Source organism: Algibacter aquimarinus (genome assembly GCF_039543265.1).
GTDB lineage: Bacteria > Bacteroidota > Bacteroidia > Flavobacteriales > Flavobacteriaceae > Algibacter_B > Algibacter_B aquimarinus.
In genome coordinates this window covers 115344-173014 of sequence record NZ_BAABJK010000011.1, presented here as the reverse complement: position 1 = coordinate 173014, position 57671 = coordinate 115344, and the positions used below count along the sequence as shown (strand labels likewise).

Genomic DNA, 57671 nt, shown 5'->3' with positions numbered 1-57671 from the left:
GATTTTTTACTAATAAATCCTTAACACTCTGAGTTTTTTGCGATAACGATTGTAATTTAAGTCTATCTAGTTCTTGTTTAGCCTTAGGTAATTCTCTCAAGTTTCGTTCTCTATAAAACTCCTTTAAATCATCAATTACAACATTATAGCTAATGTTCAGATTATCCAAAAGTTGAATTTCTTGATAGCTTAACTCTAATTCAAGATTATTGTTTACAAACTTACCACCACAAGTGAAATCAATTCCTGACTCCTTAATCTTTAGTAGTTGACTTTGATTTGGATTGGTTATAGAAACCCTTTTTGGTGCAAAAGTTTGCGAAAAACTAAATTGCACAGTAAATAATAGTATTACACTTAAGAGAGTAATTTTTTTCATCAGATTTGGGGATTAAATGAATTTTTACGGGGCTAATATATAATAATAATTGTCTAAAATCCATGAAACGCAAAAAAAACCGATGAAATGCATAAATATTTAGCAGTAAGATATTTAATGTACTGATTATGAAATATTTATAATTTGTAAGAAAAATAACTAAATATTAGGTTATTAATCTGTCATTTTCTTTTAAATAATACTAAAATGGAAGTTTTTTAGCGGCTAAGTATTTAACAACAAACGGTTTAGTAAAAACTAAACCGTTTGTTGTATAATATTTAAATAAGTAGCGAGAGGGGGGCACGATCCCCCGACCTCCGGGTTATGAATCCGACGCTCTAACCAACTGAGCTACCTCGCCATAATGAGGCTGCAAATATAAAAACAATATTATTGTAAGCAAACAGAAGTTGAGTAAAATATTATGAAAAATAGTTGCCATACTTATCAATTAATGTATATATTGGACAAAATAAAATTTAAAAGTATTTATGGACGATAAAATTAAATTTGATATTGAATTTCCAATACATGCATCTCCGCAATTACTCTATCAATATATCTCAACACCGTCTGGTTTGTCTGAGTGGTTTTCAGATAATGTGAATTCTAGAGGTGAACTATTTACTTTTATTTGGGATGATAGTGAAGAACAAGCAAAACTTCTAAACAAAAAAAGTGGCGAACGCGTTAAATTTAGATGGATGGAAGATGAAGAAGATGGTCTGTCATGCTATTTTGAGATTAGAATTCAAGTAGATGAAATTACAAAAGATGTATCGTTAATGGTTTCAGATTTTGCTGAAGAAGATGAAATTGATGAAGCTAAAATGCTTTGGGAAAATCAAATATCAAGTTTAAAGCAAGTATTAGGTTCAGCATAAACACAAAAGCATATTTTAATTTATATTTGCCATTCTCAATAACGAGAATGGTTTTTTTATGATAAATTTTAACGAAAATATTTTAGAGGACAACGCTTTATTGTCAGTTCAAAATAGAGGTTTTGCATATGGTGATGCACTTTTTGAGACTATAAAAATATCTTACGGAAAATTACTTTTTTGGGAAGATCATTATTTTAGGTTAATGGCTTCAATGCGAATTATGCGAATGGAAATACCCATGAATTTCACCATGGAGTATTTAGAAAAACAGATACAAAATACAATAAACGCTAGTCAATTATCAAATGCATCTTCAAGAGTAAAATTAACCGTTTTTAGAAATGAAGGCGGGTTGTACTTACCAGAAACAAATAACGTTGGTTTTGTTATTAGTGTAAAACTAATTGAAAATGATTTTTATATAACTAAGGAAGGTGCTTACAAAGTAGATTTGTTTAAGGATTATTACTTATCACCAAGTTTACTTTCTACCTTAAAAACTAACAATAAATCGCTTAATGTTATTGGTAGTATTTATGCAAAAGAGAATAATTTAAATAACTGCTTGGTTTTAAATACCAATAAGCAAGTTATTGAAGCTTTAAACGGAAATATATTTTTAGTAAAAGGTAAAACCATAAAAACACCACCAATTAGCTCTGGTTGTTTAAAGGGAGTTATGCGTAAACAACTTATAGATATTATTAAGACTATGGCAGAGTATGAGCTTGAAGAGGAACCAATTTCTCCTTTTGAACTTCAAAAAGCAGATGAACTATTTATAACTAATGTTATTGTTGGAATACAACCTATAAGTAATTATAGAAAAAAGCAGTTTGTAAATGAAGTTTCTAAAACATTACTTCAAAAACTAAATGTAAAAATTAGGTTGTCTTAATTAAAACTTGGATTTTCGGGTGCGTTAGACCAAATACTATATTCACCACCAAATTCTAACATTTTTTCTTTCCAGAAATATTCGTAATCTTTCTCGATAATATTCTTTTCATAGCTATTTTCGGTAACGACCCACGAGTTTGCTTTAAGTTCTTCTTCTAATTGATTAGTATCCCAACCAGAATAACCAAGAAAAAATCGAATATCGTTCTCTTTTATGGTGTTATCTGAAATTTGCTCTGCTACTTTGCTAAAATCGCCACCCCAGAAAATACCAAGTGATATTTCAATACTGTTTGGTATTAAGTGAGGTATTTTATGAATAAAATAAAGGTTGTCCTGCTCTACAGGACCTCCATTATAAACTTTAAAAGTAGCTTCTACTTCAGGCACTAAATCTTTTATAGTATATTCCAGCGGTTTGTTAAGTATAAAACCAATAGAACCTTCATCGGTGTGGTCGGCTAATAAAACAATAGATCGGTTAAACGAAACATCGCCAATTATAGCTGGCTCTGCTATTAATAAATTACCTTTTTTTGGTTTTGATGTTACCATACTAGAAATAAATTGATAAATAAATCTAATGTTAATTTATTAAAAAAGCAACTCTTAAGGGTTTTAAAACAAAAAAGCCTTCAAATATTTGAAGGCTTTTTAAATTATTAGGGAAGTAAAACTTAGTTTACTGCACTTGATAAATCTGATCCAGCTTTAAACTTAACAACGTTTTTAGCTTTGATTTTGATAGTTGCTCCAGTTTGAGGATTTCTTCCTTCTCTTGCAGCTCTTTTAGAAACTGACCAAGAACCAAATCCTACTAAAGAAACTCTGTTACCTTTTTGTAAAGCACCTTCAATTTCAATGATAGCACATTCTAAAGCTTTTTTTGCAGCAGCTTTTGTAATTCCTGCGTGTTCTGCCATTGCATCAATTAAATCTGTTTTGTTCATAATGTAATATTTAATTATTAATAAATTGGTTAAACTTTTTTGTTAAATCCTCTACAAATTTATACGGATTATGCAACCATGCAAGTAATAGCAAGGGAAATACAGATGATTGTTGATAACTTAATGCTTTTGTTAATAAAGGAAGTGTATTTCATCGATTTTTTAATAGAATCAGTGATAATAAGGGTTTAGAGCATTTTAGCATCAGTTTCAAAATGATAACCATTTAGAAGCGATTTTGTATCCATTAATTTTTTACCAGGAAGCTTAATTTTCTCTATAATTATATATCCATTTTCAACAGCTACTTTCAATTCCTTTTTAGTTGAGAGTATTAAACCGACTTCAAAATTATGTTTAGAAAATTCTTTTTTTGCTTCATAAATTTTAATATCCAATTCATCAGTACCATTAATTAATTTACACCAAGCAGCAGGGTATGGACTTAAGCCTCGAATTTTATTAATTATATTTTTTATGGAATCTGTCCATTCTATTTTACAATTATCTTTATTTAATTTGTAGGCTGTTTTTATATCTTCAGATTCTATTTGCGGCTTAGTTGTAACATCTCCCTTTTCTATAAGCTTAACTGTTTGTAAAACAAGTTTACTTCCAAGCTCCATTAATTTATCATGCAGACTTCCTGCGTTTTCTGTATCATCAATTTCTATTTCTTTTTGAAGAATCATTTCTCCAGTATCAATTTTTTCATCGATAAAAAAAGTAGAGACACCTGTTTTGATTTCGCCATTAATTACAGCCCAATTTATTGGAGCGGCTCCTCGATAATTGGGTAACAACGATGCATGAAGATTAAATGTGCCATATTCTGGCATTTGCCAAACCACTTTTGGAAGCATCCTAAAGGCAACAACAATTTGAAGATTTGCGTTTAACGCTTTTAATTCGTGTATGAAATCTTCTTTTTTTAAATTGGTAGGTTGCAAAATATTTAGGTTAACAGATTTTGCATATTGTTTAACTGCACTTTCATTTAGTTTTCTTCCACGACCAGCAGGCTTATCTGGAGCAGTTATTACACCAACTATATTATAGTTGTTTTCCACTAACGTTTTTAGTGTATTAACTGCGAAATCTGGAGTGCCCATAAATATGATTCTTAAATCCCTCATAAATGACTTAATTTGTAAGTGTTTGTTTGTGTAATGGTTATAATTTTATGTTCTAACAACAGTTTTAGTACCGTTTTTACTTGGTCTTCAGGAGCGTTTAAAGTAGCAATAATATTTCTTGATGATTTATCACCACTTTCTAATAGTTTTATGACACGTTTTTTTAAAGTATTTATATCTTCTTTGTTGTTCTTTTTGTTATTGTTGCAAACAGAACAAATGCCACAAGGTTCTATATTTTTTTCACCAAAATAGGAGAGTAGTTGTATGCTTTTACAAACCGTATCGTTTTCAATATAATCCAGCATAGCTTTAATTTGATTATGTTTAAGTTTGTTTTGTTGCTCAATATTTTTTGCTATTCTATTTATGGTTTTATCATCTTCTCTTGGCTCAATAAAAGTAACTTGGGCATCTGTTTTAGCTAAATTTAATGTAATAATTTCGTCACGCTCTAATTCTTGTAGAGTATTAATTAATTTACTTTCAGACACTGATGCTTTTTCCGAAACTTTACTCAAATCAATTTTTGATACATGATCAAAAATACCACCATACATTCTTAAAATAGATTTTACAATTATGCTATAATCTTGATGTGTTTCTAAATAATTAAACAATGCTGCATTAGTGATTATAAATTGAGCAGTTACTTTATTTTTAAATTGTTTTGATAGTGTAATTACACTATTTCTGTCTAATAATAGTAATGTATTATAACATAATAGAGCCCCAAATTCGTAAGTTTTACAAAAGGAATTAAAATCAAAATCGAAAGTTTGGTATTCACCTTCACCGTATGATATTTGAAAATAATTACAGAGCTTTCTATAAACTTGCTTCACAAATTTTACTGTAGGTAAAACACTTAAAAACTGATTTTTAACCAGAACGGTATCACTATTATTTTTTAAAATTACAGCATATGCTTTCTCTCCATTTCTTCCAACTCTACCTGCCTCCTGAAAATAACTTTCTATACTTTCAGGTAAATTTAAGTGAATTACTGTTTTTACATCAGGCTTATCTATACCCATTCCAAAGGCATTAGTAGCAACCATGACTTGTTTTTGGTTGTTAAGCCATTCAGTCATGTTTGAGTCTTTTTTAGCATTTTCTAGCCCACCATGATAGTAAGTCGCAGATATGTTTTTAGATTCTAAAAAAGCACTAACATCCAATGTTAGTTTTCTATTTCTAACATATATTATTGACGATTGATTAAATTTCTTTAGAATAGTTTCCAGTTTATAATACTTATCATGTTCATGTAAGACCATATAAGCCAAATTAGGTCTATAAAACGAATGTTTAAATATTTTTGGCTGAATAAAATCGAGTTCTTTAATAATATCATCTACTATTTCTGGCTTAGCAGATGCTGTTAAAGCGATAACATTAACAGATGGTTGTATTTGTCTTAAAACGGCTATGTTTTTGTAAGCAGGCCTAAAATCGCTTCCCCATTGCGAGATACAATGTGCTTCATCAACAGCAATTAAATTAACATGCATTTGTTTAATGCGGTCTTTAACTAACTCTTGCTGTAAGCGTTCTGGTGACAGGTATAAAAATTTGTAATTTCCATAAATACAATTGTCTAAAAGCTTATCTAGTTCGCTGTATGTAATACCACTTGTTAACGCCATTGCTTTGATGCCTTTGTTATTGAGTGACTTTACCTGGTCTTTCATTAACGCAATAAGTGGCGAAACAACTATACAAATCCCTTTTTTAGCTAATGCAGGTATTTGAAAGCACAACGATTTTCCTCCACCTGTTGGTAATAATGCAAAAGTGTCTTCACCTTCTAAAACAGCATTTATTATAGATTCTTGGTTAGGCTTAAACGATGTGAATGTCCAATAGCGCTCTAATATGTTAATGGGATGCTCCAAAAGTTTTAAATACTATTTATTATATAATTAGTACGTTCTTCAACGCTTCCAAAAGGAACCTCAATAATATTGTAGCCAAAATATTTATAAGTCTCTACTAGGTGTTTATGGATGTTTTCAACTTCCTCAAAAGTTTCAAATCGTTCATTATCAGTTTTATAAATGGCTTTCCATGGCGGAAGTAAAAAAAGGGTAGAATAGTTGTGTGTTTTACAAGCATTTGTATATAAATCATCATATACTTGGTTAAAATAATCCATATAAGCTAAAACGTCTGGTATTCCACGATCAAAGAAAATTATTTCATTGCTCAAAGAATTTGACTCTTTAAACTGGTCAATACGACCGTTTAATAAACGCTTGTTAAAATCCATAGGGTCTTTGGCAAACGCAATAGGGTTTGAAACATGCGAAGACTCATTAACCTCTTTTTTTGCTTCAAGTGTTAAGGATCTAATAATTTCATCAAAACAATAGAAGCCTTTTTTTTTCAAAGCATTAATAATTGAGGTTTTGCCTGTGCCTGGGCCTCCAGAAATTACAATTTTTTTAGTATTCAAATGGGATGATTTTGACTGTAAAAATCGTAATTTAACTGCTATAAAAAAAATGGAAACTAAACTGTATATTTGCAGCCAATAAAAAAGCTATGAGTACACCTCCAAATTCAGAAGAATTTTATAAAAAATTAAAAAGTCAGTTATACGATACGGCGCTTTGGCCATCAGAGTATTTGTATAAATTTATAGTGGTTACAGATAAATCTAAAATAATAGAAATAGAGAATCTTTTTAATAATATGGGCGCAGTTATTAAAACAAAAGAGTCTAAAAACGGTAAGTATACAAGTGTTTCTATTAATGTGTCTATGAAAAACCCTGACGCTGTAATAAGCAAATACAAAGAAGTTGCAGAAAATATAGAAGGCGTCATTAGTCTTTAGTTTTTTTTTGTATTTTGCGAGAGCACAATAACTACATGCAACAAAACATTTAACTCTACACATTTATTTTGATAGATAACTTAGAATATAACACAGAGCGTGAGCATCTAATTATTCCTGAATATGGACGCCATATGCAGAAAATGATTAATTACGCAAAAAGCAGAGAGACTAAAGAAGAACGAGAAAAGTTAGCTAAGGCTATTATTTCTGTAATGGGTAATTTACAACCACATTTAAGAGATGTTCCAGATTTTCAACACAAGCTCTGGGATCAACTTTTTATTATGTCTAATTTTGAATTAGATGTAGATTCACCTTACGAAAAGCCAACAAAAGAGATTTATGAAGAGCGTCCAGAGCCTTTAAAGTATCCTCAAAATTTCCCAAAATATCGTTTTTATGGCAACAATATAAAAACAATGATAGATGTTGCAAACACTTGGGAAGAAGGAGAATTAAAAGAAGCTTTAACTTACACTATAGCCAATCATATGAAAAAGTGTTTCTTAAATTGGAATAAGGACACTGTTGAGGATGCTGTTATTTTCGATCATTTATTTGAGCTATCGGGAGGTAAAATTAATTTGAAAGATTCAAAGGAAGATTTATCAGATTCTTCGAGCTTGATGCGAACAAAGTCTAAATACTCAAATAACAACAAAAAAGGCGGTCACCACAAAAAGAATTCTAACCGACAAAGAAAACGCTATTAAATTACATACATGGGAACATTTAAAATTGAAGGTGGGCACCAATTAAAAGGAAAAATACAACCTCAAGGAGCCAAAAACGAAGCTTTACAAATTTTATGTGCAGTTCTACTCACTCCAGAATTAGTTACAATTAATAATATTCCAGATATTGTTGATGTAAATAAACTGATTAATTTATTAAAAAAATTAGGAGTAAAAGTAGAAAAACTATCCCGAACATCATACACATTTCAATCAGACGAATTAGATTTAGAGTACCTAGAATCAGATCAATTTAAAATAGATGGTCGTGGTTTACGAGGGTCAATAATGATAGTTGGTCCACTTTTAGCACGCTTTGGAAAAGGATATATACCAAAACCAGGAGGCGATAAAATAGGACGCAGACGATTAGATACTCATTTTGAAGGTCTTATAAAACTTGGTGCAAAATTTAGATACAGTAAGGAAGATCAATTTTATGGAGTAGAAGCAGATTTTTTAACAGGAACTTATATGCTCCTTGAAGAAGCTTCTGTTACAGGAACAGCAAATATTGTAATGGCTGCTGTTTTAGCAAAAGGACAAACTACAATTTACAATGCAGCATGCGAACCTTATTTGCAGCAGTTATGTAAAATGTTAAATAGAATGGGCGCTAAAATTAGTGGTGTTGGTTCTAACATGTTAATTATTGATGGTGTTGAATACCTTGGAGGAACAGATCACACAATGTTGCCAGATATGATTGAAATTGGTAGTTGGATTGGTTTAGCAGCTATGACTAAAAGCGAGTTAACCATTACTAATGTATCTTGGAACGATTTAGGTATTATACCAAATATTTTCAGAAAACTTGGAATTACTGTTGAAAAACAAGGTGATGATATTCATATACCAGCGCACACAAATGGTTATGAAATACAAAATTTTATTGATGGATCAATTCTAACAATTTCTGATGCACCTTGGCCTGGATTTACACCAGATTTATTAAGTATCATTTTAGTTGTTGCAACGCAAGCAAGAGGTAGTGTTTTAATACACCAAAAGATGTTTGAAAGTCGATTGTTTTTTGTTGACAAGCTAATAGATATGGGTGCTAAAATTATTTTATGCGATCCTCATAGAGCAACAGTTATAGGTCATGATTTTAAATCGACGCTAAAAGCAACAACTATGACCTCGCCAGATATTCGTGCAGGTGTATCGTTACTTATTGCAGCGCTTTCTGCTAAAGGAACTTCAACTATAATGAATATTGAACAAATAGATCGTGGATACGAAAATATTGATGAACGATTAAGAGCTATTGGAGCTAAGATAACACGGTTAGAATAGTCACTTAAATTATTACTATTTAATTTTTATCATTTCTAATACCATATCGTCAATAGCATCATTTTTTGATATACAAATGTAACTATCAGCAAGTGTTTTAATAATTTCAACATGAAAAATTGAGCCAACTATATTTTTAGCATCAGAATTTAAAACTTTATAGCTGGTTAAAATGTATTCACAATCAGACTTCCAATCTACAGAACTAAAAATTTTAATACCTGTTTTTGTACTAGTTTCTATTTGCGTAGAGTCCGTTCTGTTTATTATCCACTCAGAATATTCTGGATTTGAATATTTAAAATCTCCAACTTTAAAATCAGAACATTTTTTCTCTTGTCCATAAATCCCTATGGTTAAACCGAATAGCATAATAAAAATTAGCTTCCTCATTATTTTATTAATTAGAGATTAATCTTAACTAAAAGTAAGAATTTTTACTCTAATTAGCAATACGTAGTTCTGCTTATATTTTGTTTTACTGGTATATAAAAGTATATTCTTAATTATTAAGAGCTTCTTTGTATACTTTTAAGCAACGTTCTCGTGCAAATTTATGATCAACAATTGGGCTAGGGTAGGTGAGTTCTTGAAAATCTGGAGCCCAAGTTTTAATATATTCTAAATCTTTGTCAAACTTTTTTATTTGTGTAGTTGGGTTAAAAATTCTGAAATAAGGAGCAGCATCTACACCAGATCCGGCAACCCATTGCCAATTACCTACGTTACTTGCCATTTCGTAATCATGCAATTTCTCAGCAAAATAAGCTTCTCCCCAACTCCAATCAATAAGTAAATGTTTGCACAAAAAGCTTCCAACTAACATGCGAATACGATTATGCATAAAACCTGTTTCATTTAATTGTCTCATACCAGCATCGACTAATGGGTAACCTGTTTTGCCATCGCACCAATTTTTAAAATCAGTTTCATTATTGTTCCATTCTATACGATCGTATTTAGACTTAAAACTTTTCTTGGAAGTATGAGGAAAGTGCCATAAGATTTGCATAAAAAATTCGCGCCATATTAATTCTTGCCAAAATATCTCGTTTTTTTCAGCTATAGCTTTTTTAATTATTTTACGAATGCTAACTGTACCAAAACGTAGATGGGGTCCTAATTTAGACGTGGCATCTTGAGCAGGAAAATTTCTTGTGTCTTCATAATTTTGAATAAGAGAAGGCGAAACTTTATAGTCTACTATTTTTTGATTTGATTTTTTAAAACCAATGTCTGATAAGCTTAGATTAGGTAAGTTTTTATATTTCAACAAATTATTTAAATAAGGTTTTGTTTCAAAAATTTCAAGATTATAAGACTTGAATTTTTCTTTCCAAAGCTTCATGTAAGGTGTGTAAACAACATATGGGGTGCCATCTTTTTTTACAACATCATCTTTTTCAAAAATAACTTGATCCTTAAAGGTTTTAAATTCAATATTTTTATTGGATAAAAATTCTGTTATTTCATCATCTCGTTCTTTTGCATAAGGCTCGTAATCATGATTTGTGTAAACAGTATTAATTGTGAAATTTTCAACTAGTTTTTTGTAAACTTCAAGTGGTTTACCATAAAACATCGCAATACTACTACCGCAATCTTTTTGTAATAAAGAAGACATGTTTTGAAGTGATTGATGAATGAAAGTAACACGCGCATCATCTTCTGGAAGTTTATCCAGAATATCTGAATCGAAAATAAAAATAGGTAATACCGGAATCTTATCTCTTAATGCATTATAAAACCCAGCGTTATCCTCTAATCTTAAATCGCGGCGAAACCAAAAAACATTAACAGTTCTACTCATTTTATTTTGAATACTTTCCAAATAATTCTTCAAGCTTTGTTGTACGGTAATTAAAAATCTCCTCTAGTTTTGGTTTTACTAAAATAGGGTGGACTAATTGACCAATAATTCCAAATGGAACTTTATAATCAATAATATCTTCCATTTCAACGCCTCCATCAATTTCTTTTATAAAGTGTTTGTGGTGCCATAATGAGTAAGGACCAAACCTTTGTTCGTCAACAAAATAGTGTTTATCTATGCTATGAGTAATTTCAGTCACCCATTTTGTTTTTATTCCTAAAACAGGAGTTACAATATACTGAATAATTTGACCTGCAAACATAGGACGATCGGCACCAGATAAAATATTAAAGCCCATGTAATCTGGGGTAATAGTTTTTAAATTTTTAGGGTCAGATAAAAAATCCCAAGCTTGTTGTAAAGTTATAGGTAAATTTTGTTTTTTATGTAAGCGGTAAATCTTCATGTTAGTAGAGTTAATATTTTATAGTGAGTATAAAACTATTCTAGTTGTAAATTAATATGTATGCATTTAGAGATGTAGCTATACATAACCAAACAAAATAAGGTAATATTAAAATGCTTTTTGCCTCTAAATCGTTGTAATAGTTGAAAAGGAAAATGGCTATTATTATAGTAAGCATAATAATAGAAATTAACCCAACTGTGATTAAATGCTGATTGAAAAATATATAATTCCAAATAACATTTAGCACAAATTGGATTGTAAACAAAATGCTTAGTTTTTTTCGTGGTACTAGGTTATATAAATAAGCCATATATATAGAAAAACAAACCATTATGGTAGACCAAGCTACACCAAAAACCCAACCTGGTGGCGTCCAAGGTGCTTGATTTAAATTTTGATACCATTCAGATTGAGGACCGTTATTCATAAGCCAACTACCAATTGCTAGGGCCCCAAAATTGATTATTAAAAAAACAAATATGTACTTAAGTAATTTCAAGCCTTTCCTGTTTTTATAAAGTCAATTTGCTTTGCTATTTCTTCAGCTTCAGCATACTTTTTGTCACTTTCAGATCTATTAACAGTTGAAAGCGAGTGCCATTCTTTCATAAGTTTTTCATACTTAATTTGAAGCTTATCAACTTCAGTCTTTTTTTTAAATATTCCGAACATAACTTTATTTTAAATGTTTTGTAATTTTAGAACTTAAAGGGCTTGTTGTAGATAGATAATAATCAATCAAATTACCATTAGTATCAACTAAATATTTTTGAAAATTCCATTTAACTGATGAATCTATTTTGCCATTGTTTATTTTCTGCGTCAACCATTTATAAAGCGAATGTTGTGTTTGTCCTTTAACATCAATTTTCTCAGTCATTAAAAACGTAACACCATAATTGACCTCACAGAAGGATTCGATAGTATCAGAGCTTCCAGGTTCTTGACCGCCAAATTGATTGCAAGGCACCCCAATAACTTGAAGTTTATCTTTGAATTGCTCGTGTAACTCTTGCAAATCTTTGTACTGTGGTGTGAAACCACATTTTGATGCTACATTTACAAATAGAATGTTCTTCCCGGTGAATGATGATAAGTCAATATTTACCCCTTGTAATGAATTTATTTTTATATCGTAAATAGAATCAATATTCATTTTTTGAGGTTTTTCTTTCGCAAACAATGTTGCTGTAAATGCTTTTACTGGATTCATATTTTAAAACTTACAATGCCACAATCCATTTCAAAAATTTGTCCAGATAAAGAAGCCGCTTTGTCTGAAATTAAAAATTCAGCCATACCTGCAACTTCTTCCGGATTTAAGAACTTTTTGAGAGGGTGACGTTCTTTTATATTTTCAATCATCTTATCGTTACGAAGAAGCTTAGATGCTAGTTCAGTATCTGTAACTGTAGGTGCGATGGCATTTATTCTAATGGTTGGTGCTAACTCTGCACCCAAAGACTTTACTAAACCTTCAACACCAGATTTTGCCGTAGCTATGCTTGCATGAAAAGGCATGCCTAATTTAGCTGCAACCGTACTAAAAAGTAATATAGATGGTTTTTCACCGTTTTTTAAAATTGGTAAATATTTGTGTACTGCTTTTACCGCACCGAGTACATTAATTTCAAAATCATTTTTAAAATCATCTATACTTAACCTAGAAATAGGTTTTAGGTTGATACTACCAGGGCAATAGATGAGTGCATCTATTTTATCCAAATCTGGTAAATTATCTTTGGTAATGTCACAAGAAAAGTGGTTTAAATTAGCATGTTCCATTTGAGGAGCAGTTCTGCTAATGTTTACAACTTTTGAGTGATTGAGAAGTTTATTTAATATGGCTTTTCCAATGCCCTTACTTCCACCTATTACAACTATTGTTTTCATATGGTTTCAGGGCATTTTTTCTTTTATGGCCTGCCCTTTAGCCTTTTTTCTATTTTTTGCTTAATTACAGTTAAGCGTTTCATTAAATCCATTATTTCAGGATCTTTATCTTTTTTATAAACTGTATTTAAACTCAATATTAAATCTTTAACCTCTCTAGACGATTCTATACGCTCACTTGTAGTTTTAAAGGTGTGTCTGCGTTGTTCGAATTCTAGAGCCCTATCAATAATCTCCATAATTTTTTAATCTTTAATCTAATTTTTTATTATAAATGTGAAACATTGTTTTTTCACAATTTCACAATATAATAAAATCTACGACATTAACGATTTTTATGGTGATTTATTAAGTAAAAATTAATATTTAAGGCCTAAATGACTTAAACTTTGAGTTTTTAAAAACTGTGTGCGGTTAATGGTGCTCCTTTTAAACGTTTTTCAACTTTACGTTTTATAACGGTTAGGCGTTTCATAATATCCATTATTTTATCATCTTTTTTTGCTTTATAGATTTGATTTAAATCTAGAATTAAAGCTTTTGCTTCACGTGATATTTTTACACGATCGCTAGTTGATAAAGATCTCATTTTTGTTTTTTCAAATTCTAATGCTCTGTCTATTAAATCCATAACTTCTTATTTTAAATAGTTTTGTAATTCACTTATTTTTTCTGGAGTGTTAAATGCTCCTCCGTAATATGTTGTTACTGTTGCAGATGTGTCATCCTTAATTCCTCTTGACGATACACATAGGTGTTTAGCGTCAATAATAACAGCTACATTTTCTGTTTGTAAAATGGTTTTTAACTCATTTGCGATTTGGTTTGTTAAACGCTCTTGAACTTGAGGGCGCTTAGCAAAATACTGAACAATCCTGTTTAATTTAGAGAGTCCAATAACTTTACCAGAAGATATGTATGCAACATGAGCTTTCCCAATTATAGGAACAAAATGATGTTCGCAGTTTGAATAAAACGTAATGTTTTTTTCAACTAGCATTTGGTTGTATTTGTATTTGTTGTCAAATAGAGCAACTTTTGGTTTGTTTTTTGGATTTAAACCAGAGAAAATCTCATCGATGTACATTTTAGCAACACGGTTAGGTGTTCCTTTCAGTGAATCATCGGTTAGGTCTAATCCCATAACATCCATTATTTCCTCAAAAAGAATAGCGATACGATCTTTCTTTTCAGTATCAGTAAGTTTGAAAGCGTCAGATTTCATGGGTGTTTCCAAACCTGTATATAAATGGTCGTCACCTATATCTTCTGCTGAAAAACCGTTTAGTTTATGTCCGTTCTTTTTAATCTTTAAAGTTTCTATATTCATTTTTTTCTTTTTTATGTGCTGTCTTAAAAACTATTTAATCAAAGCACTGTTATCGTTTTGATATTGAATTATGTGTAATTTGTTTTTGTCTAGAGCATTTGAAACGCCCTTTTTCAAAACCTCTTAATTTTTCATGTTTAGTATTTCTTCCTTGAACGCGCTTTCGCCACATTTTAAAACTACTAGGTTTCATTTCTCTTCGCATGAGTTCTATAACTTCTTGCTCCTTTAGTCCAAATTGGAAATTTATAGCTTCAAAGGTTGTTCTGTCTTCCCATGCCATTTCTATAATCCTATCTATGTCTACTATGCTCAAACTCATACGCCTTGAAAGTTATATTGCATATCGTATTTTATTTTTTCGTCAAGCAACTTTGCAAAAAATGATTTATTCTCTTTAAAAGTTTTGTTGTTTTTGAAATGGATAAATTTTCCTTGAGCATGAATACTGGCTCCGTTGGTCTTGTATAAAACCAATTGATAATATGGTATGGCCCATGTAAAATTTTTTAGTCCTTTATTTATAAGTATTAATATACCTCCTGTTCTTAATTCTATATTGGCATAATTAATATCTGAAACAATATTTAGATATTGCTTAAGGTTAGGACTAACATCATCAACAATCATTCTTTTAGAACCAATACCTTTCATTTTAAACGATTCGAAAAGCGTAAATGATCTACCAACCAAATCTTCTAAAATTTGCTTTTCGTCTTTGTTTTTGTATGTCGAGTCTAGTATCAATTTGTATTTATTTAAACCAAATATACAAAATGTTTAACTTTTTTAATAAAAAATTAAACAAAATAAATATGGATAATACTTATTCAGCTATAGATTACTATATTTACTGGGGTTAACACTTGTTTTAAGCTTTGGGTTTTGAGGTAGTATGCTTCTTTAAAATGCGTAAGCGCTCAGATTTTACTAAACTATTGTTACGCATATTCCATAAAGTATCAGATGCTTTTTTTCTTGTTTCATCAATATTTACAATTGGAAATGGGTAATCCTGCCCTAATTTAAAATTGTATAGTTGTTGTTCCATTTCAGTCATTAAATAAGGTTGATGCGCAAACGGTATTTTTAAATTTTTAAGTTCAGGAACCCATTTTTTTATAAATACGGCATCTTTATCGTGCTCCAAGCTATTTTTTATTGGGTTGTATATGCGTAACATATTTATTCCCGTTTCTCCAGCTTGCATTTGAAGTTGTGGAAAATGAATACCAGGTTCGAAATCTAAAAACATTTGAGATAGATGCGTGGTGGCCTCTTGCCATGGTTGCCACAAATTATGAGTAAAGAAAGAAACTACTAAAGCACGCATTCTAAAATTTAAATAACCAGTTTCATTTAAACATCTCATGCATGCATCCACAATAGGGTATCCTGTTTGTCCGTTTTTCCAAGCTATTTGATATTTTTTAGATACACTCTTTTTAAGTTTATGAAACCCTTTATTAATGCTCGCTTCTTCCATTGTATGTTCCATTTCAAATTTTTGAATGAAATGTCCTTGCCAGCGTAAACGAGACATAAAGGCTTCTAAGGCTTTTTTGTGTTTTGATGTTTTCTTTAAATGATAAGCCTTGTGATATACTTCTCTAATTGATAAATTTCCCCAGGCTATGTAAGGAGAAATTCTACTACACCCCTTTCTTGATAATTCGGGTTTAGATATATGAAACATGTAATTTTCATAACGCTTTTCAAAAAAGGAGTTGAGATATTTTAAACCTGTAGTTCGGCCACCTTTCTGAAAAGGGGAATCCAAATCAGTTTCTAATGTGGGTTTATTAAATTTTTCTTCTAGTTCTTCAATTTCGTTTGTAGTTAGGAGTTGGTTTTCATTTGGTTTAAAGTCTAAGGGCTCCATTTTATAAAATAAGTTACATAATTCCATCCATTTATCCCTGTCTTTTAATCCTCTTTGAACACCATTATTAATATTTTCATGCCAATTAATGAGGTTGTTTTTACAAAATCGCTTAAAAGATTTATCTCTGTTAAATGTTACCAAAAGTCCAGTTTCTTGGTGAGAAAAAATATTGGTGATATTGTAGACGGTTAAAAGCTGATTTAGTGCAGCAATTATATCAGATTTTACTACTAGTATTTTTGAGTTATAATTTTGTAATTCGTTATTTAAATCCACTAGAGATTGTTTAATAAAATCCCAATGGCGTTTACTGTAATGACTGTCATTTAAAAGAAGAGGTTCGAAAGTGTAGAGTAATACCAACCTTTCACCACAGGCTAGTGCATTAAAAATAGCTTCGTTGTCCTGCAATCGTAAATCGCGTTTTAACCAAACTAAATGTATTTTGGGTTTAGTATTCATCCTGATGCTTTATAATATGTTTTGCCTTTTCTTTTATATTTTGAAGGTCTTGTTTATCCATTTTATCAAGTAAACTATACATCATACCCATTCTGAAGTTGTTGCCTAAATGATCTCTTTTTTCATCTAAAAAATTCCAATACAAGCTATTGAAAGGACATGCATCGTCTTCAGTTTTCTTTTTATGGTTGTAATGGCAACAGCTACAATAATTACTCATTTTATTAATGTATGAGCCTGATGATACATAAGGTTTTGTAGCAATTTTTCCGCCATCAGCAAATTGGCTCATGCCTCTTGTATTTGTTAATTGTACCCATTGAATAGCATCTACATAAATTCCTAAATACCAATCGTCAACTTCATCTGGATTTGTTTGAGTTAACAAAGTATAATTTCCAGTAATCATTAAACGTTGAATATGATGTGCATAACCGTTATCTAGAGAGTTGTTTATGGCATGTTTTAAACAATTCATTTTAGTGTTTCCGGTCCAGAAAAAACCGGGAAGTTTATTATGATTATCTAATTCGTTTTTACTCTTATATTCTGGCATAAATGCCCAATACATACCCCGCATATATTCTCGCCATCCAATTATCTGTCTAACAAAACCTTCAACTTGAGAAATGTCAATATCGTCGCCATGTTTTCTGTAATAATTCATAACTGTTTTTACGATATCTTTCGGAGAAATAAGTTTTAAGTTCATCGCAAATGATAATCTTGAATGAAAAAGATATTCCTCATTAGTATGCATAGCATCCTGATAAGTCCCAAAGTGAATTAATAATTCTTTACAGAAATACTTAAGTTGCTCTATGGCTTGTTTTCTGGTTATTGGATAAGAAAAGGTTTTAGTTTCAAATTCCCCAATAGTTTTAATATTGGCTTTTTCAATATCTTTAATTACACTCGAAACATCATTTTTAAATAACTTGTAGTTTGGTATTTCGACTTCACCTTTCCACTTGTTTCTATTGCTTTTATCGAAGTTCCATTTACCGCCTTCAGGTTGCCCTGATACCATTAAAATATCATGTTTTTTACGCATATCTCTGTAGAAATTTTCCATGAGATATTGCTTCTTTCCTTTAAAAAATATTTTTAAATCGCTACGATTTGTGTAAAAATGTTCTGCAGAAACTGCGGTTGTTGATATATTTAAGTTATCGCAAAAGTTGTTGAGTTGTTTGTCAAGCCTATACTCATCAGGATAGATGTACTCAAAATTTTCAATGTTATGTTTTTTAATTAGCTTCTTAAGGTTTTCAGTTAAAGACTGTGTGTTATTTTTGTCGTTAATTTTGAAATATTCTACTTCGTGACCTTGTGTTTTTAAGTCTTCAGCAAACTGTCGCATTGCAGTAAAAAAGCCAATTACTTTTTGAATATGATGCTTTACATAATCGGTTTCTTGACGCATTTCAAACAAACAATAAATAACCTTTTCGTTAGTTTCGTTAAACCACGAATGTTTTATATTCAGTTGATCTCCTAATATGAGTTTGAGTGTTTTCATTTAAAACAAGGTTTCTTGAAGCCATAATTTTTGAAACTTACCATTTGTGTCATAACGTTCAGCTTGTAAGTCTACATTAAACTTTCTGTCTCTGGGATCATTTCCAACACCAGAAACATACATCCAATTACCATAGTTACTATGAACATCATAATCAATTAACATAGTTTCAAAGTAAACGGCGCCAATTCTCCAATCTAAAAAGAGTTCTTTTGCAAAAAATGACGCTACATTTTGGCGACCTCTGTTACTCATCCAGCCCGTTTTTTTTAATTCAATCATATTCGCATTTACAAATGATGATTTTGTTTCGCCATTTATCCATTTTTCAATTTGAATTCTATCAGTTTTCCAATTGTAGGTTTTATTTAAAATTCCACCAATTTTGAAAATTTTGTTATTGTGTTTTAGCGATATGTATTTAAAATAATCTCTCCAGACTAATTCAAATATGAGCCAATAAGTAGATTGGTTTTTAAAATGCTCTTTTTCGAATTGTTTTACTTTCCAATAAATTGTTCTTGCAGAAATACTTCCGTTTGCCAACCAAGGGGAAAACTTTGAACTAAAATCTGTTCCAACTAATCCATTTCTAGTTTTTTTATAGAATCCTAATTTTTTAGTTTTAAAAAAATAATCATCCAATCTTTCAAGAGCATTATCTTCACCACCTTTAAATGGAAATGCTGCGTTTGGATGAGTTTCAAAGTTTTCAAATCCTAAATCATTCAGTGATGGTATTTCAGTATCATTTACAATAGTTTCTACTTTTTCTGCAGGATGACTTTTGATTGAATCTCGAACTTGACTAAATTTTTCAAGCTTTTTTCTAAAATTGGTAAATACCTGTGGGATTTCTTTTAATGACATATTAATATCATTTGGATGATAAAGAAATTGATCATAATAACCATTAAAAGTTATATCCTTAGATATTGATGTCTTTACTTTTTTTAAAACTTTGGCTTCTTCGCTAGTCCACTCCTTTTGAGAATAGATATATTTAATATTGTGAGTTTTAACTAATTTTTCAATAGAAGTTTCAGGAGATTCATTAAAAATAAATAATTCAATATTTAAGGTTTTAAGATTGGTTTTTAAATTGGTAATGGTTTCAATTAAAAATTTAGCTCTGAATTTCTCAGTTTTTTTAAATCCCAAGTCTGTTATTTGATAATGTCTTGGGTCAAAAAAATAACAAGCAATAACAGATTTATGATTTTGAATCGCAGTATTCAAAACATTATTGTCTTGAACCCTCAAATCATTCCTAAACCATACTAGTGCTATGTTGTTTTGTTTCTTCTGCATTTCTCACTACAATACTTAACATTATTCCAATTTTTTTTCCATTTTTTTCGCCAGCTAAAAGGGAAGTCACAAGTTTCACAAATTTTTTCAGGTAAATGTTGTTTTTTATGATTAAACATCTACGAGTTTGTTTATCATTCCTTTAAAAATTAATCCGTGAAATGGTAAAACGCTATACCAATATAATCTACCCCAAAGCCCGCGAGGTCTAAACGTTGCTATTTGTTTCAGCAAATTGTCTTCAATTTTAAATTCAAGCCAAGCTTCACCAGGTAGTCTCATTTCTGCATACAAAAGCAGTTTTTGTTGTTCTTTGTCTGCGAAAATAACACGCCAAAAGTCAAGAGCATCTCCCGCATCTAAATTGGTTGGGCTAGTTCTACCTCTTCGTAAGCCAATGCCACCAAATAACTTATCAATGTAACCTCTGATTTTCCAAAGAAACGTTCCATAATACCAACCATTGGTGCCACCAATACTCCAAATTTTATCAAGCGTTTTTTCAGTGTTTTTTACTTTACGTTCTTTATAATCTGTAAAACATCCAAACTTTGGTACGTTAATATATTTGTAAAGGTTATTACGAAGTCTTCCGCTACTTATCATCGAATCTTTCCAACTAGATACAATACTATTTTGCTCTATTTTTTCGAAAGCTAATTCAACAGCTTGTTTATAGGTCATTGGGTTAACATCTAAAAGCTTATTGATGTTACTAGGTTTTCCTATAATTTGAACTCCCATACTATCTACCAATGACGACGCTAATTTATATGATGTTGATGTCACAAAATATAACCAATAGGAAGAGAGTTTTGGGGTCATTACAGGTACAGTTAAAATGTAGCGTTTTAATCCTCTTACTTGAGCAAACTGAAGTAGCATTTGTTTGTATGTGAGTACTTCAGGTCCAAAAACATCGTACGCTTTGTTATATAAATCTTCTCTTCCAGCACTTTTATGCAAAAAGGTTAAAACATTCCTGACAGACAAAGGCTGTGTTTTAGTATTTAGCCATTTTGGGGCAATCATGAAAGGTAATTTCTCAACTAAATCTCTAATAATTTCGAAAGACGAACTACCTGACCCTACAATAATTCCAGCTTTAAAAATAGTTAATCCATAAGCTTTAGATTTTAGACATTCTTCTACATTTTTACGTGATTGTAAATGTTTTGATAGGTTATCTTCATTTGTAATACCACTTAAGTAAATAACTTGTTTTGCCGTTGTAGTTTCAATACTGGTTTTAAAATTTTTGGCACATTGCTCTTCTAGAGATTCAAAATCCTTAGATGAGTTTGACATAGAGTGTATCAAATAATACGCAATATCTATATCATTTGGAATGTTGTGTAATGTTTCTGGTTTTAAGAAATCGGTTTCAACAACATCAATTAATTCTTCTTCAGCATAGTTTTTGTCAGCGCGAAGCTTATCTCTAACAGCACAAACAACATGATGACCTTCATTGGCTAATAAGGGAATTAACCGCTTGCCAATGTAACCTGTTGCTCCTGTTACAAGAATTTTCATGAGTTAAATTATTTTGGTCTTTGATACCCAAAACGTGTTTTTAGTTCTGGTACTGCGTAGCCATCTAGTCCATTTATGGCGGCAATTTTTCCTTTAGAAAGATTTATAAAGCCATCTTTTTCTATCAGGATGTCGTCAGCGTAAAGTTCTTTAATTTTTCCAATAACAAGAATTGTATTGTTGGCTTTAATATTATATTCTTCAACATATTCCATGGCTAACTGAATAGGAAAACCTTTAACAAAAGGCGCTTTAAAATCATTTTTATATTCTGACTCTAAATCAGTAACATCAAATTCTGAAATTGATGAATCGTATTTTGCTGATGTATGGTGTGCGTCTTTTAAAAAACTTTCCGGTATAGGATTGATGGTGTAAAAGCCTGTTTCCTTTAAGTTTTCATAAGTATTTCTAATAACCGTTGTTGGTCTTAAAAAAAAACCAAGCATAGCAGGACTTGAGCCAATATGGGTTATTGAACTAAAAACTGCCACGTTTTCAATTCCATTTTCGGATTTTGTACCAATTAAGTTCGCAGATTTATAACCAGAGCAACTATTTATCAGATTGATTTTATAAATATGATGCAGATTTTGAATGTCGTTTTCATTAAAATATGCCATTATAAATTTATAAAATTGTTGATTTGAATATCTTTTGCTTTAAGGTCGAACATTAAGTTGTAAAGTCCGAAAAAAGTACGATTTATATAAATAAAATGTTTGGATCCACGATTACCATTCATTTTCTTTAGATCTGTACTTTTAGAGTATTTTTCTCCTAACTCTGCTATTTTACCAAAGAAATCAGCATCAGAAAAATCGAAAACTTCGGCATGAAATGGTTGCGTAAATAAGCTTAGCATTTCATGAAACATGTCTGTAAAAAACTCAATTTCTTCTTTAGAGTCATCTTCCCTTAGAATTTCTAATTCATAGAGTTTTTCAACAAAATTCGCTTTGTTATTAATATTTTCTTTTTTTGCTAATTCAAAATAAGGTGTATAAAAATCCATCGGAATGGTTTTCATACACCCAAAATCTAACGCTATTAATTCACCCTTTTTAGATATTAAAAAGTTCCCTGGATGTGGGTCTGCATGAACTTTTTTTAATTTATGTATTTGAAACATGTAAAAATCCCAAAGTGCTTGTCCCAAATTATTTGATTTGTTTTGGTCTGTATTGTGTGATACAAATTCAGAAAGATGTTCACCAACCATATAATCCATGGTTATAATTCTTTCTGAGGATAACTCTTCATAATATTGAGGGAACCTAAGGTTTGGAATGTGAGAGCAAGCTTCAACAATTTCTTTACTTTGCTTAATTTCTAATAGATAATTGGTTTCTTCTACCAATTTGTTTTCAACTTCTTTAAAATACTTATCAGAATCTTTCCCTTTAATATTAAACATACTCATGGCTATTGGTTTTACCATAGCCAAATCTGATGCAATACTTTGCGCAACTCCTGGGTATTGGATTTTCACAGCAAGTTTTTTCCCATTCTTTTCTGCAATGTGCACCTGACCGATGCTGGCAGCGTTTACAGAAGTTGCGTTAAAAGTATCGAATATGTCATTTGGCATTTTGCCAAAATATTTTTTAAAAGTTTTAATTACTAGTGGTGGAGATAATGGTGGTACAGAGAATTGTGCTAAGGAGAATTTCTCAACATAAGCTTGTGGCAATATGCTTTTTTCCATACTTAACATTTGCGCTACTTTTAGAGCGCTTCCTTTTAATTGCTTTAAACCATCATAAATATCTGTTGCGTTATTTTTGTTTAGACGTTCTTTAGCGGATGCTTCTGTGTTAACAATTTTATCACCATAATACTTTAGGTAATTTACACCAACTTTAGCTCCAGTAGAAACTAATTTTGTTGCTCTTTGAATTTTTGAAGTAGGTATTTTATCTATGGTTTTCATGTGTCGTTTTTAATTCATGTTCATTTTTTCCTTAAAAAGGAATTTTCCTAAATCAATAACACTTTTAAGGGGTGCAATATCTAATACATCAAAAGTTGTATTTACCGATTTCTCAATAAATATATCAGTCTTTTCAAAGCTAGGAGACGTGTCATCTAACCAAAATTTCATGGTTACTAATAACTGAAACCAAGCAGATTCTTTTAAAGACCTTTGCTGAAATTTATCAAATTGCTCTTGTTTTAAATCAAGCATTTGAATTCCTAATTCACTAACGTAAGTTGTAAAGTGCACTTTTAAACCAGATAATATTTTCAGCCCTTTTAAACCGTGCTTATGTCTGTTTAATGAAAAATTAACATAGCTTCTATTGGCAGTTAAGTTTTCAAAAAATGTGTAATAAAAGCTTAGTAGTTTGTTTCTAGCATCAAAGTTTTGATAGTCTTCACTATTGTTAAGTGCGTTTATTGAGTTTGTGAAGAAAGCTTCAAAAACTCCTTTTTCAATCGCTTCAAAAGATGAAAAGAATTCATAAAATTGAGCCTCTTCAAAATTGTTGGTTTTTGCAAACGCAAAAACTGTTTTAGGATTTTGATCATGTTCTAAAACATAATCCATATATAAAGAAATGATATCGTTTTTCGAGACTGTTTTTTTCTTTGCCATAATACTTATATTTATGGTAAAGATACAAAATGTTTAATATATTTTAAAATAAGTTAAACAAAATATTCAATCTAGATATAAGATTTATCTATTTACCTAACAACAGGTATCATCTTTAACTAGTTTGCAGCTAGAAACAGCAGCTATAGCACCAAGAATTGGAGCTGTAATATAAAGCCATAAATATTGAAAATTAACAGTAAAAAGAGCAGGAGCAATGGAACGAATAGGATTCATGGATGCCTTTGTCATTGGGCCAGCAAACATAGCTTCTAAGAGAATAACACCCCCAACTGCAATTGCTGCCATAGTTCCAATTTCTTTGCTGCCAGTTGATACATTAATAATTACAACCATTAAAAAAAAGGTTAGCAAAAACTCTAAAATAGCAGCTTTATAAGCTGGGAAACCATCAGCAGGTCTAGTTTCGCCTAAAAACTGGCTTTCAGGAAAAAGAAACCATAATAAGAAAGCTGCAAAAATGGCACCAATAGCTTGAGCAAGAATATATTTAGGTACAAGGTTCCAAGAGAATTTTTTTGCAAATGCAAAGCCAATAGTTACTGCAGGATTAAAATGCGCACCAGATATTTCTCCAAAGGCATATATCATGGCCATAACAATTAGCCCCCAAGTAATTGCAACACCAACATGTGTTATGCTTCCATTGGTTATTTCGTTAATAGTCATAGCGCCACATCCGCAAAAAACCATGGCAAAAGTTCCTATTATTTCAGCGTAATATTTTTTCATTAGTTACTTTTTTGCAAATATACAACGTCTTATTTTAAGCTTTTGTTAACATATAAAGCTTAGGGATTGTTTAATTTTAACCAGCATAAAATAAACTAATCACAAATACATATTAAAATGGAAAAACTATTATTATTAGTATTGGCTTTTACCACTGTTTACTCGGTAAATGCGCAAATTGAAACACCGCAACCGAGTCCATTTTCTAAATTGGAGCAGCGTGTTGGGTTGACAGACATTACAATTGAATATTCTAGACCAGGAGTAAAAGGAAGAAAAATATTTGGTGGTTTAGAAGCTTACGGTAAAGTTTGGCGAACAGGAGCAAATGCTAGAACTAAAATTACATTTAGTACTGAAGCAACTATTGATGGACAAACTTTAGAAGCAGGAACTTATGCCTTATTTACTAAACCTGGAGCTGAAACTTGGGAAGTTTATTTTTACACAGACTACAAAGGAAACGGAACACCTCGAGAATGGGATGAAAGTAAAGTAGCTGCAAAAACTACAGTAAAGCCTATGGAAATTCCATTTAGTGTAGAAACGTTAACATTAGATATCAATAATATAAAAACTAGTAGTGCTACAATTGATTTGGTTTGGGATAAGACCTACATTGGTATTCCTTTTGAAGTGCCAACTGATAAAGTTGTTTCTGCTAAAATTGATAAAGTAATGAGTGGTCCTGGTATTGGTGACTACTATGCTTCAGCTGTTTATTACCTAAACTCTGGAAAAGATATCAATAAAGCCAAAGAATGGATGGACAAAGCTATGTCTATGATTGAAAAGCCAGGTTTTTGGCAGTTAAGACAACAATCATTAATTTATGCTAAAGCTGGAGATAAAAAAGGAGCAATTAAATTAGCTAAAGAATCTTTAGCTGGTGCACAAAAAGCTAATAATTCTGCTTATATAGATATGAATACTAAATCCCTAAAAGAATGGGGAGCTATGTAATTTTATATTTCTAAATAAATACAAAAAACGTAATCAAATTTTGATTACGTTTTTTTTTAATCTATATCTTCTAGAAAGAAAATATCTTCTACAGACTTTTTAAATAGCTTAGCTATTTTTAACGATAACACTGTTGATGGTACATATTTGTTTTTCTCCATGGCATTTATAGTTTGCCTACTAACTCCAATTTTTTTGGCCAAATCTGCTTGGGTTAAATCATGAATAGCGCGTTGTACTTTTATTTTATTCTTCATGACTTCTAGTTTTTATTTTTAAAAAGTTAAAGCGGATAATGAAGAATATTAAAGGAGTAAACATATTATATATCAAAACTGTAAAAAAGTTGCCTTCATAAATAAATATTACTGTTAGTAGTAAAACTACGTAGTTTAAAATAATTGCCCAAACTAAGGAATCATTTCTAAGTTTAAATATAAATTCATCTTCAATTTTTTCTTTGGTAAAGCCTACCAAAAGACCACCAATAATTATTAGGACAGAAATTATTTCATCTAGGAAGTCATAACCGAAATCTTTAATTAGTTCTATGCCAAAAAAATCTTCTTTTTCGGGTAGAATCTGTAAAACTATTCCTGAAATTACTCCTAATAAAAATAATGTCCAACCAAGCTTTTTGTACTTGTTCGATAATAAATAATTTGTTTTCATAACTGTTCGTTTTAAGATTGATTTATATGATTGACAAAACAAAAGTAAAACAAACTTTACATATAGACAAATAAAATATACTTAAAGTAATAAAAACTAGTCTTTTTTGTGCTTAATATTTAAGGTTTATAACTTCTCGCACTTGGTCTAGAAGTCTTATAAGGTGTTTGCTAAATTGAAAACTCATAATGTCACTTTCAATCTTTCCTTTGCGTAAAAGGTTGTTAAAGTGAATTGTTTCATAATTGTAACCAATGGTTTTGTAGTTGAATTCAATTATTTCTTCTTCCCCTTCTTTTATTATTGAAACAGTTGAAGGAGCATGAAAGTAGCTATTAATTTTTACAATAGCATTTTCAAAATAGAATGTAGCTTCTGTAGGAGTGTCTTCTAGAAGTGTGCTTTTTAAATGAGCTGTTATGTAATTCTCATATTGAAAAAGTATATTACAGGATGAATCTGTTCCGTTATCAAAAAATGTAGCATTAGCTTCTATTTTATTTGGTAAACCTAAAGTAGATAAAGCTGTAAAAATAGGATAGATACCAATATCTAATAAGCTTCCTCCACCTAAATCCTTATTAAAAAGTCTTGAGCTATTATCAAAGGCTCTATAAAATCCAAAATCTGCTTCTAGCTTTAAAACATTACCATGGGTTCTGTTCTTTATTAGATCTAAAACGTATTGATAATGAGGTAAAAAGTAAGTCCAAAGCGCCTCCATAAGCAATACGTTATTTTCTTTTGCCTTGGAAATCATTTCATCTACTTCACTACTATTCATGGCAAAGGGCTTTTCACACAAAACGGCTATACCGTTTTCTAAACAAAGTAACGTGTTTTCCTTATGCAGTGCATGTGGCGTAGCTATGTAAATAGCGTCAATGTTTGGGTCTTTAACTATAGATTCATAACTGTCGTAAACTTCTGTAGCATTATATTTTGTAGCAAATTTTTGAGCCTTTTCTTTGGAACGCGACGCTACAGCATGTAAAGTAGCATCATCAATAGTTAATAAATCTGTAGCAAATTTATGGGCAATATTACCTAAACCTATAATACCCCATTTTATAGTTTTATGTTTCAATTGATTTTTTATTTGAATTTATTAATTGAAGTATACATGCTATTAAAACAACTGTAATGCAACCGAATAGGTTAAGCCATAAATATGGCATCCAATCAAACCACCAACCAATTATAACAATTACTTGAGTAATTAATGCGGCTACAAAAACGGCATTTGCTTTAATAAACTTAAAGAAAAACGCCAATAGAAAAATACCTAATACATTACCATAAAATATAGATCCAATAATGTTTACTAACTGAATCAGGTTTTCTGCCAAATTTGCAAAACAAGCAATAATAATTGCAATGACTCCCCAAGCTAAAGTAAAAAGTTTCGTGACTTTAACCATATGGTCTTCATCTTTTTCTTCTTTGAGCTTTCTTCCATAAATATCAATTGACGTAATTGTTGCAAGCGCATTTATTTCTGAAGCTGTAGATGACATAGCAGCAGAAAGAATTACTGCTAAAAGTAAACCAATAAGCCCTTTTGGAAGATGCTTTAGAATAAATGTTATAAACATATAATCTCTATCATTCGTTTGTGTGTCTTTAGCAGAGGCTTTGTAAAGAGTTTCTAGCTCAACTCTTTTGCTTTCAAATGCAGTGCTATTTTTATCTAATAATGCTAATTCGTTTGAAATTTTATCGTACTCATTAGCATAAGTAGAGTCTATAGCTCGCTTAATTAAATATTTTGATTCTAAGCGATAGGTTTTTTCAATACTATCCAATCGAAATAGATCACTTTTTAAAGCATCATTATCGCTTTTTGAGAGTTGAAGACTGAGTTCTTTTTTAGTATTAAAAAGCTTGTTTTGCTTTTCTTGTAGGGTTTTGTAATCTTCAGAATATTCTGAAACTAAAACCTTTTGCGTTGATGATTCTATGAAATTAAGAGGTGCTGGATTGAATTGATAAAATACAAAAACCATAATGCCTACCAATAGAATAAAAAATTGCATAGGCACTTTTAATATACCATTAAAAATTAAACCCATTTGCATCTCCTTCATCGATTTACCAGATAAGTAACGCTGCACTTGACTTTGGTCTGTACCAAAATATGCTAAAGCAAGAAATGTTCCACCTATTAAGCCAGACCAAACAGTATATCTATTTTCTAAATCAAAAGAAAAATCTAGCACTTCCATTCTGCCACTTGCACCTGCTATATCAATAGCTTCTGTAAATGAAACCTCTTCGGGTATTAAATCTAATATGATAAATAAAGCGGCAAGCATACCTGCAAAAATGACTAGCATTTGTTGTTTTTGAGTGACTGTAACAGCCTTAGTTCCTCCAGAAACGGTATATATAATAACCAAAACACCAATTATGATGTTTAGATATGTAATGTTCCAGCCTAAAACAACTGATAAAATAATAGCAGGAGCAAAAATGGTAATTCCTGCAGCTAAACCACGCTGAATTAAAAACAAAATAGCTGTTAGAAACCTCGTTTTTAAATCGAATCTATTTTCCAGAAATTCATAAGCGGTGTAAACTTTTAGTCGATGGTATAATGGAATGAAAACTAAACAAATGATTACCATGGCTATTGGTAAGCCAAAATAAAATTGTACAAATCCCATTCCGTCAGAAAAGGCTTGACCAGTGGTTGATAAAAAAGTTATAGCACTGGCTTGTGTAGCCATAACTGATAAACCAATGGTCCACCATTTAGATGAGTTACCGCCACGTACATAATCTTGCACACTTTTTCTACCTTTTGTTTGCCAAGTACCATAAGCAACTATAGCTACTAAAGTGGTGCATAAAACTGTCCAATCAATCCAATTTAAAGTTTGCATAGCTAAAAGGATTGTGTAATGAGATAAAAGATGATTATGTAAATAGCGTTAGCAATCAAAACAATTGAATAAAGCTTTAACCAGGGTTGTTTCGTTTCTTTATCTTCAGACATTATTAATCGTTTAATTTAGCTTCTAGTTTTAAATCTTCTTTCCCTAAAGAAAGCATATTTGCAAATAGCCTGTATGCTCCAGATACACCTTCTGGGAATTCTCTAAAAAAGCTTAAACCAGTATAAATGTAACGACCTTTTCCATATTTGGCGATAAGCAAACTGCCTTCTTTTTCAGTTTCATTTTTATCATTCATGGATAAAATAGGCGTAAACTCTGGCCCCCAACTATTTGGAAAATATAAACCTCGTTCTTGTGTCCAATTTTCAAAATCCTTTTGAGTGATTTTGTTAGGGGAATTTAATACTGGATGATTTGGATTTATAATTCTAACCTCTGCATTTTCATCGGTAACACGATCTCTTGATAATTGTAAAGGGTAAGGTGCTATATCTGTTACTTTTAACCGTCTATTCCAATTATATTGCACAATCATATTACCACCATTTGCAACAAAATCAAATAATTCTTGTTGTTTAAAATTTAAGTCTTCAACAATGTTATAAGCTCTAATGCCAACTACTACCGCATCAAATCTGCTTAATGTCTCAGTGTTTATTTCGTCTGGTGTAATTATTCGAACATTATATCCAATTTGTTGTAAACTTTCAGGAACAACATCTCCAGCACCTTGAATATAACCAATGTTTTCTCCACGTTTTTTAATATCTAAACGAACAATTTTACTCTCGCTTGGAAGTAATACAGTTTGAAATGGGATGTGTTCGTAATCAATTTCTATGAGTTCTTTAGAGTAATTTTTATTATCAATATGAACTATTGGGGTAATTGTAACTTCACTTTGGTTGTTAGGAGGAATAACTGTGAAAATTAGTTTCTGTTCTGCGCCTTTGTTAGCAATTGATACTTTTTGTTTTTTCGGGAATATGTTCCAATCACTAGGATGTTGAATTTCTAGATCACCTTCAATATTATCTCTACCTGCTTTTACAACTACAGTAATATCACGTTGTTGATTATTATTTAAAATAATCACTTCCTCTGTAATTTTAGCAGTTACTTCTGGTATAATTTCGAAAGGCTTGTACAGCTCACCTTTATCTGGTTTTGAAAACCTATAAATTACATTTTTGGTAAATGTTATTGGCGTTTTATTAATTAAAACATGAAAGTCTATTTTGAAAAGCCTTGGGGTTTCAGGTAAACCAATCAGATTGCTATTATTAACTTTGTACATACCCAAACTTCCTTTTTCGTTTAGCCAATATGGTGCAGTTGGTTTCGCATCTTTATTGATAATAAGACTTTCCTTAAAGTTATATTTTGTGTTTTCTTTTAACTCAATTTGCTTTGATACTTTTAAGCCTGAAGCGTTTTCTAAACTTTCTAAGGTTATATTTGAATTTGATCTTTTAAGAACTTCAATATTAAGTCCTACTACATCATTTGCAGTTGCCCAATTTGTTTCTGCTGAAACTTCTAGATATAAACCAGCACACATTTCAATAATGGCTTTTAACTCTTTTGTTTTTTGAGTTCTCCAATGTTCATTATCTATTTTTTGAAGTAGTTTGTAAGCTTCTAATAATTTAGGAATATGAACTGATGGTGTTTTAAAGTTAAAATTGTTTTCAATATCATATAAAATATTCCCTATTGCGGTTCCTCCGTTTACTCGATTCCAGGATGTATCAATGCCATCAAATATATTAGTATTATCAGTAATTGGGTCTCCTTTTAAAAATTCAATATATTCTTGTTGCGAACCTCTTTGTGATAAACGCCCAAAGCCTTGACATAAATGTTGACTACTAGCCAAGGATGCTAACTCATTATTGCTCAATCCTTTTAAAGGGTAGTAAGTTCCAATATCAAAGTTTATCATATTGCTTTTGTCAAGTTTTTCAAAGGCTTCTCTTCCATATCGCCACCAACTTGTGTTATAAAATAAGCGTTTAGGTTGCCATGTACTGGTTTGTTTTAGCTGATTAGGATATGCATCATTTTTATTGGCTAAATCAAAAGCTTCCACGCTTAACATAGCAGAAGTAGTATGATGACCATGCGTTGTTCCAGGTGTTCTGTGGTCAAAGCGATTTATAATAATGTCTGGTTTAAATTGCCTAATTGCTAAAACAACATCGCTTAAAACTTGGTCTTTATCCCAAATTTCTAAAGTTTCGTCTGGGTGTTTAGAGTAGCCAAAATCGTTTGCTCGGGTAAATAGTTGTTCGCCACCATCTATTCGTCTTGCGGCTAATAATTCTTGAGTACGAATAACACCTAAAAGTTCTCTTATTTCTGGACCTATTAGGTTTTGCCCACCATCACCACGTGTTAACGACAAATAAGCGGTTCGTGCTTTAACTTTGTTAGCCATGTAAGATATTAGCCGTGTGTTTTCATCATCAGGATGCGCTGCTACGTATAAAACAGAGCCTAAGAAATTAAGCTTTTGAATAGATTCGTAGATTTCTGAAGATGAAGGTGTTTTTGGCTTTTGTGCTATGCTTAACGATAGAGAAAAAAAAGACAAAAAAACGAATAGAGTTATTTTTTGCATCATATTTATTTAGCTAAAAGCCAAATATAACAAAGTAAAATAGCCGAAGTATACCTTTTAATGTTTCTTTAACTTAAAAGACCGAGCAAGATAAATTTAAAGCCACTTTTTACGTTTAAAATAAAATAGCATAGCTACAAAAAGTACAATCATAACACCCCAAAGAATAAAATAAGAGTATTTGTAATGTAATTCTGGAATGTACTCGAAATTCATGCCGTAAATACCTGCGATGAAAGTTAGAGGGATAAAAATAGATGCCATAATAGTTAGTACTTTCATGACCTCATTCATTTTGTTACTAATGGTTGTCATGTACATATCCATCAAACTCCAAATCATTTCTCGGTAAATATCTATGTTTTCAGATACTTGAATTAAATGATCGTAAATATCTCTGTAATAAGTGATTGTTCTTTTTTGAATGAGTTTGTTTTCATTTTTTTCAATACGATTGATTACCTCTCTGAGAGGAAATATAGCACGACGAACTCGTAAAATTTCGCGTTTTAAGTTTTGAATTTTTTGACTTACATCATCATCAATATCACCTGAGAATATAGCCGTTTCAAAATCTTCAATTTTATCACCTAAAATTTCAATAACGCTAAAATAATGGTCTACTATGGCATCAATTAAAGTGTAAAGTAAATAATCAGATTTCATATTTCTAATTCGGCCTTTCGCATGCCTAATTCTATCTCTTACTGAGTTGAAAACATCACCTTCAGATTCTTGAAAGGAAAGTACATAGCTTTCGCCCAATATGAAGCTTACTTGTTCAGAAACAATGGCTTCATTTTCGTCGTAGTATAACATTTTTAAAACAACGAATATGTAATTTTCATATTCATCTATTTTAGGACGTTGAGAAATATTTACAATGTCTTCTAAAACTAGTGGGTGTAAACCATAGTGCGCTCCTAATTTTTCAATTTCATTAACATGGTTTAAGCCATTTAAATTTACCCACGTAATTGAATCTGTAAGTTTAAACTCAAAACTTTCTTGAACGGAGGTTAATTCTTTTTCAGCGCATTGCTCTTTATTATAGTCAAAAGTTTCAATAAAAAGTTTTTGAGATTTCTTTTTACCAGTGTAAATAACACTCCCTGGTATTTGACCTAAATGCTTTTCAAGGGTATGGGTTTTAGTATTTGCCATTTAAAATAATATAGCTTAAATATATGTAATATTTAGACAGCTTCACTATCATCTTCGTTAATATCATCAATAGCATCTTTCTTTACCAGTGTTACTGCTTTTTGTAACATTAAGTTATTAGGGTAGGTTACTAAATCGCCATTTTCTAATCTTAAATGTAATTGAAAAGCTCTGATGTCTTCAATAATAGCCGTTACGGGAAAATCTTTGTCGTGAATATCTATTTTATCGCCAACCTTATACGGAAAGTTAAAAAACATAATAATACCAGAAGTTATATTACTTAAAATAGACCAAATAGCAAAAAGAGCAATTCCTAAAATTGCAAATACGGAAGAAAAAACAACAGCAAGGTCTTTAAATTGAGCACCGAAAACAAAGGCTTCTATTATTACTGCTAGTATTAAAAGTGTTACGGTTACATATCTGCATACTAAACGAATTCTGGCATCATTTATACCATTTCTCTTCGCTATTTTTTTAATCGTAAAATTTGTAATATATCTTATAATCAATAGAGAAAGAAGAACAAATCCTGTAATTATTAATTCTTTTTCAAAACTTTTAAGTAATGTTTCATTGCCTTCTAAAAACATATTGGTTGATTTAAAAATATAAAACAAAGATACGCTACTAAACTAATATGATTTAATTTAATTGAAGTGTATCTCTTAAAACTTGGTCTTTGTTACTGTTTTTATTCCAATAAGGAGATTTTATAGTTTTAAGCTTTGTTGCTTTTGTAGTTTGGTTGCCTATAGTCTCCTCCCAGCTTAATATGTCGTGTGGGAAGTTAGAATTAAAATGTATGGTCAATGTTCTATTTAATGAGGGGTAGTTAATTGTATATACACCCGTATTTAAAGTTGCAGTGGCTTTATAAGCTTTTATTGTTTTATGGCGTAATCTTGTATACTCCAAAGAAGGAACAATTTGTAAATTACCAGTAGGAAGCAGCTCAGGGTTGATGCGCAGTTTCGTCCAAAGTTCATTTTCTAAAATGGTTTTATCTATTTTAAAACGCTCATCTGCTTCACGCTCAAAATAGGAATGCGACATAATTTCAAATTGCTCTCTATTGTTTAATTGCGCATAAACATGACCACACCACTCTTGAATAGAACTGGATACTTTTATAGCATGTTGGTTATTTGAAACCGGATAAAAGGTGCTTTGCATAATGGAATATGGATATATTCCGGTATTAAATTTTTTAGTAGCATTTAGTTTTAAAACTGGGATGTTTTCAGGGTTTTGATAATCAGCCTTTACTTGAATTTCTGGAAGAAAATCTTCGGTTACATATACTAAAACGGCAGTGCCTTCTCGCATTTCGCCATAGCGTGCTTGCTCTAATTTATAAGATGAAATTTCGGCCTCTCCTGCATACCAATAGGCTTTAAACTCTGGAGTTGTTTTAGTGGGCTGTTTGATGCTCACTTCTGCAATAACGTTATCAGTTTTTACGGCTAAGTCATCAGTTTTTACTTTGTTTTTACAAGATGTTACCAATGCGATAACAACAATTGCTAACCAAAATAATATTTCGGCTTTTATTATTTTTTTAAATTTAATGTAAGTTTCCATAGCATAAATTTACAACGCTAAGTTGTTTCTGCAATGGTATTTAACGTTTTATAAACAAGATGTGTGGGTAATCCCATAACGTTAAAATAAGACCCTTCTAGTTTAGTTACTCCTATTTGTCCAATCCATTCTTGTATACCATATGCACCAGCTTTATCATAAGGTTTTGCTGTTTTTATGTAGTATTTTATTTCTTCGTCTGTTAAATATTTAAAGGCAACTTTGGTGATTGAATGAAGTGTTTTTTCATAATTTTTTGTAGTAAAACAAACCGATGTAATCACCTCATGTGTATTATTACTTAATGATTTTAAAATTTTAAAAGCCTCGTCTTCGTTGCGAGGTTTCCCTAAAGCCTTGTTGTTATGCCACACAATAGTGTCACTGGTGATTAAAATATCATTTTCTTTTAATTCATCTTTAAAAGGAAGTGCTTTTAACTGAGCTAAATAATTACTTATTTCAAAATGCGTTAAACGGTTTGGAAACTCTTCTTTTACTGGTTTTAAACGAATTTCAAAATCTAGATTTAGGTTTTTAAAAAACTCTTGCCTTCTAGGAGAACCGGAAGCAAGTATAATATGGTGGTTTTTAAGTTTTTCGTTTAGCATTGTTATAGTAGAATGTACTTGTATAAAAGTAACGAAAGCATTCCAAAAACCATAACAATTTTTAGCATTGTGCTAATGTGATGATAATCTTTTTTTATTTCAGCGTTAAAAATTTTAATACTGATGTAAATTAGTGGACCAATTATTAGCAATAAAAAATATCCTACTGCAATTTCGTGCTTATAAAGTGAATTAATAACATAATATGAGATGATTAAAGTTGGAATAAAGGACAAAGCAAAAAGGATATTTTTAGCTCGTATTCTCCCAATTGCTATGGGTAGTGTGTTCATATTTGCTTTATAATCACCATCAATATCTTCAATGTCTTTTACTATTTCTCTAAGTAAATTAATCATGAAAGCAAAAAAAGCATAATCGAATATAATTTTAAAGAAAGTGAGTTGTAAGTGCTTGTTATCTGGTGTTATATCAGGTAGTAATTCAAAAATACCAACGATTAAAATACTAGAAGCTACTAATAATGAAATAATAATGTTTCCAATTAAAAGCGTTCGTTTTAAAAAAGTGGCATAAACGTAAAGTAAAGCTGAAATAATGACAAATAACGAAAAGAACGCACTCTTATCAACTAAGTTTGATACATAAAAACCTAGACTTACACCTAGAATATTAAAAACGATAAATAGATTAAATGCTTTCTTCTCAGAAATGGCTTTACCAACAATAAGTTTATGCGGTTTATTTATAAAATCGGTTTCAATGTCATAAATATCATTAATAATATTACCAGCAGCTGCGATACAAATAGTTGATAAAATTAAAAGAGAAATTCCTAATATATTTAAACTTGTATTAATTCCAAAGGGTTCTAAAAGTGCATATTTTATTAGTAATTGGACTAGTGCAATTATTAATAAATTTTTCCAACGAATTAGGTTTAAAAAAGCAATCATTTATTTAAAGTCTTGAAACAAAAAGGTCAATACCTTGTTTTACAAAAAAGCTCACAAAAGAAGCTATAATTACAAAGATAAAGAGGGTTTTTAAATTTCGTTTTCTCTCGGATTTTCTAATTTTCTTTTTTATTAACTCGCGTTCTGTCTTGGAAAGTTCTTTATGAGTAAAATCTAGTTTGAAGTGATAATGAGATTCTTCATGCAAACGTTCTTTAATATAAGAAAAAGGGGTGTTACTTTTTTGGTTGAAATTACTTTGCTTATTGCCAAAGCCTATATAACCAAAACCGTTACTAATACGTCTGCTTTTACGTTTCATTATTAATCATACTTCGCGTCAAAATTACCACTCCATTTTCCTTTAACTTTTAGCACTTGCTCAATAACATCTCGCACAGCGCCTTTACCACCATTTTTATGAGATATATATTTAGAGATGTTTTTAATTTCAGGAACAGCATCTTGAGGGCAACAAGGTAAACCTACAAGTTTCATTATAGGATAATCTGGAATATCATCACCCATATATAACACGTTCTTAGCTTCAATTTTATTTTCGTTTAAATATTCATCTAGCTGTTCAATTTTATTATGTGCACCTAAATAAATATGTTTTATTCCCAAACCTTGTAATCTTGTACGAACACCCTCATTACTACCTCCAGAAATAATACACATATTAAACCCTTTATCTACAGCTGTTTTTAAAGCGTAACCATCTTTTATGTTCATTTTACGTAACATATCTCCGTTGCTTAAAATGGTAACGCTTCCATCGGTTAAAACGCCATCCACATCAAAAATGAATGTAGTAATATGTTCTAAGTATTCTTTATAACTTTTTTCTTCCATGGGTTTGTTGTATTGAAGCTGTTAAGAGTTCGTAAATAGCTTTATGTTGGGTATTATTATCTAAAAGTTTTAAGTGCTTTTTTAAGGTTTTTTTATCATTACGTTTAGCAGGACCTGTTTGCGCCATGTATGGAGAGATATCTTGAATCTTTTTTGCCGTCTCTAGAATTAGTGGTTTTAAAACATCAAACTCTGCACCTTCACTTTCTGTAATTTCATGTCCAATTCTGTAGAGTTGATTCGTGAAATTATTAACAAAAACAGCCGCTAAATGCAATACTCTGCGTTGGTCGCTGTTTACTTTTTTGGTCGGGCTTCCCGTGCTTAACGCTACTTCCTTTAAAAGCGGATAAGATTTTTTATCAATAGTTTCTATGCAAATAGGTACATTTTTAAAATCTAAATTAGCTTCTTTACTAAAGGTTTGTAAAGGGTATAAAACACCACGTTTGTGTTTCATATCTATATCGTAAACACTAACGCTTCCAGAGGTATGTACAACTAGCTTATTTTCAAAAGGCAGTTGTGATGATAAATTAGAAATAGCATCGTCACTTATCGCTAATATATAAATATCGGCATCTTTAAGTTTTGATAAATCATCGGTTATGTCTACTTCATTTTTATAGGAAGAAATAGAACTTAAGCTCCTGTTAAACCACTGAATAACAGAAACGTTATCTGCTTTTCTGAAACCTTTAAATAAATGGGTTGCGACATTGCCAGCACCTAGAATTACTACTGAAATCATACTGCTAAAATAAGTAAGTATAATGTTAAATAAAAGGGATATGCCCTATCTTTGTTTACTATGGTAAAAAAGGATATTAAATCTAGAGAAGATGTGTTTTTATTAGTGACATCATTTTATAAGAAAGTTAAAAAACACCAAGTTTTAGCACCTTTTTTTAATGATGCTATAAAAGATTGGGATGCGCATTTAGAGCGATTAACGACATTTTGGGAATCGAGCTTATTTTTAAAAACAAAATATTTAGGTAATCCATTAGATGTTCATGTAAAAGTCGATAAAGAAAATAATAATAGTATTACCGAGTTACATTTTGGTTTATGGTTAAATCTTTGGTTTCAAACAATTGATGAACTTTTTGAAGGCCATTATGCAGAAAACGCAAAACGTCGGGCCAGAAAAATGGGAACGTTTTTGCATTTAAAAATTTTTGAAGCCAGAAAGCGCTAGTTTTACGAATTACACATCGCATTTAAATAAGCTTAAAATCAGATTAATAATCTGCAATTTTTTAAACTTTTTTAACATTCATAAATAAACTTTAATCCTTAAATTTGCAAAACCTTTTAAAGGGCTATGATTATGCAAGAAAAACTCGCCAAAATTCTCTTTTCCACAAGACTTACAGCTATTTTATTTATTGCCTTTGCAGCAGCAATGGCTACAGGTACTTTTTTAGATGCAGGACAAGATACTTCGCCAACACCGTATACCAGAAATTTAATTTATAATGCTTGGTGGTTTGAAGCCATTATGGTGTTTTTTATCATAAATTTTATTGGAAATGTTTTTAGGTTTAGGCTTTACAAAAAAGAAAAATGGGCAACTTTTATTCTTCATTTATCCTTTATTTTCATTCTTTTAGGAGCATTTATTACTCGCTATGTAGGCTTTGAAGGCATGATGGCTATTAGAGAAGGTGAATCTGAAAATTCATTTCTATCTCAAAAAACATATATAACTACTTATATTGATGGTGATTTTGTAGTAAATGGTGTTACCCAAAGACGAGTTTTAGAAAATGAAGTTGATTTTTCATATAGATTAGAGAACAATTTTAAAGTAAATACAGAATATGATAAACAACCTATTTCTATTGAGTTAGAAAAGTTTATAAAGGGAGCTGAGGAAGATATTATACCAGACGAAAATGGCGAGGAATATCTTAAAATGGTAGAAGGAGGCCACAATCATTTCCTAAAAGTAGGCGAAGTGCAAAGTGTACACAATATTCTATTTTCCTTGAATAAACCAACACCCGGAGCTATAAACATAACTTATAAAAATAATGAGTTAACTATAAATTCGCCTTATGATGGAGATTATATGACAATGGCTACTCAGGCCAGAGGAACTCTAGTTAAAGATAGTATTCAGCCATTAATATTGCGTTCACTCTACAATATTGCAGAAAACATACAAGTTGTTTTTCCTAAACCAGTAGTAAAAGGTGTTTTTGATATTGTACAAAAGCCCAAAATTCTTAAAAATGATGAGGATGGTGTTGTACTTAAAGTAACAGCAAATGGTGATACAAAAAAAGTTGGCTTATTAGGAGGAAAAGGTACTAATAGCGCGTTCAAACAAGTTGAAGTTGGCGGTTTAGATTTTGCTCTAAAGTATGGTTCTAAAACGTTAGAATTACCATTTTCAATTAAGTTAAATGACTTTGAAGCAGAGCGTTATCCTGGAACAGATAAAGGTTATTCTGCCTATTCAAGTGAAGTTACTGTTTTAGATAAGCAAGAAGGTGATTATGATTATAAAATTTTTATGAATAATATCCTTGACCATCGTGGTTATCGTTTTTTTCAATCAAGTTTCGATCCTGATGAGAAAGGTACTATACTATCTGTAAATCATGATTTTTTAGGTACCTTAATTACTTATATAGGTTATTTCATGCTGTACTTTGGTTTAATGGCTATTTTGTTTAGTAAGTTTTCACGTTTTGGCGATCTAAAAAAGCAACTAGAAAAAGTAAAAGCAAAAAAATCGAAATTGCTTACTATTTTAGTTTTATGTATTGGTTTAAATGGATTTTCGCAACAACATTCTGCAAATGATGGTCATGATCATTCTAAACCTTCAAAAGCACAAATAGATTCTGTTTTAAAAGCTAATATAACTCCTAAAGAACATGCTGATGAATTCGGGCATTTAGTTATACAAGACCTTAGCGGTCGTATGATGCCTGTAAATACATATGCGTCTGAAATGCTTCGTAAGTTAAGTAAGTATGATACTTATGAAGATTTTGATGCTAATCAAGTATTTTTATCCATTCATGAAAGTCCGCAACTTTGGTATAATGTGCCAATAATTTACTTAAAACTAAAAAAAGCAGACTCAGTACGCACTATAATTGGAGTTGATAAAGATGAAAAGTATGCAACTTTAGCAGATTTTTTCACAGAAAGAGGTGAGTATAAATTAGGGCCTTATTTAGATGATGCATACAAAGCACAAGTGCCTAATGGTCATCAAAAAGAGTTTAAAGAAGCAGACCAACGTGTAAATTTATTGTTTAATACCGTAGAGGGGATGTCTTTAAAAATATTCCCATTACCCGATGATGACAACAATAAATGGGTTTCTACTTTTGAATTTATTAGAGATAAAACTCAAATTAAAGATTCCCTGTATACAAATTTTATAAAGAACGGTTTTGGAGTATATTTATACACGCTAAATCAAGCAAAACAAACCGGAGATTTTACCCAAGCAAACAAGCTATTAGGTGCTTTTAAGAAAACGCAGCATAAATACGGAAGTGAAGTTATGTTGAGTGATGATAAAGTAAACACTGAGATATTATACAACAAATACGATATTTTTAAAAAATTATTTAGTTGGTATATGTATGCTGGTACTTTATTGTTTGTGTTGTTAATAGTTCAAATATTTAATGATAAAAATAAAGCGATTAACATCTCAGTTAATGTATTTAAGTTTGCCATACTAGGTCTTTTTGTATTACACACCGCTGGCTTAATAGTGCGTTGGTATATATCAGGACATGCGCCATGGAGTGATGCTTATGAATCTATGATTTACGTTGCTTGGGCAACCATGTTTTTTGGTCTTGCTTTTGGTCGAAAAAGTGATTTAACAATAGCTTCGACTGCATTTGTCACCGCCATGATTTTAATGATAGCCCATTGGAATTGGATGGATCCTGCAATTGCAAACTTGCAACCCGTTTTAAATAGTTACTGGCTCATGATTCACGTAGCTGTTATTGTGGCTAGTTACGGGCCATTTACTCTAGGAATGATTTTAGGAGTAGTTTCTCTCTTGCTTATGGTGTTTACCACAAAGAAGAATAAAGCTAAAATGGATTTAAATATAAAAGAGCTTACCATTATTAACGAAATGGCTTTAACAGTTGGTTTAGTTATGTTAACCATAGGAAACTTTTTAGGAGGCATGTGGGCTAACGAAAGTTGGGGTAGATACTGGGGATGGGATCCTAAGGAAACTTGGGCGCTTATTAGTATCATGATTTATGCTTTTGTTATTCACATGCGATTAGTTCCAGGGCTTCGAGGGCGTTGGCTTTTTAATCTCTTGTCAATAGTTGCTTTTTCAAGTATTATGATGACTTATTTTGGAGTTAATTTTTACCTAGCTGGTTTACATAGTTATGCCAGCGGAGATCAAATTGTAAGCCTTAAATTTATAGGTATTGCTTGTGCTATTGTAGCTGTTTTAGGTTTCTTTGGGTATCGTGGTTATGCCAAGTTCTACAAGAAATAGCCAAAAAATCACTTTTTTTATTAACTTGATAAATTAAATATCTTTATTATGAAACTATTTAATGAATTCAAAGAATTTGCGGTAAAAGGAAATATGATGGATATGGCCATCGGTATTATAATTGGTGCATCATTTAATAAGGTCATTGATGTCATTGTAAAAAAAATCATGTTACCACCGTTATCATTAATAACAGATGGTGTGAATTTCCAAAATAAAAGAATCATTTTAAAAGATGTTGTTAAAGATGCTTCAGGAACTATATTAACAGATGAAGTCGCTATAGGCTATGGCGCTTTAGGGGAAGCTTTGTTAGATTTTTTAATAATTGGTTTTACCGTTTTTATTGTTGTTAAGTTTATGAATAGATTGAAGAATAAAGCTCAAGACACAGAGAACAAAACGGTAGCTACACCAAAGGATATTGAGTTGTTAGCAAAACTTACAGACCTCATGGAAGAGCAGAATGCGTTGCTGAAAACAAAACAATAGTTGTGGCGAAAAAAGGACGAGAAAAAAACACAAAAAATAAGGCGAAGCACTCTAAGCTAATGTCTAGAAAAACGAATAAAAAGAAAGCTGAAGAAGCTTTAAGAAAAGAACGGTTAAAGGCAATTATAAAACAAGCCAATACATAGTTTTAAATAAGTGTTTTTATTTTATTAAAACGAATTTCTTCAAAATCTGTTATAACTAAATTAGCTTTAGAATAATCTTGATTTTTTGAGTACAAACTATTATAACCTATGCAAAAAATACCTGCGGCATAAGCTGCTTTTACACCGTTAGTAGAATCTTCAATTACTATACATTCAGAACGTTTAAAACCTGAAGCTTCTGCTGCTTTAATAAAAATTTCAGGGTGTGGTTTTGATGCTTTTAAATCTGCACCACTTAATTTTGCTTTGAAATATTGATTTAAATTAAAACGTTTAAAAATACGCTTTATCCCGGGCATAGAAGCAGATGAGCCTAAAACTAAAGTCAAACCATTTGCATGATAATCTTTAATTAAATCTAAAACACCATCAATTAAATCGAAATCTTTATCGTTATCAAACACGTATTCATAATGTTTACGTTTTAATGAAACCAGATATTGGGGTGTTTCTTTAAGCTGAAAAAGATCACACAGTTTTTTGCAAATATTTATAGTTGACTGACCAGTGAAAGATTCATAAAGCGTATCAGAAACCTCAATATTAACGTCTTTAAACATTTCATTGTAGGCATATCTGTGTAATGGTTCGCTATCAATAATAACTCCATCCATGTCAAAAATAACGGCTTTTATCATCTGCAATTTTTTTGCGAAGTTAAAATAATCAATGTCATTTGCCTAAAATGTTAAATTTATTTATCATATTTGTGACCTATGATTGTTTAATTTGACTTCAGGTAAGCGTCGAGATTCTATCGAGCAAAACAAAATCTAAATGTTTTAGCATTTAGTCATGTTTTATATTAAATTATTTCAAAATGCAATCAAGTAAAATTTCATTAAAACAATTCTTTCAATATTTTAAAATTGCTGTTACAGGCAAAGAGCAAGAGTTTACTACTGGTAGTATTCGTCGTGCCGTTTTCATGTTATCAATCCCAATGATTTTGGAGATGCTTATGGAGTCTATTTTTGCACTCGTAGACATTATGTATGTGTCTCAAGTAAGTGTAAATGCAGTAGCAACTATTGGTTTAACAGAGTCTGTAATAACTCTAGTATATGCAGTTGCCATTGGTTTAAGTATGGCTGCAACTGCTGTTGTTGCTCGTCGTGTAGGAGAGAAAGATTTAAAAGGGGCTTCAAATGCAGCGGTTCAAGTCATATTTCTTGGTGTTTTTGTTGCTGCTATAATTAGTGTTATTGGTATTACATACCCTAAAGAAATTTTGAGTTTAATGGGTGCTGAACCCGATTTAATAGCAGAAGGGTATGGTTATACAAAAGTGCTTTTAGGAGGTAATATTACAATTATGTTACTGTTTTTAATCAATGCAATTTTTAGAGGTGCAGGTGATGCATCTGTTGCTATGTGGACTTTGGTACTATCAAACGGATTAAACATAATTCTTGACCCGATATTCATTTTTGGTTTCGGTCCTGTTCCAGCCTTTGGTGTTGAAGGCGCAGCAATCGCAACTACCATAGGTAGAGGTACAGCAGTACTATTTCAATTAGCTATTTTGTTTTACGGTTACAGTAAAATTAAAGTAGGATTAAAAGATTTAGTATTAAGAGTAGGCGTAATGTTTAATTTAATTAAAGTATCATTAGGCGGTATTGGTCAGTTTTTAATCGGCACTTCTAGCTGGGTGTTTTTAATGCGAATTATGAGTGAGTTTGGCAGCGAAGTACTTGCTGGTTATACCATTGCTATTCGTGTAATGATGTTTACACTAATGCCAGCATGGGGTATGAGCAACGCTGCTGCAACTTTAGTGGGACAAAATTTAGGAGCAAAAAAACCTGATCGCGCAGAATTATCTGTTTGGAAAACAGGAAAATATAGCGCACTATTTATGGGTTTAGTTTCTATAGTTTATTTAGTATTCGCACCTCAAATTATCGTGTTATTTAACACAACGCCAGATGTTGTTAAGTATGGGAGTTTATGTTTACGTGTTATTGCAGCAGGTTATGTTTTTTATGGTTATGGGATGGTAGTTATAAATGCATTTAATGGAGCTGGAGATACTAAAACACCAACCTATATTAACTTTGTTTGTTTTTGGTTACTTCAATTACCATTTGCTTACTTTATGGCAATTACACTAGATTTTGGACCAGCTGGTGTGTTTTGGGCTATTACTTTAGCGGAAATCTTAATAGCCATTATTGCTATCATTTGGTTTAAAAAAGGAAATTGGAAACGGGTTGAGGTATAGTAGATTTATATACAATGAAAAATAGTCAAAATTTCCATCCAAAAAACAAACATAAATCAGGATACGATTTAAATGCTTTATGTGAAGAATCTCCAAGTTTATTGCCTTTTGTTTTTGAAAATAAATTTCAAAAGAAAACTATTGATTTTGCTAACCCAAAAGCTATTAAAGCATTAAATAGCGCATTACTTAAAAAGCATTATAATATAGACTTTTGGGAGTTTCCAGATATTAATTTATGTCCTCCAATTCCTGGGCGAGTAGATTATATTCATCATGTTTCAGATTTATTAAAATTATCAAATATTGAAGAACATATTAGGGTGTTAGATATTGGAACTGGTGCTAGTTGTATTTATCCTCTATTAGGAAACGCAGAATATAACTGGAAATTTGTAGCTACTGATATTGATGAAAAATCATTACAATATGCTCAAAAAATTATAGATAAGAATAAATTAAGTGATTTTATTTCTTTGCGATTTCAAAAAGATAGTTCTCGAATTTTTAAAGGCATTTTAGAGAAAGATAATAAATTTTCAGTAACCATATGTAATCCGCCATTTTATAAATCTAAAAGCGAAGCTATGGAGGCAACAACTCGAAAATTGAAAGGACTTAAAACAGAAGACAAAAAGGTTGTTAGAAATTTTGCTGGAACACATCATGAATTATGGTATAAAGGTAGTGAAAAGGCTTTCATTCATAATTATCTTTATGAAAGTTCTTTATATAAAGAAAATAGTACTTGGTTTACAACATTAGTTTCAAGAAAAGATTTAGTGAAAGGTATTTACACCTCACTAGAAAAACTAGAAGCAACTGATATTAAAACGATTCCTATGGGACAGGGTAATAAAATATCACGAATTGTAGCCTGGACTTTCAAATAAAAAGCGTTGAAAATCAGAAATTAACAACGCTTATTTATTAAAAGTATTTCATCTTACTTATTAGGCCTTTTAAAAGGGCCATATAAGAGGCACTAAAATTAATGTGATAATAAAAAATATGAGCAAGAGTGGTGCACCTACTTTTAGATAATTCATAAATTTATATCCACCGGCCGTCATCACCATAGCGTTGGTTGTTGTGCCAATAGGTGTTAAAAATGCTGTTGATGCACTTATGGCAACTACAATCATGAAAGGCTCTGGTGATAAATTTAAAGAGTTTGCTGCTAAAATCGCTATTGGTGCCATTAGTACTGCTGTCGCAGAATTATTTATAACTTGGCTAAAAGTAGTGGTTAATAGAAATACACCACCTAATAACATTATAGGGTGAATAGCTCCTAAATAATCAACCAAGCCATTTGCAATAATTTGGGCAGTTCCAGTTTTTTGTAGTGCAATACCCATAGGTATCATAGCGGCAATCATTACTACACTTGTCCAACTAATACCTTTGTAGGCTTTTGTAATTGGCACGCAGCCTGTTAATAAAACGATTCCTGCAGATATTAGTGCAGCTATAGAACCCGGAACTATTTTAAATACCATAAAAACAATCATTAATAATAATGCTCCTAAAGCAATGTATGATTTTCCATTTAAGTTATCTACATTTTTAGCCATTCCTTCTGGACTACCAATAATTACTAAGTTTTCGTGTTGTTTTTTAAGGTCGTCTATATCTTCCCAAGTACCTCGAATTAAAAAAGCATCACCTGCCTTTACAACTATTTCTTTTTGAAGAATTGGTTTTTTATTTCTTGATGCCGCTAAAAGCTGAATTCCAAAACGTTTGAAGTAATCACCTAGCTTATAACGTCTTCCTACTAGTAGCGAATTTGGATTTACAATGACTTCAGTCATACCAACCTCTTGATTAATAAGGTTGTTCTTAAGTTCATCTGCGATAGGTTCTAGAGGTAGAAGTCCTAATCTGAATGTAATCATCAACTTATTGATAGCTTCAGTATCACCTTTAACGGTAATAATGTCATGGTATAAAAACTCTGTATTAGGATCCGGAAACTCTATAAAAGTAGGTACTTTTTTTAATAAATTAGGGTGTCGTCTTCTGATACGTATAATGGAAATATCATATTTTTTCTCAAACTGCCATTTTTGAATTTTTGTATTTAAAAGTGGTGAAATTGATCGCACACGTAAGCGGTAATAACCATTGTCAACCTTATAGGCCTCTATCCAATTATGTAAGGTAGATTCAATATTAACAGGTTTGTTATTGGTTTTGTTTTTGGGTAGTAATCTGTAACCTATATATCTAAAATAAATTAGTGCAATTATTAATAGAGGTAGCCCTATTAATGCAAATTCAAAGAAAGAGAATCCTTCAAATCCAGCTTCAACAAGCGAGTTACTAGCAATAATGTTTGGAGGCGTTCCTGTTAAGGTTAGTAAACCTCCAGTATTAGAACCAAAAGCAACAGGCATTAGCATTTTAGATGGAAGCGTCCCAATACTCCATGCTGATGATATAGTTAAAGGCATTAAAGTTGCAACGGTACCAGTATTACTTACAAAACCAGATAAAACACCAGCACCAAGAGTGATTATTACTAATAATTTAGGTACACTTTTTCCAGCCCACTCTACAAACTTTTTACCAGCCATGGCTGTCCATCCTGTTTGTGCAATGCCTTCTCCAATAATAAATAGGGCAGCAATCATAATTACAGTTGGGTTACTAAAACCACTCAACGTTTCTGTGGCATCTAAAATACCTGTTAAGAATAAACTAATCATAGAAATAAGAGCTACAATATCTGGTGTAAATTTTCCCCACACGAAGAGACCAATTGTTATAACTAAAATGAGGAGCATTAAATAGATCATATTTTATAATTGTTTATTAATTTTACATTTAATACATCAATGAAGTTCATTTAAGATGTACATTTTGTTTCTTTATTATGGAGTAAAATTACATTTGATATTCACTAATAATTATGACTAAAGTCATGCTTTTTATAGGCACTTCATTTTTGAGTAATTATTAAAATTTAATACTTTAAATTGTAGAGTTGGAATACGAAAACGCAATAGTTACAGTCGATTTTTAACTATTCTTAATATATTTAATAAAATTAAAATTTAAAAATAATAAATTAAACACATGAAAATAGATATACTTGCTTTAGGAGCACATCCAGATGATGTAGAGTTAGGTTGTGGGGCCACAATAGCCAAAGAGATTGCAAATGGAAAAAAAGTAGGTATAATCGATTTAACTCGCGGCGAATTAGGAACGAGAGGTACGGCAGAAACTAGAGATTTAGAATCTAAAAACGCAGCAGAAATATTAGGAGTTAGTTTTCGAGAAAACTTGAAGTTTTCAGATGGCTTTTTTGTTAATGACAAACAGCATCAAATTGAGGTTATTAAAATGATTAGAAAATACCAACCCGAGATTGTACTCTGTAATACAATTGATGATAGGCATATAGATCATGGTAAAGGAAGCCAATTAGTTAGCGATGCTTGTTTTTTAAGTGGTTTGGTTAAAGTTGAAACTAAAATTGAGAATAATGTTCAACTACCATGGAGGCCAAAACAAGTTTATCATTATATGCAATGGAAAAATATAGAGCCTGATTTTGTTGTTGATGTTTCTGGCTTTATGGATAAAAAAATGGAATCAGTTTTAGCATACCAAACTCAATTTTACGATGCTAAAAGTAAAGAACCACAAACACCTATTTCAAGTAAAAATTTCACAGAAAGTGTTAAATATAGAGCACAAGATTTAGGACGATTGGTAGGTGTAGAATATGCAGAAGGTTTTAATGTAGAGCGTTACGTTGCTGTGGATGGATTGTTTGATTTAAAATAGTTTTTAAATTGTAATTTTTATTTGAAATAGAGCGTAAAATATTAAAAAAGTCTTTGTAGTTACCATTGAAATAATTTACATTTGCACACGCATTACAAAATGCGTTACACGGTGGTTGTAGCTCAGTTGGTTAGAGCATTGGTTTGTGGTACCAAGGGTCGCCGGTTCGAATCCGGTCTTCCACCCAAAAAGTAAAGCCTTTCAAATTTTGAAAGGCTTTTTTTGTTTTGCTATTTAATCTAGTTTTATTCTCTCTTCTCTATTTGCTAATTCCCATGCTGTATGGAAAATGAGTCTAGCCCTGGTTTCTAAGAATTCATAATTTATTTTATCAGGCGTATCACTTGGTTGATGATAATCTACGTGCGTGCCATTGAAGTAAAAAATAACTGGAATATTGTTTTTAGCAAAATTATAGTGATCTGAGCGATAGTAAAAACGATTAGGATCGTTTTCATCATTATAGGTATAGTCAAAATCAAGTTTTGTAAACTCTTTATTTATAGCTTCTGATAATTTGTGTAACTCTTTACTTAACTTGTCAGATCCTATTAAATACAAATAGTTTGGTTTGCTTTCATGTTTTGAATCTATTCTACCAATCATGTCAATATTTAAATTGGCAATTGTGTTTTTTAAAGGAAAAATGGGATCTTCATCTGTGTAGTATCTCGAACCAAAAAGACCAATTTCTTCACCGGTTACATGTAAAAAAAGGATTGATCGTTTTGGCCCATTACCATCTTTGGTAGCATTTTGGAATGCTTCAGCAATTTCTAATATGGCAACCGTACCTGAGCCATCGTCATCAGCACCATTGTTAATATCTCCATTTTTAGATATACCAATATGGTCTAAATGTGCTGAAATAATGAGAACTTCATTAGGCTTTTCTGAACCTTCAATAAAAGCAACTACATTTTCAGAGTCATTAAAACCACTTCTTAAGTATGATGCTGGAACTTCTTGAAAATAATCATTTTTTGAAATAGGAGATGGAATTCCATTAGCAATATATTGATCTTTAATATAATTTACAGCTTTTTTTTGCCCTGGCTCTCCTGTTTTTCTGCCTTCAAATTCATCAGAGGCATAGGTGTAAAGCATATCTTTTAATTCTGCTGCGGTTATTGTTTCTGCATAGTCAGATGCAATTTTACTTTTTACCTTATTTTTATTTTGAGAGGAGCTACACCCTGTAATTAGAATAGCTAAACATAAAAAAGATGTAAGTTTTTTCATTAATTTTTTGTTTTAAAAAATACGATATTACAAAAAGATGTAGAAAAAAGCCATTATTTGAACCTATTTTAACAGTTCGTTGTTTTCATCAACAGCCAATCTACTGTCTTGATTTGCAATTTGCCAGGTGGTAGCAAAAATAAGTTTAGTACGTTTTTCTAATAATTTGTAATTAATTTTATCTGGAGTATCAGATGGAAGGTGGTAATCGCTATGTTCTCCATTAAAATAAAAAATAACAGGTATGCCTTGCATTGCAAAGTTATAATGGTCTGAGCGGGAGTAATATTTGTTTTTTTCACCTTTAACGTTAAATCTATAGTCTAGATTAATATTAAAATGGGTGGTGTTTACTTTCTCAGATATATAATGTAGTTCTTTACTCAATCTATCAGAACCTATGAGATAAATATAGTTTTCATCCTCTTTATGATTGTTATCTACTCTTCCAATCATATCTATATTAAGGTTTGCTATAGTGTTTTCTAAAGGAAAAACAGGATTTTTTACATAATATTCAGATCCTTTTTTCCCAATTTCTTCTGCTGTTAAGTGTAAAAATAAAATACTGCGTTTTGGACCATTACCCTCGTTTTTAGCAATCTGAAAAGCTTGAGCCATCTCCATAAGTGCTACAGTACCAGAGCCATCATCGTCAGCACCATAATTTATATGTCCATCTTTAGTTATACCTAAGTGGTCTAAATGCGAGGATACAACAATAAGCTCGTCAGGTCTTTCGGTACCCTCAATGTATGCGAGTACATTTTCTGAAGGCTTGTCAATTTTAGAAAAGAATTCTTCAGGAATATTTTGAAAGTAGTTATCTCCCCCAAAGGCAGATTCTATATTTTCATTTTGGTAATAATTCTTTAAAAATTCTGCAGCTTTTCTTTGTCCTGGCTCGCCAACTTTTCTGCCTTCAAATTCATCTGAAGCATATTTGTATAAATGTTTACTTAATTCTTTAGAAGTTATTGTTTTAGAGTAACGAACAACTAATGCGCTATCAATTACATGTACACTATCTTTAACATTTTGAATTTTAGCAGTATACTTTTGAGTAGAGCACGTTCCAATTAAAACAAATAGTGAGAGACAGCAGAAAATTTTCATGTATTCTTTAAACTAAATAACTTAGAACAAATATAAAATAAATAGAGAAAATACTTACTTATTTTACACTTTAAAAAGATTTATTAAATATAAATGTTTTTTTTATTTTAACTTACTTACTAACTGATATTTATCATAGTTTTCTTTTTAGTAGCTAACTAAATTTATCTTAAATCTTTTTTAGCCATGAAAACTATTTTACTGCCAACAGATTTTTCTCAAAATTCAATTAATGCTATTAAATATGCGGCAAAATTATTCGAGCATTTAGAATGTGAATTTTATATAATGAATGTGCAAAAAGCATCATCATTCATATCTGATGATATGATGACCGTTTCATCATCAGCAACAATTTATAATACTTTGGTTGATGCTGCACAAAAATCGATTAGCAATATTATTCTACAAATGGAAAAGAAGAATAAGAATGATTTGCATACTTACCATTCAATAGTTGATTATGACAATTTTATAGATTCAATTAACCAAACATGTGAAAATAATAATGTCGATTTAATTGTAATGGGTACAAAAGGTGCCTCAGGTTTATCTAAAGTTTTATTTGGTAGTAATACTGTTCGTGTAATTCAGCGCTGTAAAACACCAGTATTAGCAATCCCCGATAATTGTATTTTTAAAAGTTTAGATACTATAGCTTTTACAAGTAGCTTTTCGACATATTATACTATTGAGAATTTAAAACTTTTAAAAGATTTAGCATTACTACATAAATCTAAATTGGATATTTTACATGTTATTGAAGAAAATAATTTTGAAGTAAATCTAACACAGAATATAGACTTTTTTCAAAAACACTTTACTAAGGTTGAATATGATAGAATTGTTTCAAATGATAAAAATATCTATGATACTATTCATGATTTTTTATTAGAAAATAATATAAAGATGATAACGATGTTAGCAAAAAAACATTCTTTTTTAGAACGTCTTCTTAATAAACATGCTGTAGAAACCTTCGCTTTTAAAATTGATATCCCACTACTGGTTTTAAAGCAGTTTAGTATTTAATTAATGTTGTAAATAATTTAAAATATATATAAATGAGAACAATCATATTAGCTCTAGCAGTTGTTTTATTTTTAGTAAGTTGTAACAATTCAAACAAAGTATCTTATGCTAAAAATGATATTAATATAGATGTTAAAAAGGATCAAGACTCTATACATTCAGGAAAAAAATTAATGGAAACCTACTGTTATGCTTGTCATGATGCTAGAACTTCAGAAGATAAAAGATTGGCTCCACCAATGATTGCTGTAAAAAGGCATTATATCTCAAGAAACACATCAAAAGAAGAATTTATAGTAAATATCCAGAATTGGATAGCTAACCCCAATGAAAAAGACGCAAAAATGTATGGGGCAATTAAACGATTTGGAGTCATGCAAAAAATGCCTTATCCAGATGATGTTATTAAGGAAATTGCCGACTATATTTATGATTATGAAATTGAGCAACCAGAATGGTTTCAAGAGCATCAAAAGCTTATGGGAGAAAGAATGAGACTTAAAAATAACTGATTTATAAGTATTTAAATTCTTTATTCTAAATAAAAAAGATTGGTTTATTTTATTCATAGACTACAATTAAGGTAAATATATCAACCTTTTTGTAAACATTATTTTGATTATTGTTCGCTTAGTAATTACAGTCTTCTTTGTTAGAGCGAATAAGTTTTAAAAACTCTCGAATTTTTATTTAAAGGTGTAACATTTTTTGTGTAGGTGCGTCAAATAAGTATCAATCAAAAAATTACACCATCATGAGACAAGACAATCAATTAATCGTTATTACACATCTAAGTCAGTTAATTATGTTAATTACTGGTTTTGGAAGCTTACTATTGCCATTAGTTTTATGGCTTACGCAAAAAGAAAAAGTATATCAAATGGATGAACACGGAAAAAATATTGTAAACTTTCAATTAAGTTTAATAGTTTACTTTATAATCTGTATTCCATTAATATTATTATTCGGATTGGGTTTATTAGGATTTATAGTTTTAGGAATTGTTTCCATACTATTTCCTATTGTAAATGCTGTTAGAGCTAGCCAAGGCGAGACTCCTAAATATCCTTTATCTATTAATTTTATTAGTTAATTTATTATGAATAAAGAGACGCAATCAGTAAAGTATATAGGTCTAGGAGTTGCTTTAGGAAGCTCTTTTGGAGTGACTTTAGGTACTATTATAGGTTCCATTACAAATGATGTTGGAACTTGGATTGGGTTGGGTATACCTATAGGTGTTTCCGTAGGTATTGTTACAGCAATTATTTACAGTAGCATTATAAAAGATAAGGCCAATATTGAAAAGGAAGAAATAACAAAATAAATATTTTATCTCTTAATTTTATTAGTTAGTTTGGTTAGATGAGATAAATAAAACGTTCACTTTTTTAGTGAGCGTTTTTTTATTTATGGTATTTTGGGTCTTAACCTGAAATAGGGATAGGCTATTCGTTAAAACTTTTTAAAATACTATTTTTTAGAGAGAGCGACTTTACTAATCGTATAAATTATAAACGTATTTTGTCTAATTTTTTTAAAATCTTTATCAATAAAACCACCTATTTTTTTAAAGCCGTTAACTCTGCAATTTTACAAATAACTTCAGTAGCCTTAATCATACTTTCAACAGGCACATACTCATATCTACCATGAAAATTATGTCCGCCAGCAAAAATATTTGGGCAAGGTAATCCCATATAACTCAATTGAGATCCATCAGTTCCTCCTCGAATAGCTTTAATTAAAGGTTTTATATTAAGTTGCTTCATGGCTTCTTCAGCAATATCTACAATATGCATCACAGGTTCAACCTTCTCTTTCATATTGTAATATTGGTCTTTAATTTCTATGGTAATAACTTCTCGTTGATATTGTGAATTTAGCTCGTTTGTTAGCTTTTGCATCATCTCTTTTCGTGCTTCAAAATGCTCTTTGTCATGGTCGCGAATAATATATTGTAGTTTAGTTTCTTCAACATGCCCTTCTATATCATGCAAATGAAAAAAGCCTTGATATCCATCTGTATGTTCTGGGGTTTCTAGCATAGGTAAGGAGTTTATAAACTCTGTAGCTATGTACATAGAGTTTATAAGTTTGTCTTTAGCATAACCCGGATGAACAATTTTTCCTTTTACTTTTACTACTGCACTTGCAGCATTGAAATTTTCGTATTCTAGTTCGCCAATTTGACTTCCATCCATAGTATATGCCCAATCTGCTCCAAATTTTTTAACATCAAATTTGTGAGCACCTCTTCCAATCTCTTCATCTGGTGTAAAACCAACTCGTATTTTTCCATGCTTTATTTCTGGATGTTGAATTAAATATTCCATTGCTGAAACTATTTCACAAATTCCTGCTTTATCATCGGCCCCTAGAAGCGTTGTTCCATCTGTAGTAATTAAAGTTTGTCCAATGTATAGGCGTAAATCTTCAAAATAATTTGGCGAGAGTACAATATTTTCTTCTTTATTTAGCAATATATCTCCACCAAGGTAATTTTCATGAATTTGCGGTTTTACATTAGCTCCTGTAAAATCTGGTGATGTATCAAAATGAGAAATAAAACCTATAGTTGGCACATCAAAATCTATATTACTTGGTAAAGTAGCCATTATGTATGCATTATCATCAATAGTTACATCGCTCATGCCAATAGCTTTTAATTCCTCAGCAAGTTTATTTGCCAAATCCCATTGTTTTTTTGTACTTGGGGTTGTATTTGAAGTTGGGTCTGATTCGGTGTCAATAGTTACGTAACTTATAAAACGTTTGATGATGTATTCCTTAGAGAGCATAATTTTATATAAATATATTTAGAGCTTGAGTGAGATAATTAAATGGCTTTTAAAGCCTAAAGTTACGATTATTGAGATTTTTATCATTTGAATTGCGCATTTTTTTATTTAGAAGTATTTTTGCATAAATAATACTGATGTACAAACTATTACTTCGCCCTTTATTTTTTAGTTTCGACCCTGAAAAAATTCATCATTTTACGTTTTCGTTAATAAAATTCAGTTCTAAAATCCCTGGTTTAACCTCTCTTTTTAGAAGTTTATATGTTGTTAATGATAAAAAACTAGAAAGACAATTATTTGGGTTAACTTTTAAAAATCCAGTTGGTTTAGCTGCTGGTTTTGATAAAAATGCGGTACTCTATAATGAACTGGCAGATTTTGGTTTCGGGTTTATAGAAATAGGAACAGTTACACCAAAAGCACAAGCAGGAAATCCTAAAAAACGTCTTTTCAGACTCAAAGACGACCAAGGTATTATTAACCGAATGGGTTTTAATAATGAAGGATTAGAAGCTGCAATTACCCAATTAAAAAAGAATAAAGGAAAACTTATTATAGGTGGAAATATAGGTAAGAACACCCAAACTAAACCTGAGAATTATACCAAGGATTACTTAAAGTGTTTTAATGCATTACATCCTTTTGTTGACTATTTTGTGTTAAATGTAAGTTGCCCTAATGTTGGAAGTCATGCCAAATTAAATGATAAAGATTATTTGGAAGAATTAATCAGCTCAGTACAAAAAGCAAATAGTAGTTTTGAAACACAAAAGCCAATTCTTTTAAAAATAGCTCCAGATTTGAATGACTTGCAATTAGATGAAATTGTTGAATTGGTTTCTGAAACCAAACTTGATGGCGTTATTGCTAGTAATACATCAACAGATAGAAAAGGTTTAAAAGCTTCTGATAAAATTTTGGAAGATATTGGAAACGGTGGTTTAAGCGGACAACCCATAAAAGAAAAGAGTACTCGAGTAATTAAATACTTATCAGAAAAGAGTGATAAAGCTTTTCCTATAATTGGAGTGGGTGGTATACATTCAGCTGAAGATGCGCTAGAAAAAATTGATGCTGGTGCAGATTTAGTACAAGTTTATACAGGCTTTATCTATGAAGGGCCTAGCCTAGTAAAAAAGATTAATAAGGCTATCTTGAATAAAAAGTAGTTACTATTTAATTATTTTTTTAGTAATTCTGGATCCTTTTTTCTCAATTGTAATTAAATACATTCCTGAGGATAAATTACTAACGTCAATCGGTCTAGTAGTTAAAGTTCCAGATTTAAACACTTGTCCTTCTAAGCTAGATATTTGAAATGTAGTTGGCTCTTTTGGTGTGTCTGTTTTAACGTAAAGCAAATTTCCTCTCATTGGATTTGGATATACTTTAACAGGCGTATCTGTAATTGATGTAGATATTGTTTTGAAAAGAATATTATCTATGGCAATATCTCCTTCCCAACTTGTGCCTCTGATTGCTCTGAAACGAATATTGATAGTTTGATTTGTAAAAGTTGATAAATCAATATTTTGAATTAAAAAATCATCTTCCTGATTTGTTTGTTGACTTCCAATAAGAGGTTCAATAACATCTAAAATATAGCCATTATCAGTTTTTACATCTACATGTAACTCTCCAATACCACTACCAAACATATGATATGAAAATTCAATTTCTGAATTTGAATAATCAACATTTATACAAGGTGAAACAAATTCTGCAACATCGCCATATTTAGCACCTGATGCTTCTGCATAAATATATGTATTAGTCACTTTGTTTCCTGAGTTTTTAAATGTTGGTCCTGTTTCTTCTGTATAAGTTTCTCCTTTATTTAACAACCAACTATATCCATTTCCTGATGCATCTTTTGCAGTCCAACCATGATCACCAAATAAAACAAGATCTTCAAAATCTTCATTTAAAACATTAAGTTCTGTTCCAACTTTTATAAAATTAGCGTATGTTTTAGTTATTGTCTTTGTTTTGGTATGAACTGTTAATGTTATATCATAAATTCCACTATTAAAAGTGTGTGTTGGGTTTTTTGTAGTGTAATCTGTAATTCCATCAGAATTCATATCCCACTCTAAACTTGTAACATTTTCGCAACTATTCTCAAAGGTAACAGTAAGTGAGTCTTCACAGGTTTGAGATACGTCCGCTGTAAAATCTGCATTAAAATCAGGACAAGACAAATAATTTTTGACGGTCTGGTAATATGCATAAATTCTAGCTAACTGTTGATCTGAAAAGAAGTTTCTACATTCCTTTCTGGAATAAGACATGATATTATTGGTATCAGGATTATATTTAGTACCGTTTGCATCTGTTTCTGCACCAGTATAATTACAATTACTATTAACGTTTGTATAGCTTAATTTTGGGTCTGCCGGAGTATCGCAAATACCGTCACCATCAGTATCGCAATTACTTCCATCAACTAGTTCTGTGGAATTAGTATCGTCAGGACCGTGAGTGTGAATTAAAGAGAAAAAATGACCTATCTCATGAGCTAAAGATGAATTATTTGTAGCACAATCATTTTTTATCATGATAAAATCGTTTCGAGAAATATTATTGCTATATCCACAAATACTTTCATTAGAAGCATTAACTATTTCATGTGTAAAGTAAATATTTATTGATCCTGGAACATTGTTAGTTTCAGTTAAATATCTTTCACTGCCTTTTTTTACATGAACTGATTCGTCATCATCAATATAATTAACTTCACCACAGATGAAAAACTCTAGATAAGCTTCGGCGTAAATACTGTTTAAATTAGAAATTGCATTTTTAACATCTGAAACGTTAATACCTTCAGAACCATCTGTATTTCTTAAAATAGTTATGTTGACGGGAACAGAATTAATAGGTGTTCTAGATGTTTTATTGGTATTGCGTTTATTTTGTAAAAAATGTTCTTCGTAGTTTTTAAGTTGAGGCCTTAAATTATTAAACAATTCGAGAGATTGAGAAGTTGTAATATTTCCACAGTTAGCAGAATCTGTATTTTGAGAAAATACATTTGTATTTATCGATAGGAAAAACATCGAAATTAGGATTAGGTAAAATCTAAAAGTAAAAAGATTCATTTGGGACGAAACATTTTTTCAAATGTATATGTAAATGAAAATTTACAGGAATATAAACGTTGAAACACCTATTTTTTCGCTAATTCAACAAATTTTGTGTTTATATTTTAATAATATCGCAATGTTTTAATAATAGTTATTTTACAATTACTTTTTTGGTTAATATTTGCCCTTTGTTTGTG

Annotated in this window: 65 protein-coding genes and 2 tRNA genes (2 of these 67 cut by a window edge); 19 read left to right on the top strand and 48 right to left on the bottom strand. The window is 30.8% G+C overall.

Going from position 1 to position 57671, the window contains the following annotated elements:
- Positions 1–379 carry part of the coding region annotated (locus ABD939_RS15470) for a M14 family zinc carboxypeptidase (protein WP_345170446.1) on the bottom strand (this coding region is incomplete at its 3' end). The annotated region extends 3153 nt beyond the left edge of the window, so 379 of the 3532 annotated nt are shown.
- Positions 380–669: 290 nt separating this feature from the next.
- Positions 670–743 (bottom strand) — tRNA-Met (locus tag ABD939_RS15465).
- A 130-nt stretch (positions 744–873) separates the two neighbouring features.
- Between ABD939_RS15465 and ABD939_RS15460 the strand changes: the two genes are divergently transcribed.
- Together ABD939_RS15460 and ABD939_RS15455 are read left to right on the top strand one after the other, a co-directional pair.
- The gene (locus ABD939_RS15460; protein ID WP_345170444.1) at positions 874–1266 is read left to right on the top strand and encodes an START-like domain-containing protein; all 393 of its coding nucleotides are present in this window, start codon (positions 874–876) and stop codon (positions 1264–1266) included.
- Positions 1267–1324: 58 nt separating this feature from the next.
- Complete coding sequence (locus ABD939_RS15455) at positions 1325–2167, top strand: aminotransferase class IV (protein WP_345170442.1); 843 nt, start codon at positions 1325–1327, stop codon at positions 2165–2167.
- Here ABD939_RS15455 and ABD939_RS15450 read toward each other — a convergent pair.
- The 5 genes from ABD939_RS15450 to ABD939_RS15430 all read right to left on the bottom strand — a co-directional run bounded on the left by ABD939_RS15450 (position 2164) and on the right by ABD939_RS15430 (position 6713).
- Positions 2164–2724, bottom strand: coding sequence for a YqgE/AlgH family protein (locus tag ABD939_RS15450; RefSeq protein WP_345170441.1), 561 nt, complete (start codon positions 2722–2724; stop codon positions 2164–2166). The two genes, ABD939_RS15455 and ABD939_RS15450, sit on opposite strands and share 4 nt — an antisense overlap.
- A gap of 122 nt (positions 2725–2846) precedes the next feature.
- Positions 2847–3119: an HU family DNA-binding protein gene (locus ABD939_RS15445; protein ID WP_034040429.1), complete on the bottom strand. Its 273-nt coding sequence runs from the start codon at positions 3117–3119 to the stop codon at positions 2847–2849.
- A gap of 188 nt (positions 3120–3307) precedes the next feature.
- Positions 3308–4255 carry a methionyl-tRNA formyltransferase gene (gene fmt / locus ABD939_RS15440; protein WP_345170435.1) on the bottom strand — a complete coding sequence of 316 codons (948 nt, stop codon included), beginning with the start codon at positions 4253–4255 and terminating at the stop codon, positions 3308–3310.
- Positions 4252–6153, bottom strand: a complete 1902-nt coding sequence (locus ABD939_RS15435; RefSeq protein ID WP_345170433.1) for a RecQ family ATP-dependent DNA helicase — start codon at positions 6151–6153, stop codon at positions 4252–4254. The genes fmt and ABD939_RS15435 overlap by 4 nt, the downstream gene beginning before the upstream one ends.
- A gap of 5 nt (positions 6154–6158) precedes the next feature.
- Entirely contained in the window at positions 6159–6713 is a 555-nt protein-coding gene (locus ABD939_RS15430; protein ID WP_345170431.1) for an AAA family ATPase, read from the bottom strand.
- Positions 6714–6802: 89 nt separating this feature from the next.
- Between ABD939_RS15430 and ABD939_RS15425 the strand changes: the two genes are divergently transcribed.
- The 3 genes from ABD939_RS15425 (at position 6803) to murA (ending at position 9132) form a co-directional block, all read left to right on the top strand.
- Positions 6803–7096: a DUF493 family protein gene (locus ABD939_RS15425; RefSeq protein ID WP_345170429.1), complete on the top strand. Its 294-nt coding sequence runs from the start codon at positions 6803–6805 to the stop codon at positions 7094–7096.
- Positions 7097–7164: 68 nt separating this feature from the next.
- On the top strand, positions 7165–7812 hold the full coding sequence (locus tag ABD939_RS15420) for a DUF4290 domain-containing protein (protein WP_345170428.1): 648 nt from the start codon (positions 7165–7167) through the stop codon (positions 7810–7812).
- Positions 7813–7821: 9 nt separating this feature from the next.
- Positions 7822–9132 carry a UDP-N-acetylglucosamine 1-carboxyvinyltransferase gene (gene murA / locus ABD939_RS15415; protein ID WP_345170426.1) on the top strand — a complete coding sequence of 437 codons (1311 nt, stop codon included), beginning with the start codon at positions 7822–7824 and terminating at the stop codon, positions 9130–9132.
- A 15-nt stretch (positions 9133–9147) separates the two neighbouring features.
- Here murA and ABD939_RS15410 read toward each other — a convergent pair whose 3' ends face one another.
- From ABD939_RS15410 to ABD939_RS15310, 21 genes are all read right to left on the bottom strand, one after another.
- Positions 9148–9525, bottom strand: coding sequence for a hypothetical protein (locus tag ABD939_RS15410; protein WP_345170424.1), 378 nt, complete (start codon positions 9523–9525; stop codon positions 9148–9150).
- Positions 9526–9634: 109 nt separating this feature from the next.
- Entirely contained in the window at positions 9635–10942 is a 1308-nt protein-coding gene (locus tag ABD939_RS15405; protein ID WP_345170422.1) for a cryptochrome/photolyase family protein, read from the bottom strand.
- A gap of 1 nt (position 10943) precedes the next feature.
- The gene (locus ABD939_RS15400; protein ID WP_345170420.1) at positions 10944–11411 is read right to left on the bottom strand and encodes an SRPBCC family protein; all 468 of its coding nucleotides are present in this window, start codon (positions 11409–11411) and stop codon (positions 10944–10946) included.
- 40 nt (positions 11412–11451) lie between these two features.
- The gene (locus ABD939_RS15395) at positions 11452–11913 is read right to left on the bottom strand and encodes a TspO/MBR family protein (protein WP_345170418.1); all 462 of its coding nucleotides are present in this window, start codon (positions 11911–11913) and stop codon (positions 11452–11454) included.
- The gene (locus ABD939_RS15390) at positions 11910–12086 is read right to left on the bottom strand and encodes a Lacal_2735 family protein (RefSeq protein WP_345170416.1); all 177 of its coding nucleotides are present in this window, start codon (positions 12084–12086) and stop codon (positions 11910–11912) included. Before ABD939_RS15390 ends, ABD939_RS15395 begins: the two co-directional genes overlap by 4 nt.
- A gap of 4 nt (positions 12087–12090) precedes the next feature.
- On the bottom strand, positions 12091–12627 hold the full coding sequence (locus ABD939_RS15385) for a glutathione peroxidase (RefSeq protein ID WP_345170414.1): 537 nt from the start codon (positions 12625–12627) through the stop codon (positions 12091–12093).
- On the bottom strand, positions 12624–13307 hold the full coding sequence (locus tag ABD939_RS15380; protein WP_345170412.1) for an SDR family NAD(P)-dependent oxidoreductase: 684 nt from the start codon (positions 13305–13307) through the stop codon (positions 12624–12626). The genes ABD939_RS15385 and ABD939_RS15380 overlap by 4 nt, the downstream gene beginning before the upstream one ends.
- A 23-nt stretch (positions 13308–13330) precedes the next feature.
- Positions 13331–13546, bottom strand: coding sequence for a hypothetical protein (locus ABD939_RS15375; RefSeq protein ID WP_345170410.1), 216 nt, complete (start codon positions 13544–13546; stop codon positions 13331–13333).
- Between the two features lie 158 nt (positions 13547–13704).
- Positions 13705–13938, bottom strand: coding sequence for a hypothetical protein (locus ABD939_RS15370; protein WP_345170408.1), 234 nt, complete (start codon positions 13936–13938; stop codon positions 13705–13707).
- Between the two features lie 6 nt (positions 13939–13944).
- On the bottom strand, positions 13945–14637 hold the full coding sequence (gene folE / locus ABD939_RS15365; RefSeq protein WP_345170406.1) for a GTP cyclohydrolase I FolE: 693 nt from the start codon (positions 14635–14637) through the stop codon (positions 13945–13947).
- A gap of 49 nt (positions 14638–14686) precedes the next feature.
- Entirely contained in the window at positions 14687–14959 is a 273-nt protein-coding gene (locus ABD939_RS15360) for a TIGR03643 family protein (RefSeq protein WP_345170403.1), read from the bottom strand.
- Positions 14956–15384, bottom strand: coding sequence for a hypothetical protein (locus ABD939_RS15355; RefSeq protein ID WP_345170401.1), 429 nt, complete (start codon positions 15382–15384; stop codon positions 14956–14958). The genes ABD939_RS15360 and ABD939_RS15355 overlap by 4 nt, the downstream gene beginning before the upstream one ends.
- Before the next feature lie 124 nt (positions 15385–15508).
- Entirely contained in the window at positions 15509–16984 is a 1476-nt protein-coding gene (locus tag ABD939_RS15350) for a cryptochrome/deoxyribodipyrimidine photo-lyase family protein (protein WP_345170398.1), read from the bottom strand.
- Positions 16974–18506 (bottom strand): cryptochrome/photolyase family protein, encoded by a 1533-nt coding sequence (locus ABD939_RS15345; RefSeq protein ID WP_345170396.1) that lies wholly within the window; start codon positions 18504–18506, stop codon positions 16974–16976. Before ABD939_RS15345 ends, ABD939_RS15350 begins: the two co-directional genes overlap by 11 nt.
- A complete protein-coding gene (locus ABD939_RS15340; protein WP_345170394.1) occupies positions 18507–19817 on the bottom strand; it encodes a DASH family cryptochrome in 1311 nt (436 codons plus the stop codon).
- Positions 19793–19936 carry a DUF2256 domain-containing protein gene (locus tag ABD939_RS15335; RefSeq protein ID WP_345170392.1) on the bottom strand — a complete coding sequence of 48 codons (144 nt, stop codon included), beginning with the start codon at positions 19934–19936 and terminating at the stop codon, positions 19793–19795. The genes ABD939_RS15340 and ABD939_RS15335 overlap by 25 nt, the downstream gene beginning before the upstream one ends.
- Positions 19929–21353: an SDR family oxidoreductase gene (locus ABD939_RS15330; RefSeq protein ID WP_345170390.1), complete on the bottom strand. Its 1425-nt coding sequence runs from the start codon at positions 21351–21353 to the stop codon at positions 19929–19931. The genes ABD939_RS15335 and ABD939_RS15330 overlap by 8 nt, the downstream gene beginning before the upstream one ends.
- 8 nt (positions 21354–21361) lie before the next feature.
- A complete protein-coding gene (locus ABD939_RS15325) occupies positions 21362–21976 on the bottom strand; it encodes a flavin reductase family protein (protein WP_345170388.1) in 615 nt (204 codons plus the stop codon).
- Positions 21976–23286 (bottom strand): ABC1 kinase family protein, encoded by a 1311-nt coding sequence (locus ABD939_RS15320; RefSeq protein ID WP_345170386.1) that lies wholly within the window; start codon positions 23284–23286, stop codon positions 21976–21978. The genes ABD939_RS15325 and ABD939_RS15320 overlap by 1 nt, the downstream gene beginning before the upstream one ends.
- 9 nt (positions 23287–23295) lie before the next feature.
- On the bottom strand, positions 23296–23952 hold the full coding sequence (locus tag ABD939_RS15315; protein ID WP_345170384.1) for a TetR family transcriptional regulator C-terminal domain-containing protein: 657 nt from the start codon (positions 23950–23952) through the stop codon (positions 23296–23298).
- 96 nt (positions 23953–24048) lie between these two features.
- Positions 24049–24705 carry an MIP/aquaporin family protein gene (locus ABD939_RS15310; protein ID WP_345170382.1) on the bottom strand — a complete coding sequence of 219 codons (657 nt, stop codon included), beginning with the start codon at positions 24703–24705 and terminating at the stop codon, positions 24049–24051.
- Between the two features lie 117 nt (positions 24706–24822).
- On the opposite strand from ABD939_RS15310, the gene ABD939_RS15305 reads away from it, so the two are divergent.
- Positions 24823–25668: a DUF2911 domain-containing protein gene (locus ABD939_RS15305; protein WP_345170380.1), complete on the top strand. Its 846-nt coding sequence runs from the start codon at positions 24823–24825 to the stop codon at positions 25666–25668.
- 56 nt (positions 25669–25724) lie between these two features.
- On the opposite strand, the gene ABD939_RS15300 is transcribed toward ABD939_RS15305, so the two are convergent.
- The 13 genes from ABD939_RS15300 to ABD939_RS15240 all read right to left on the bottom strand — a co-directional run bounded on the left by ABD939_RS15300 (position 25725) and on the right by ABD939_RS15240 (position 37748).
- On the bottom strand, positions 25725–25925 hold the full coding sequence (locus ABD939_RS15300) for a helix-turn-helix transcriptional regulator (RefSeq protein WP_345170378.1): 201 nt from the start codon (positions 25923–25925) through the stop codon (positions 25725–25727).
- Positions 25915–26340, bottom strand: coding sequence for a hypothetical protein (locus ABD939_RS15295; RefSeq protein WP_345170376.1), 426 nt, complete (start codon positions 26338–26340; stop codon positions 25915–25917). The genes ABD939_RS15300 and ABD939_RS15295 overlap by 11 nt, the downstream gene beginning before the upstream one ends.
- A 112-nt stretch (positions 26341–26452) precedes the next feature.
- Positions 26453–27427, bottom strand: coding sequence for a Gfo/Idh/MocA family protein (locus ABD939_RS15290; protein ID WP_345170374.1), 975 nt, complete (start codon positions 27425–27427; stop codon positions 26453–26455).
- Complete coding sequence (locus tag ABD939_RS15285) at positions 27417–29225, bottom strand: sodium:solute symporter family transporter (protein WP_345170373.1); 1809 nt, start codon at positions 29223–29225, stop codon at positions 27417–27419. Before ABD939_RS15285 ends, ABD939_RS15290 begins: the two co-directional genes overlap by 11 nt.
- Positions 29226–29340: 115 nt before the next feature.
- Positions 29341–31863 carry a PIG-L family deacetylase gene (locus ABD939_RS15280; RefSeq protein ID WP_345170452.1) on the bottom strand — a complete coding sequence of 841 codons (2523 nt, stop codon included), beginning with the start codon at positions 31861–31863 and terminating at the stop codon, positions 29341–29343.
- 96 nt (positions 31864–31959) lie between these two features.
- Positions 31960–33027, bottom strand: coding sequence for a magnesium/cobalt transporter CorA (gene corA / locus ABD939_RS15275; RefSeq protein ID WP_345170372.1), 1068 nt, complete (start codon positions 33025–33027; stop codon positions 31960–31962).
- Positions 33028–33059: 32 nt separating this feature from the next.
- A complete protein-coding gene (locus ABD939_RS15270; protein ID WP_345170370.1) occupies positions 33060–33623 on the bottom strand; it encodes a mechanosensitive ion channel domain-containing protein in 564 nt (187 codons plus the stop codon).
- A gap of 52 nt (positions 33624–33675) precedes the next feature.
- Positions 33676–34614 carry a septum formation inhibitor Maf gene (locus tag ABD939_RS15265; protein ID WP_345170368.1) on the bottom strand — a complete coding sequence of 313 codons (939 nt, stop codon included), beginning with the start codon at positions 34612–34614 and terminating at the stop codon, positions 33676–33678.
- A 17-nt stretch (positions 34615–34631) separates the two neighbouring features.
- Positions 34632–35225: a Maf-like protein gene (locus tag ABD939_RS15260; RefSeq protein ID WP_345170366.1), complete on the bottom strand. Its 594-nt coding sequence runs from the start codon at positions 35223–35225 to the stop codon at positions 34632–34634.
- A 2-nt stretch (positions 35226–35227) separates the two neighbouring features.
- Positions 35228–36142: a geranylgeranylglycerol-phosphate geranylgeranyltransferase gene (locus ABD939_RS15255; RefSeq protein WP_345170364.1), complete on the bottom strand. Its 915-nt coding sequence runs from the start codon at positions 36140–36142 to the stop codon at positions 35228–35230.
- Between the two features lie 4 nt (positions 36143–36146).
- Positions 36147–36464: a hypothetical protein gene (locus tag ABD939_RS15250; protein WP_345170362.1), complete on the bottom strand. Its 318-nt coding sequence runs from the start codon at positions 36462–36464 to the stop codon at positions 36147–36149.
- Between the two features lie 2 nt (positions 36465–36466).
- Entirely contained in the window at positions 36467–36997 is a 531-nt protein-coding gene (locus ABD939_RS15245) for a KdsC family phosphatase (RefSeq protein WP_345170360.1), read from the bottom strand.
- A complete protein-coding gene (locus ABD939_RS15240) occupies positions 36978–37748 on the bottom strand; it encodes a Rossmann-like and DUF2520 domain-containing protein (RefSeq protein WP_345170358.1) in 771 nt (256 codons plus the stop codon). The genes ABD939_RS15245 and ABD939_RS15240 overlap by 20 nt, the downstream gene beginning before the upstream one ends.
- A gap of 60 nt (positions 37749–37808) precedes the next feature.
- Between ABD939_RS15240 and ABD939_RS15235 the strand changes: the two genes are divergently transcribed.
- The 4 genes from ABD939_RS15235 (at position 37809) to ABD939_RS15220 (ending at position 42145) form a co-directional block, all read left to right on the top strand.
- Positions 37809–38198, top strand: a complete 390-nt coding sequence (locus ABD939_RS15235; protein WP_345170355.1) for a group III truncated hemoglobin — start codon at positions 37809–37811, stop codon at positions 38196–38198.
- A gap of 132 nt (positions 38199–38330) precedes the next feature.
- Complete coding sequence (locus ABD939_RS15230; protein WP_345170352.1) at positions 38331–41507, top strand: cytochrome c biogenesis protein CcsA; 3177 nt, start codon at positions 38331–38333, stop codon at positions 41505–41507.
- Positions 41508–41555: 48 nt separating this feature from the next.
- Complete coding sequence (gene mscL / locus ABD939_RS15225; protein ID WP_345170350.1) at positions 41556–41999, top strand: large conductance mechanosensitive channel protein MscL; 444 nt, start codon at positions 41556–41558, stop codon at positions 41997–41999.
- Between the two features lie 2 nt (positions 42000–42001).
- Complete coding sequence (locus tag ABD939_RS15220) at positions 42002–42145, top strand: hypothetical protein (RefSeq protein ID WP_345170348.1); 144 nt, start codon at positions 42002–42004, stop codon at positions 42143–42145.
- A gap of 2 nt (positions 42146–42147) precedes the next feature.
- On the opposite strand, the gene ABD939_RS15215 is transcribed toward ABD939_RS15220, so the two are convergent.
- The gene (locus ABD939_RS15215; protein ID WP_345170346.1) at positions 42148–42804 is read right to left on the bottom strand and encodes an HAD family hydrolase; all 657 of its coding nucleotides are present in this window, start codon (positions 42802–42804) and stop codon (positions 42148–42150) included.
- Positions 42805–42986: 182 nt separating this feature from the next.
- Here ABD939_RS15215 and ABD939_RS15210 point away from each other — a divergent pair, with 182 nt between their 5' ends.
- Positions 42987–44393 (top strand): MATE family efflux transporter, encoded by a 1407-nt coding sequence (locus ABD939_RS15210; protein WP_345170344.1) that lies wholly within the window; start codon positions 42987–42989, stop codon positions 44391–44393.
- A 14-nt stretch (positions 44394–44407) separates the two neighbouring features.
- Positions 44408–45286, top strand: coding sequence for a 23S rRNA (adenine(1618)-N(6))-methyltransferase RlmF (gene rlmF, locus ABD939_RS15205; protein ID WP_345170342.1), 879 nt, complete (start codon positions 44408–44410; stop codon positions 45284–45286).
- Positions 45287–45355: 69 nt separating this feature from the next.
- On the opposite strand, the gene ABD939_RS15200 is transcribed toward rlmF, so the two are convergent.
- The gene (locus ABD939_RS15200) at positions 45356–47185 is read right to left on the bottom strand and encodes an SLC13 family permease (protein WP_345170340.1); all 1830 of its coding nucleotides are present in this window, start codon (positions 47183–47185) and stop codon (positions 45356–45358) included.
- Positions 47186–47477: 292 nt separating this feature from the next.
- Here ABD939_RS15200 and bshB1 point away from each other — a divergent pair, with 292 nt between their 5' ends.
- Positions 47478–48194: a bacillithiol biosynthesis deacetylase BshB1 gene (gene bshB1, locus ABD939_RS15195; protein ID WP_345170338.1), complete on the top strand. Its 717-nt coding sequence runs from the start codon at positions 47478–47480 to the stop codon at positions 48192–48194.
- Between the two features lie 110 nt (positions 48195–48304).
- Positions 48305–48380, top strand: a tRNA-His gene (locus ABD939_RS15190).
- A 48-nt stretch (positions 48381–48428) separates the two neighbouring features.
- On the opposite strand, the gene ABD939_RS15185 is transcribed toward ABD939_RS15190, so the two are convergent.
- Together ABD939_RS15185 and ABD939_RS15180 are read right to left on the bottom strand one after the other, a co-directional pair.
- Positions 48429–49436, bottom strand: a complete 1008-nt coding sequence (locus ABD939_RS15185; protein ID WP_345170336.1) for a M28 family metallopeptidase — start codon at positions 49434–49436, stop codon at positions 48429–48431.
- 63 nt (positions 49437–49499) lie between these two features.
- On the bottom strand, positions 49500–50552 hold the full coding sequence (locus tag ABD939_RS15180) for a M28 family peptidase (protein WP_345170334.1): 1053 nt from the start codon (positions 50550–50552) through the stop codon (positions 49500–49502).
- Between the two features lie 186 nt (positions 50553–50738).
- On the opposite strand from ABD939_RS15180, the gene ABD939_RS15175 reads away from it, so the two are divergent.
- From ABD939_RS15175 to ABD939_RS15160, 4 genes are all read left to right on the top strand, one after another.
- Positions 50739–51584: a universal stress protein gene (locus tag ABD939_RS15175; protein WP_345170332.1), complete on the top strand. Its 846-nt coding sequence runs from the start codon at positions 50739–50741 to the stop codon at positions 51582–51584.
- A 32-nt stretch (positions 51585–51616) separates the two neighbouring features.
- A complete protein-coding gene (locus ABD939_RS15170; RefSeq protein ID WP_345170330.1) occupies positions 51617–52096 on the top strand; it encodes a hypothetical protein in 480 nt (159 codons plus the stop codon).
- 242 nt (positions 52097–52338) lie between these two features.
- Positions 52339–52677: a DUF4870 domain-containing protein gene (locus ABD939_RS15165; RefSeq protein WP_345170328.1), complete on the top strand. Its 339-nt coding sequence runs from the start codon at positions 52339–52341 to the stop codon at positions 52675–52677.
- Between the two features lie 6 nt (positions 52678–52683).
- Positions 52684–52911, top strand: a complete 228-nt coding sequence (locus ABD939_RS15160) for a hypothetical protein (RefSeq protein WP_345170326.1) — start codon at positions 52684–52686, stop codon at positions 52909–52911.
- Positions 52912–53146: 235 nt separating this feature from the next.
- On the opposite strand, the gene pepT is transcribed toward ABD939_RS15160, so the two are convergent.
- Positions 53147–54385, bottom strand: coding sequence for a peptidase T (gene pepT, locus ABD939_RS15155; protein ID WP_345170324.1), 1239 nt, complete (start codon positions 54383–54385; stop codon positions 53147–53149).
- A gap of 137 nt (positions 54386–54522) precedes the next feature.
- On the opposite strand from pepT, the gene ABD939_RS15150 reads away from it, so the two are divergent.
- A complete protein-coding gene (locus ABD939_RS15150) occupies positions 54523–55557 on the top strand; it encodes a quinone-dependent dihydroorotate dehydrogenase (RefSeq protein ID WP_345170322.1) in 1035 nt (344 codons plus the stop codon).
- Between the two features lie 3 nt (positions 55558–55560).
- On the opposite strand, the gene ABD939_RS15145 is transcribed toward ABD939_RS15150, so the two are convergent.
- Positions 55561–57447 carry a T9SS-dependent choice-of-anchor J family protein gene (locus tag ABD939_RS15145; protein ID WP_345170320.1) on the bottom strand — a complete coding sequence of 629 codons (1887 nt, stop codon included), beginning with the start codon at positions 57445–57447 and terminating at the stop codon, positions 55561–55563.
- A gap of 178 nt (positions 57448–57625) precedes the next feature.
- On the bottom strand, positions 57626–57671 hold the final stretch of the coding sequence (locus ABD939_RS15140; protein ID WP_345170318.1) for a spondin domain-containing protein. Its footprint extends 866 nt past the window's final position; the window shows 46 of its 912 coding nt (coding positions 867–912); its start codon lies off the right edge, out of view; its stop codon occupies positions 57626–57628.

Excerpts from the sequence above, each read along its gene's own strand:
- ABD939_RS15460 (WP_345170444.1), top strand. The coding sequence starts at position 874 with ATGGACGATAAAATTAAATTTGATATTGAATTTCCAATACATGCATCT.
- ABD939_RS15455 (WP_345170442.1), top strand. The coding sequence starts at position 1,325 with ATGATAAATTTTAACGAAAATATTTTAGAGGACAACGCTTTATTGTCA.
- ABD939_RS15450 (WP_345170441.1), bottom strand. The coding sequence starts at position 2,724 with ATGGTAACATCAAAACCAAAAAAAGGTAATTTATTAATAGCAGAGCCA.
- ABD939_RS15445 (WP_034040429.1), bottom strand. The coding sequence starts at position 3,119 with ATGAACAAAACAGATTTAATTGATGCAATGGCAGAACACGCAGGAATT.
- fmt (WP_345170435.1), bottom strand. The coding sequence starts at position 4,255 with ATGAGGGATTTAAGAATCATATTTATGGGCACTCCAGATTTCGCAGTT.
- ABD939_RS15425 (WP_345170429.1), top strand. The coding sequence starts at position 6,803 with ATGAGTACACCTCCAAATTCAGAAGAATTTTATAAAAAATTAAAAAGT.
- murA (WP_345170426.1), top strand. The coding sequence starts at position 7,822 with ATGGGAACATTTAAAATTGAAGGTGGGCACCAATTAAAAGGAAAAATA.
- ABD939_RS15410 (WP_345170424.1), bottom strand. The coding sequence starts at position 9,525 with ATGAGGAAGCTAATTTTTATTATGCTATTCGGTTTAACCATAGGGATT.
- ABD939_RS15405 (WP_345170422.1), bottom strand. The coding sequence starts at position 10,942 with ATGAGTAGAACTGTTAATGTTTTTTGGTTTCGCCGCGATTTAAGATTA.
- ABD939_RS15400 (WP_345170420.1), bottom strand. The coding sequence starts at position 11,411 with ATGAAGATTTACCGCTTACATAAAAAACAAAATTTACCTATAACTTTA.
- ABD939_RS15390 (WP_345170416.1), bottom strand. The coding sequence starts at position 12,086 with ATGTTCGGAATATTTAAAAAAAAGACTGAAGTTGATAAGCTTCAAATT.
- ABD939_RS15385 (WP_345170414.1), bottom strand. The coding sequence starts at position 12,627 with ATGAATCCAGTAAAAGCATTTACAGCAACATTGTTTGCGAAAGAAAAA.
- ABD939_RS15380 (WP_345170412.1), bottom strand. The coding sequence starts at position 13,307 with ATGAAAACAATAGTTGTAATAGGTGGAAGTAAGGGCATTGGAAAAGCC.
- ABD939_RS15375 (WP_345170410.1), bottom strand. The coding sequence starts at position 13,546 with ATGGAGATTATTGATAGGGCTCTAGAATTCGAACAACGCAGACACACC.
- ABD939_RS15370 (WP_345170408.1), bottom strand. The coding sequence starts at position 13,938 with ATGGATTTAATAGACAGAGCATTAGAATTTGAAAAAACAAAAATGAGA.
- folE (WP_345170406.1), bottom strand. The coding sequence starts at position 14,637 with ATGAATATAGAAACTTTAAAGATTAAAAAGAACGGACATAAACTAAAC.
- ABD939_RS15360 (WP_345170403.1), bottom strand. The coding sequence starts at position 14,959 with ATGAGTTTGAGCATAGTAGACATAGATAGGATTATAGAAATGGCATGG.
- ABD939_RS15350 (WP_345170398.1), bottom strand. The coding sequence starts at position 16,984 with ATGAATACTAAACCCAAAATACATTTAGTTTGGTTAAAACGCGATTTA.
- ABD939_RS15345 (WP_345170396.1), bottom strand. The coding sequence starts at position 18,506 with ATGAAAACACTCAAACTCATATTAGGAGATCAACTGAATATAAAACAT.
- ABD939_RS15340 (WP_345170394.1), bottom strand. The coding sequence starts at position 19,817 with ATGCAGAAGAAACAAAACAACATAGCACTAGTATGGTTTAGGAATGAT.
- ABD939_RS15335 (WP_345170392.1), bottom strand. The coding sequence starts at position 19,936 with ATGTTTAATCATAAAAAACAACATTTACCTGAAAAAATTTGTGAAACT.
- ABD939_RS15330 (WP_345170390.1), bottom strand. The coding sequence starts at position 21,353 with ATGAAAATTCTTGTAACAGGAGCAACAGGTTACATTGGCAAGCGGTTA.
- ABD939_RS15325 (WP_345170388.1), bottom strand. The coding sequence starts at position 21,976 with ATGGCATATTTTAATGAAAACGACATTCAAAATCTGCATCATATTTAT.
- ABD939_RS15320 (WP_345170386.1), bottom strand. The coding sequence starts at position 23,286 with ATGAAAACCATAGATAAAATACCTACTTCAAAAATTCAAAGAGCAACA.
- ABD939_RS15315 (WP_345170384.1), bottom strand. The coding sequence starts at position 23,952 with ATGGCAAAGAAAAAAACAGTCTCGAAAAACGATATCATTTCTTTATAT.
- ABD939_RS15310 (WP_345170382.1), bottom strand. The coding sequence starts at position 24,705 with ATGAAAAAATATTACGCTGAAATAATAGGAACTTTTGCCATGGTTTTT.
- ABD939_RS15305 (WP_345170380.1), top strand. The coding sequence starts at position 24,823 with ATGGAAAAACTATTATTATTAGTATTGGCTTTTACCACTGTTTACTCG.
- ABD939_RS15300 (WP_345170378.1), bottom strand. The coding sequence starts at position 25,925 with ATGAAGAATAAAATAAAAGTACAACGCGCTATTCATGATTTAACCCAA.
- ABD939_RS15295 (WP_345170376.1), bottom strand. The coding sequence starts at position 26,340 with ATGAAAACAAATTATTTATTATCGAACAAGTACAAAAAGCTTGGTTGG.
- ABD939_RS15285 (WP_345170373.1), bottom strand. The coding sequence starts at position 29,225 with ATGCAAACTTTAAATTGGATTGATTGGACAGTTTTATGCACCACTTTA.
- ABD939_RS15280 (WP_345170452.1), bottom strand. The coding sequence starts at position 31,863 with ATGCAAAAAATAACTCTATTCGTTTTTTTGTCTTTTTTTTCTCTATCG.
- corA (WP_345170372.1), bottom strand. The coding sequence starts at position 33,027 with ATGGCAAATACTAAAACCCATACCCTTGAAAAGCATTTAGGTCAAATA.
- ABD939_RS15270 (WP_345170370.1), bottom strand. The coding sequence starts at position 33,623 with ATGTTTTTAGAAGGCAATGAAACATTACTTAAAAGTTTTGAAAAAGAA.
- ABD939_RS15265 (WP_345170368.1), bottom strand. The coding sequence starts at position 34,614 with ATGGAAACTTACATTAAATTTAAAAAAATAATAAAAGCCGAAATATTA.
- ABD939_RS15260 (WP_345170366.1), bottom strand. The coding sequence starts at position 35,225 with ATGCTAAACGAAAAACTTAAAAACCACCATATTATACTTGCTTCCGGT.
- ABD939_RS15255 (WP_345170364.1), bottom strand. The coding sequence starts at position 36,142 with ATGATTGCTTTTTTAAACCTAATTCGTTGGAAAAATTTATTAATAATT.
- ABD939_RS15250 (WP_345170362.1), bottom strand. The coding sequence starts at position 36,464 with ATGAAACGTAAAAGCAGACGTATTAGTAACGGTTTTGGTTATATAGGC.
- ABD939_RS15245 (WP_345170360.1), bottom strand. The coding sequence starts at position 36,997 with ATGGAAGAAAAAAGTTATAAAGAATACTTAGAACATATTACTACATTC.
- ABD939_RS15240 (WP_345170358.1), bottom strand. The coding sequence starts at position 37,748 with ATGATTTCAGTAGTAATTCTAGGTGCTGGCAATGTCGCAACCCATTTA.
- ABD939_RS15235 (WP_345170355.1), top strand. The coding sequence starts at position 37,809 with ATGGTAAAAAAGGATATTAAATCTAGAGAAGATGTGTTTTTATTAGTG.
- ABD939_RS15230 (WP_345170352.1), top strand. The coding sequence starts at position 38,331 with ATGCAAGAAAAACTCGCCAAAATTCTCTTTTCCACAAGACTTACAGCT.
- mscL (WP_345170350.1), top strand. The coding sequence starts at position 41,556 with ATGAAACTATTTAATGAATTCAAAGAATTTGCGGTAAAAGGAAATATG.
- ABD939_RS15215 (WP_345170346.1), bottom strand. The coding sequence starts at position 42,804 with ATGATAAAAGCCGTTATTTTTGACATGGATGGAGTTATTATTGATAGC.
- ABD939_RS15210 (WP_345170344.1), top strand. The coding sequence starts at position 42,987 with ATGCAATCAAGTAAAATTTCATTAAAACAATTCTTTCAATATTTTAAA.
- rlmF (WP_345170342.1), top strand. The coding sequence starts at position 44,408 with ATGAAAAATAGTCAAAATTTCCATCCAAAAAACAAACATAAATCAGGA.
- ABD939_RS15200 (WP_345170340.1), bottom strand. The coding sequence starts at position 47,185 with ATGCTCCTCATTTTAGTTATAACAATTGGTCTCTTCGTGTGGGGAAAA.
- bshB1 (WP_345170338.1), top strand. The coding sequence starts at position 47,478 with ATGAAAATAGATATACTTGCTTTAGGAGCACATCCAGATGATGTAGAG.
- ABD939_RS15185 (WP_345170336.1), bottom strand. The coding sequence starts at position 49,436 with ATGAAAAAACTTACATCTTTTTTATGTTTAGCTATTCTAATTACAGGG.
- ABD939_RS15180 (WP_345170334.1), bottom strand. The coding sequence starts at position 50,552 with ATGAAAATTTTCTGCTGTCTCTCACTATTTGTTTTAATTGGAACGTGC.
- ABD939_RS15175 (WP_345170332.1), top strand. The coding sequence starts at position 50,739 with ATGAAAACTATTTTACTGCCAACAGATTTTTCTCAAAATTCAATTAAT.
- ABD939_RS15170 (WP_345170330.1), top strand. The coding sequence starts at position 51,617 with ATGAGAACAATCATATTAGCTCTAGCAGTTGTTTTATTTTTAGTAAGT.
- ABD939_RS15165 (WP_345170328.1), top strand. The coding sequence starts at position 52,339 with ATGAGACAAGACAATCAATTAATCGTTATTACACATCTAAGTCAGTTA.
- ABD939_RS15160 (WP_345170326.1), top strand. The coding sequence starts at position 52,684 with ATGAATAAAGAGACGCAATCAGTAAAGTATATAGGTCTAGGAGTTGCT.
- pepT (WP_345170324.1), bottom strand. The coding sequence starts at position 54,385 with ATGCTCTCTAAGGAATACATCATCAAACGTTTTATAAGTTACGTAACT.
- ABD939_RS15150 (WP_345170322.1), top strand. The coding sequence starts at position 54,523 with ATGTACAAACTATTACTTCGCCCTTTATTTTTTAGTTTCGACCCTGAA.
- ABD939_RS15145 (WP_345170320.1), bottom strand. The coding sequence starts at position 57,447 with ATGTTTTTCCTATCGATAAATACAAATGTATTTTCTCAAAATACAGAT.